The following is a 57,671-nucleotide window of genomic DNA, read 5'->3' on the forward strand; positions in this document are numbered from 1 at the left end:
GAGAAAAGAAGTCAGAACGCCGCCATCCGCCGCCGGAAAAGCCACCGCCAATTGAAAGGAAGTCACTACATACGTACTCAGATCAGCCACCGCAGCCGCACAGAACAAGGCCAGCTTCTCGCGGTCCGGCAGCTTCATCATCAGCTTATACACTGCATATCCGGCAAAAGGACCCGCCACCGCCATCGAGAACGCATTGGCCCCAAGCGTAGTGATCCCGCCGTGCGCCAGCAGCAGCGCCTGAAAGAGCAGGACAATCGAGCCGATTACGCTCATCGGGAGCGGCCCCAGCATTACCGCACCAAGACCGGTACCGGTCGGGTGGGAGCTGCTTCCGGTAACGGAAGGCATTTTGAGCGCAGACAGGACGAAGGTAAACGCCCCAGCCAGACCCAGCAGCAGCTTCAGCTCAGGGTTCTCCCGGGTCATGGCTCTCAGCTTGAAGATTCCCAGGACAAAGAACGGAACAAACGCCGCCCACCAGAATACCGCCCAGCCTACCGGCAGGAATCCTTCCATAATGTGCATCGCGCGGGCCGTACCCGGTTCGTTCAGCATAAAGTACACCGTAAATCCGGCAACCAGTGCCGCAAAGCTCCACCATCTGTGCTTTTTCATTTGTCACCCTCCATGTTTGTTCATTTCCCGTTAAAGATCTTAAAGCCAAAAAAACCCACCCTAAAGGGTGGGAGTGTATGTACGCAGGCAAGTTCGATAGAGCGCGCAACCCGTGGCTAAGCGGAACAAGGTGCTTCTCATCGTCCCATCACTAGGGGCCGTATCCTTGTATCCAGCAGCTATAAACCGGGGGTCCTCTCTACACTCAAGATTCCTCCGGTCCATCAGGGCAGAACGCCTCTTCTCATTAACCTATCCGTACACCGCTCCTATCCGCGTAGAGTCGTGGTGTGCGTCGACAAGGTAGGTCTCCTGGCTTGGAATACAGGCGCCGCAGGCTTCGTCTTCCCCGGGGCTTCCCGAGTGACATTATGAAGTGCAGCTCTTCCATACAGTGGCGGGACCGCTCGGGAGTTGCACCCGATTCCCTGTTATCCCTTGCCGCTTCCGGCAAGAGCACCTTGTTTCACCGCTAATTCATCTCACATCATAGCGGACTCGGCCTAGCATGTCTGTGATATAAATTGGAAAAGCTGGCCTGCGGACAATCTTGGCTTGTAGAAATTTTATTTGAGTAATATAATTATTAACTATATAACCTGAACGTGGAGGCATCCGATGAAACTTGATCTAACCGAACAATCTCTGCCTGTGTACGAGGCCCTGTCCAGTACCGTGCGTCTGCATATGCTGCGGCTGCTGTCCGATAAGCCCATGAACGTGAAGGAGCTGGCCGCAGCCCTCAAGCTAAGCAGTGCGATTATGACCATGCATGTGCGCAAGCTCGAAGCCGCCGGGCTGATCCGCAGCCATATGGCTCCCGGTAAAAGCGGACTGCAGAAGATTTGCACACTGGCCGCCGACGGGGCGGAGATTGTTTTTCCGGGACAGGCCCGGACTCCGCGCAGAGGGTACCGCAAGGACATCCCGGTGGGGCATTATTCCGACTTCCAGATCGAGCCTACCTGCGGGCTATCTACGACAGAGAGGGTCATCGGGCACTTTGACGATCCCCGTTACTTCTGGGATCAGGAGCGGGTGAACGCCGGGATTCTCTGGTTCGGCAAGGGGTTCGTCGAATATAAAATCCCGAATTTCCTGCTGTCGAGCCAGCAGCCGGAGGAGCTTGCCATCACGATGGAGATCGCCTCCGAAGCCCCGTCGGTCAACAACAACTGGCCGTCGGATATTACCTTCACGCTGAACGGACAATCGCTCGGCTTCTGGACCAGCCCTGGTGATTACGGAGATAATCCGGGAAAATACACACCAGCCTGGTGGCCTGCACTCACCAATCAATACGGCCTGCTCAAGCAGCTGCGGATTACGCAGTCGGGCACTTTCATGGATGGGCAGAAGCTGTCCGAGGTCACCCTGGATCAGGTGGGCATCCGTAACAAACAATGGACCTTCCGGCTCTCCGTCGAGGAGGATGCCGAGCACATCGGCGGTCTCACCCTGTTCGGCAAGGGCTTCGGCAATTACAACGAGGATCTTGTGTTTGAGCTGTTTTATACGGATACTGTCGCAGATTTGCCGGGTTCTTTATAAAGGCTCGTCTGGTAGCTATCTAGCAGGTGGTCTGTTAGATAGGTTGGAGAGGAAGATGGGTAGATAGGTTTGATAGACTAATTAGTTTTGAGTGGTTTGATTGGTTAGATAGTTAGACTAATTAGGTTAGTTTTCGATTCAGCTACTTTTGCAGCCAAGACTCCTCATTTCCACTCAAAGCCCACTTTTGGCAAATTCAGGTGCACTAGTGCTCTTTATTTCCACTCAAAGCTCACTTTCTGCCTCACCAGAGGGATTTATACATCTCTTTTCCTCATCCAGCCCACTTCCCGCCGCATTAGAGGGATTTATCCCTCTCTTTTCCTCATCCAGCCCACTTCCCGCCGCATTAGAGGGATTTATCCCTCTCTTTTCCTCATCCAGCCCACTTTCCGCCGCATTAGAGGGATTTATCCCTCTCTTTTCCTCATCCAGCCCACTTTCCGCCGCATTAGAGGGATTTATCCCTCTCATTTCCTCCTCCAGTCCACTTCCCGCCCCACCAATCGGGTTTATCCCCTTTACTTTCTCACCATTATCTTCTTTCTATATCTGCATATCACCCTCCCACCTTCGCCTCCTCTCACACTTTCCTCTCCCTTCCCCTCTCCTCCACAACGCAAAAAAAGCCCCTCCAACCGCCGCATTATGCAGGTTGGAGGGGCTATCGGTGATCGGTCCGTCTCTTATGGCAAGAGCGGCTTCTAGCCTATCTATTTCGCCTGGCCCCTTGCCGTGAGGCGTGGGCCGTCATTCCGCCACCGGCTGCCACTGTCCGCCGCCCGGCAGCGGACAGCTGCGGGCCTTCAGCCGGGCAACAACGGGAATGATACAGCCGCAGGCGGTACAGGTTACGCCATCCTGCAGCTTGGGGCAAGCCCCGCAAAGCGCAATCCGCTCGGCATAAACCTCGTCTGAAGCGGTATTGCCGGGATTGAACATGGAGGACGCCAGAATGCGGGCAATCTGCGCTTCCGTGACCTTGTACTCCTCCCGGCATCCTTTGCAGGCTGAAGTGGTTGTCATGCGGTTCTCTCCTTAGGCTTGTGGAGTGATGGCCAGTACCGTTACCGACATTGGCGGCAGCTCTACAGTCAGCGTATCCCCTTCAAGCTTGAAGGCGCTGAATGCCTGCGGAGTTACAGCTTCCGGCTGCTCAAAGCTATTGTGGGCATCGATGGAAGCTCCGGCCAGCGTCGTTCCGCTTACAGATGCTTGACCAGCCAGTCCGCGCAGGGCAAGCGGTAACACTGCCGATGACGCGTGATTCAGGTTACACAGGCTGACATGAATGATGCCCTCAGCATTGACTGAAGCCGAAGCCGATACTTCAGGAATCTCTACGCCTTCATAGCTGTATACCGGGCTGTCCACAGTCAACTCCAGCAGTTCTGCATCCTGATGCACCTTGTACATGTTGAATACATGGTAAGTAGGAGTCAGGAGCATTTTCTCGCCTTCGGTCAGAATAACAGCCTGCAGCACGTTCACGGTCTGGGCAATGTTCGCCATACGTACACGGTCACTGTGCTTGTGGAAAATATTCAGCGTCAAGCCGGCCACCAGCGCATCGCGGATCGTGTTCTGCTGGTAGAGGAAGCCCGGGTTCGTACCCGGCTCAACATCATACCAGGTGCCCCATTCGTCAACGATAAGGCCGACTCTTTTCTCAGGATCGTATTTGTCCATGATAGCGATATGACGGGTAACCAGCTCATCCATGAACAGTGCTTTCTTCAACGTTGTGAAGTATTCGTCTGTTCCGAAGCCTGTAGCCGCGCCCTTATGATTCCAGTCCGAAGTAGGCAGGGTGTAATAGTGCAGAGTAAGGGAATCCATGAAGCGGGTAGCTTCGCGCATCAGTACTTCCGTCCAGTTATAATCATCCGCATTCGCCCCGCAGGCGATCCGGTGGATCTTATTGTCACCATAGTTACGCACATACGTCTGATATTGGCGGTACAGATCGGCATAGAATTCAGGACGCATGTTACCGCCGCAGCCCCAGTTCTCGTTGCCTACGCCGAAATACTTGACGCTCCAGGCATCTTCCTGGCCGTTCTTCTGACGCAGCTCAGCCATTGGAGAGACTCCGTTGAAGGTCAGATATTCCACCCACTCGGACATCTCTTGAACAGTTCCACTACCTACGTTACCGTTGATGTACGGCTCACATTCCAGCATCGCGCAGAGGAGCATGAATTCATGCGTACCGAAATGGTTGTTCTCTACCGCACCGCCCCAGTGTGTGTTAATCATACGCTTGCGATCTTCGCTCGGGCCGATGCCGTCCTTCCAGTGGTATTCATCGGCGAAGCAGCCGCCCGGCCAGCGCAATACCGGAATCTTCATTTCCTTAAGCGCTTCCACTACGTCGTTGCGGATACCCTTAGTGTTCGGAATTGGGGAATCTTCGCCCACCCAGATGCCTTCATAGATACAGCGTCCAAGATGCTCAGCGAAATGTCCGTAGATGTTGCGGTCAATCTTACCTTTGCGGATGTCGGTGTTCAGTACAATGCGTTCTGCCATGGGAAGTTAACGCTCCTCTTTAGGTTAATATATTTGTTAATCATTTAACACTTATATTAACATTATAATCAAGCTTCCTCCGGTTCGTCAATCTTTATCTTAAGCAGAACTTCCCGCACTCCCGCATTTCACTTCCCCGCCAAAAATGATATTATGGACACACAAATAATGCACAATTGGAGAGTATGATGATTAGACCTATCAGTAAAGATATATCGCTTCTTAGCCAGAAATCTGCTCCGGCCACGGAAAAGGATCTGCCCGTGTTAATGGATCTTGTGGAGACCCTGAACGCCAACTCCGACCGGTGCGTCGGCATGGCTGCGGACATGATTGGCGTCAACAAACGCATCATTGCCATCCGCGTGGAGCAGCAATTAACCCTTTCAATGATCAATCCGGTGATCGTCAAGCGCGCCCGTCCTTATGACACCGAGGAAGGCTGCCTGTCGCTTGAAGGCGTACGCCCAGCGAAACGATACGATTATATTGAGGTGGAATACCTCGATTATAATTTCAAGAAGCACCGGGATAGCTTTACCGGATTTACGGCGCAGGTTATCCAGCATGAGGTGGATCACTGCGAGGGTATTGTCATTTGAGCCGGGACCTGAGAGCGATAACCTTCAGCAAGACGGCCGCCGAGCAAATTCTGAGGAATGAGACCGATACCCGCACGCTTTTGTCAGAGTATCCTGAATACAAAGACGAGGTTCTGCTTGAGATCAATGCCTTATCGAGCCAAAAACGCGCCAACCTGATCCATAATTTGCTCGCCAGCTATACAAGTAGCGCCAAAATAGCGAAGAGCAAAATTGTCAAAAGCGGCTTTAATCAAACCACCATTAACGCTTTTCTTCCTAATATTATTAAAGCCCGCTTTGCCATTTATCTGATCGAACAGCTGCAATTAGCGGTGTCCGCCGAATCAGCCTCCGGGCCTGTCCGGTTCAATCTCTGGGACGGTTATATTCTGCAGAAGCTCCTGTTCAAGGAAAAGCTTGTACGCAAGCCCGTATCACTCCCTCTGTTCCGGGTATGCTGGAAGCTGATTATCCGCCCCCGGATGCTGATGCCGCTTGTCAATAAACAAGGGATCTACTGCTTCTATTCCCGTACGTTAATCAAGCGCCTGTCCGCTCTGATCGGGGATAAGGAGTGCCTGGAGATCGGTGCGGGTGACGGTACCTTGACGAGATTCCTTAACGATAACGGCACAGCCTGCCGGGCAACCGATGATTATAGCTGGGCGCATTATATCACCTACCCGGATTTTGTGGAGAAAGCCGATGCCAAAGCCGCCCTGAGCAAATACGCTCCTAAGGTTGTACTTTGTTCCTGGCCGGTGCCCGGCAACCCTTATGAGAAGCATGTTTTTAATACGGAATCTGTAGAGTTGTATATTGTAATCGGCACAAGAGACCCGGCGATTACCGGTGACTTAGACGCGTATGATAAGGCTAAGCATTTCAGCATGGAGCTGAATGAGGAATTATCCCGCCTGCTTGTGCCGCCCTCTGAGGATAATGCGATCTATCTCTTCACACGCAAACAAGACAGTACACGCTCACGATAGGTGAGTATCTACTGTCTTGTTTGGTTTGCTGTCTATTCCGGCTTCAGCCCAGATCCCCCAGCTCAATCTGCACGATCCCCCGGTCATCCTGCACCTCAGCGATTCCGCCGATCAGATGCATCAGGCTGCCGAACTCTAGCTCGTTGAACTTGCGTGCCGCGTTATCCCGCTGCAGCTCCCAGAGACATTCGGCCAGCTCGCAGACCACCGGCACATCACAACGGATCTCCGCCAGCTCCCGGGAGAGATGCAGCATGTCGAGATCCGCTTCAATCTTGGCGCGTACGCCCTTGGGCAGCAGATGCAGGTTCTCAATGACCCCTTCCACCGTGCCGTATTCCGTCAGCAGCTTGGTGGCGGTCTTCTCGCCTATGCCCTTCACGCCGGGATAATTATCGCTGGTGTCGCCCATGAAGCCCTTCAGGTCGATCACCTGCGCAGGGGTGAGGCCCCGTTCTGCCAAAAGCTCAGCCGGATCATACACTTTATAGTTGGAGCGGCCTTTTTTCATAATCACGACCTTGACGCTGTCATTCACCAGCTGAAGCATGTCGTGGTCCCCCGTTAGAATATAGACCTCCGACTCCCCGCTGTAGCACGAAGCCAGTGTACCGATGCAGTCATCTGCCTCGTACCCCACCAGGCCGATATTCGGCACACCCAGCTCCGCCACAACCTCCTTCACGAGGTCGAACTGCGGGATCAGCTCCAGCGGCGCGTCAATGCGGTTCGCCTTGTACCCGTCATACTTCTCCGAGCGGAACGTGCCCTTGCCCATATCCCAGCAGCAGACCACATGGGAAGGCTCAAACGTACTCACCGCGTCGAAAAAATACTGCAAAAATCCATACACCGCATTCGTCGGCAGCCCGTCGCGGGTCTTGCGGATATATCCACCATAAGAGGTAGCATAAAAAGCGCGGAACAGCAGAGCCATTCCATCGACGATCATGACCCGGCCCTTCATTTCTGTTGCTGTGCTCATGTGTAACCTCTCCTTGTATTCCTTAATTTAGGCGTTGCTCCAAGCTTCAGCGTACTGGTCTTCCTTGTAGCCTACGGTGACCTTCTTGCCGTCAGTGACGACAGGCCGTTTGATCAGCATCCCGTGGGCGGACAGCAGCGCAAGCTGCTCGTCTTCGCTTAAGTCTGCAAGCTTGTCCTTCAGGCCAAGCTCCCGGTAAACCTCACCACTCGTATTAAAAAACTTCTTCAGCGGCAGCCCGCTGTGCTTCACCAGTTCGCGCAGCTCCTCCACGGTAGGCGGCTGCTCTGCGATATGCTGCAGCTCCAGCTCATGCCCTGCTTCCTTCAGCCATTTCACTGCGCTGCGGCAGGTGCTGCATTTCGGATATTGATACACCTTCAAGTTACTCATCGGCTTCTCCTTCGTTCCCCGTCAGAACCCCCGCATCTATGCCGCCAGATCAGCATCATACGAGTGCGGAGGCTAGTGGTAGTAGTTGATCGTGCTTCGAAATTATATTTAAGTGGAAATTGTACACCTGCTGCTCCTCAAACTGCACGACTGAAGGAATTAAATGGATTTATGACACTTAAATCAGCTGTTATCGTTACTTTGCAGTCCATTGGGTAATTTTAGCTGTACTTTTTCCACTTGCTTACCTCTAATCCGTCATATGACTGAGAATAAGTGCAGTCTCGCACTTAATTACTCTCAAGCCCGGCACTCCAGCAGCAGCAGCAGCAGCCGTATCCGGGATGTACGCATTCCGCCATTATTCCGTCAGCATACAGGTTCCCAGGCTCCAGATACCTTCGGATATCAGTAAATATCCGGTTCAACGGATTGCCGACTGCCGGAGCTGCTCCTGCAGGAGCACCATATCCGGCGGCAGCGGAGCCTCGAACACCAGCTCGGCATGTGTCACCGGATGCCGGAAGGACAGCCGCACCGCATGCAGCGCCTGGCGCGGAATGGCCGCGTCCAGCTCCGCGATCTGCGCGAGCCGGGCGGCGTCGTCCGGCGACAGCGCCGCGCCGTCTGCGGTCACCGCCAGCTCTTTCACCTGCTGCTTCTCGCCGCCTACGGTCACCGCCGACTCTCCCGCACGCCGCTCCTCGCCCGGCGCTGCCGCCTCCGCCCGGCTGCCAGCCGCCTGCCCATACAGCGGGTGACGGTACATCCCGTCACCGATCAGCGGGCAGCCGACCGACCCCATATGCACCCGGATCTGGTGGGTGCGCCCGCTCTCCAGCTTCAGCTCGACGCGTGAAGCGGCGCTGCCATAGACCTCCTTGACCTCATACCGGGTCAAGGAGGGATAGCCGTCCGGCGTCACAATCCGCCGGTGCGGCTCCAGCGGGTCGCGGTCGATCGGGCCGTCGATATCGCCGCTGGGCAGAGCCGGAACACCGTGCACGAACGCGGTATACCGCTTGTCCACCGTTCCGGCAATCATCTGCTCGGAGATGTGCTGGTGGCTGTACGGATTCTTAGCAATCACCAGCACCCCGGAGGTCTCCTGATCCAGCCGGTGTACGGGGCGGAAGCGGACCCGCTCGCCCTTCTCTGCCCAGTAATGGACCACACCGTTCGCCAGAGTCTCGGTATAATGGCCGTGGGTCGGATGGACAATCATTCCTGCGGCCTTGCTCACCACAAGCAGATGCCCGTCCTCATACAGAATCTCGAAGGGAATCGGCTGCGGCAAAATATCCTCTGACGTCTCCTCCTCCATCCGGATCTGGACCTGATCCCCGCTGCTGACCTTGACGCTGATATAAACACGCTCTCCGTTCAGGGTAATGCCGAGGTCTGTCATTTTGAGCCGGGAGAGCAGCTTGCGGGAGACATCCATCCGCTTTTGCAGGATGGTTTTGAGCAGCCAGCCGTCCTCGGACGGCGGCACGATATAGGAGATGGGCGGATAATAGCTGGTCATTTGTTCCGAAACACCTTTTTGCTGCGCAGATATTCTACTTCAGCAATCTCCAGCCGGGTGTTGGCGGCGCGGGCCAGGGCGAAGAAATAGTCGGACAGCCGGTTCAGATAGATTACCGCCTCAGGGTTAATCTCCGCACTGCGGCCCAGCGTCACTGCCCGGCGCTCGGCCCGGCGGCAGACCGTCCGGCAGACATGCAGCACCGAGGACAACTGGCTTCCGCCGGGCAGGATGAAGCGCTCCAGCACCGGATTCTCGGCCTGAAGCACATCGATCCAGCCTTCCAGGCGGGTGGCCATCTCGCTTTTTACCTTATAGCGGTTCTCACTCAGCTTCACGAACGCCAGATCCGATCCGCAGTCAAACAGCTCGTGCTGAATCTCCAGCAGCTGCTCGCGGACATCTAGAAACCGCTCGTCCTCCATCAGGCTCCGTGCCTGGCCAACGAAGCAGTTCAGCTCGTCAATGGTGCCGTAAGCCTCGACGCGGACATCGTCCTTGCCTACCCGGCCACCAATCACCGAGGTCTCGCCCTTATCCCCCGTACGCGTATAGATCGCCATGATACTTCCCTCCTAAGTTGCAAATCACATAGTAATAGTGTAATCGTTCTTAGGTAGGGTGGCAAACAAAGATCACCGTTTTCGATATGTAAATAACTCCCTTAAGAGGGAGACTTAATTGTCCTTTATTCAACCTGCCTCATGGCTTACGAAAAATAATGCAATACATCAGGCCCTTGCACACTTCCTTGTACGCTAACTCCAGCATCTCCGGCGGAATCAGCCCAAGCATCTCCGGCAGGTCCTCTCCCTCTGCAAAATACCCCTTAACCACCGGCACCTTCCCGTACGTTCCCTTCACCAGCTTCTGCGTCTCATCGGCAATCATCAGCCTGGTGCCCGGCTTCGCCACCCGGATCATCTCCAGTACCGCAGCATGCGGATCACTGAAATAATTGATTCCTCCGACATGGTACACGCAGTCAAAGCTGTTGTCCTGAAAAGGCAGCCTCTCAGCAGTCCCCTGAAACAAATGTGCCTCCAGCTTCCACCGCCGCAGATTGCGTACCGCCTGCTTCAGCATTCCGCTGGAAATATCCAACCCGTACAGCTCGGCCTTCACGTTTATGTACGGGAAATTATCGCCGCTGCCCACCGAGGTCTCCAGCACACGCTCACCGCCGCCCAGCTCAAGCGAAGACAGAAACTGCTCTCTATACCTGCGTTCTCCGCCGAACTTCAGCGCGAAATACAGCTTGTTGGACAGCCGGTAGAAACGGGCAATCCGGTTGTACAGCTCCAGGTACTTCCGGTTACTGCCTGCGGCATCCGCTTCCTCCATAAAAGCCAAATACCCGTGCTTCCACGGATACTGCCTCCCATTCTTTGGATTGACCGCGCCCGTCCCCTCCAACGTAAGCTCGTCATATGTATACGGGTCCCTCAACAGCTGATCATGCAGCATCAATATTCTCCTCTTTCCTATTACAGTACAGTTCCAGCCCGTACTCTGTAATGTTCTTGAATATTCATTATATGCCTACGGCTGGATGCGGACATCAGGCCCGGGTCTGCCGCCGTCTCCGCCTCTGGTCGTAACCTGCAAGCTCAGGATTTACGACATTATTTTATTTTTTTCGACAAAAAGTAACAACAAAATCAATTCTCCAGCCGATGATATTCAATAAAGGTATCAATAGCTTCACTATCTAATGGGGGGATTAACATGGCTAATGTTGTTCACAAGGGGATATCCAGGCTCCGGTTCAAAAGCATACGTATGAGAACATTTGCATTCATCCTGCCCATCTTTCTGATCACGCTGGTGCTGGTCGCTCTGTTGTCGTACATGTATTCCAAAAGCATTATCCAGCGCGAGGTTAAGCAAAAAATGAATGTGCAGATATCGGATATTTCTAACGAAATTAATGCGAACTTAAGTGTGCACAGCAAGGTTCCCGAGGTTCTGGCCAGGACGCTGGAGAGTCACGCTGCGGAATTCACACTGGATCAATACCGGACGATGCTGTCTAGTGCGCTGAATGCTAATCCGGATACATATGGTGTGGGCATTTATTTTGAACCCGGACGGTATGACAGCAAGCTGAAGTACTTCTCCACCTATGCCCACCGCGACGGCGACAAAATTGTGACTACCGAGCAGTACAATGACCCCGATTATAATTATCACGGGCAGAGCTGGTACACCATTGGCAGGGAGCATGCAGCGTTTACAGATCCATTCTATGACACAATTACAGGGACAACGATGGCTACGTTTGCTGTTCCTTTCCGGGATACCACGGATACCTTGCTGGGGGTGATGGCCGGAGATATTGATCTCAAGACGCTGCAGAGCAGGATCGAACAGACCAAGGTCGGGAATACAGGCTGGGCCTTCCTGCTGGACAAGCAGGGGAATTACATTGCCGGACCAGATGCCGAGAAGAATATGCAGCTGAAAATAACCGCCGAAAAAAGCGCAAGTCTGTCCGCAGCGGGAGCGGAAATGCTCCAGCAGAATCAGGGAATGGTAACCTATGCCGATTCCGGCGGGACCATTCAGATGTATTATGAAAAACTGCCGGATACCGGCTGGACCGTGGGTCTCGCCATGCCGGAACAGGAGCTGTATGCGCCGCTTAAGGGGCTGCTAAGGTCTATTCTGCTGGTTAGCTGTGCGGGTCTTATCCTGACGGTAGCTGCCGTGTATCTGTACGTACAGCCGCTATATTACCCATAAGCTGACTCGTGTCAATGCGATGTCCCGGCAGATGGCTGCCGGAGACTTCACGGGGAAGCTGGAGGTGGACAGTGTGGATGAATTCGGCAATATGGCCGGGCATCTGAACCAGATGATTACCAATCTGAGCAGACTCCTGGGGACCATTGCCGATCACTCCCTGCAAGTCGCCTCGACCTCGGAGGAATTAATGTCGAGTGCCAATCAGACCAATCACACCACAGAGGCTATTGTGGAGAATATTCAGGATCTGTCCGCCGGAGCGGATCAGCAGCTTCAGTCCACCCGGGAGTCTGCAAGAGCGATGGAGGAGATGGCCGCCGGTGTGCAGCGGATCGCGGAGGCCTCGATGGACACCGCCGCAGCTGCTGGGCGGGCGGCAGGCCAGGCGCAGAACGGGCATTCCATCATAACGGAGGCGGTGGACCAGATGGAAGAGATGGAGCGGACCGCCGCAGATGCTTCCAGCATGATTACCTCTCTTAGCGCACAATCCCAGCAGATCGGCAACATCATTGGTCTGATCAAAGGCATCAGCGATCAGACCGGCATGTTAGCCTTAAACGCGGCGATTGAGGCCGCCAGAGCGGGCGAATACGGACGGGGCTTCTCCGTGGTAGCCGGTGAGGTGAAGAAGCTGTCCGAACAGACAGCCGAAGCTGCCGGTCATATCAGCACCCTGATTCTCGAGATCCAGCAGGGTAACCGGGCAGCCTCAGAGGCGGTGCTGGCCAATGCCGGGGCCGTTCAGGAAGGCTCGCGGATGGTAGGCGAGGCCGGGCGTCTGTTCACGGATATTCTCGGCGGCATCGGCGAGATAAACACCCAGGTTCATGAGATGTCTGCTTCCTCCGAGCAGCTGCTGGCCGGAACCGAGGAGCTGACCTCCTCCGTGGCCGAGATGGCTGATGTGGCAAAACAGGCCGCAGAGCGTTCCCAGAGCGCTGCCGCGGCCTCCGAGGAGCAGCTCGCCTCCATGGAGGAGGTAGCCGCAGCCTCCACCGAGCTGGCAAAGATGGCCGATGGGCTGCAGCAGGCGGTGGCCACGTTCAAGGTAAACTAACAGAGCAACAGTGCTAACCCCCTGATAGGTCTTCGGACCAGCACAGGGGGTTATTTATATAGATTCGCTCCCCTCACTCCCCTTCAAAAAAGCCACGAGCTCCCGGTTGACCCGCTCCGGCTGCTCGTGATTCACGCCGTGACCGGCGTCCGGGATGACTGTGTAGCGGAATCCGCCAGTGTCCAGTGTTCTGGTGAGCTCCTGCTTCTGCTCCTGCTTCTGCTCCAGCTTATAATCGCCCAGAAGGAAATACAGCTGATCCCGGAACGTAACCGCTTTCTCTTGTTCGTAGGGCTGAAGCTTATGGGCGAACATTGCCTGCTGGTTATGGCTCTTCATTAACAGCACCAGATGCTCCCCGACTTCAGGGTGCTTGTCGAAGAGCCCTGAAGCCGGCGAGCTGAGCTTGCGGGCTGCCCTGAGCAGATTGCTGCTTGTAGGGATAAGAATCTCCGGGAACATCATCATCAACGTATGTATCATGCTTTTAATTGGAGCCGTGACCATTCCTCCCTCCATGCAGACAGCCCTCAGCACTCTCCCCGGTCCGTTCACCGTGTAATTGAAGGCCATATACGCTCCATTCGACACACCTGCCACGCAGAATTGTTCAAGCTTCAACCCGTCTGCGACCTTGTTGATCCAATCCACCTGATCAAAAGTCCGTTTATGGAACTTCTCACCTGGAACACTCTTCCCCGGCCCGCCCAGCGTATCTACTGCAATGCAATAGAAATGCCGGGACAGCTCCTTCATGTTCAGCAGCCACATCACGGCCGAATTATCGCCTACCCCGTGTAATAGGAGCAAGGGCGGTAACTCCGGCTCTCCCGCTGTTATACAATGAGTTGTCCCATAAGGGGTCTCCACATCAAGCTCCTGAAATTCCGTCCCCCACGCGTCAAGAAGCTCGTTATAGGACCTTAGAACCTGTTCTTTGCCGGCCTCGCTTTTAAATACCTTGATCATTTCAGACTCCACCTTCCGGTACTTCAATATTCAAAAAAAACGGACATCTCCCCAAAGGAAGACATCCGCTTCGTATAATCGTGCTGTATTAATTGCTCTTGCGGTGGCGGCCTCTCATATACTCATTAATTTTGAGATCCAGCAAGCTGCTGATTGCTATTACATTATCCGAGGTAAAGGAATTCTCCTGCATAAAGAGTTGTTCCATTCTGCTGCGGAGCATCTGAATTTCATCTTCCAGCGAGAGCCTGCGTGCATTCGCATCTCCTCTGGCGCGAGGTAGCCCGCTTCCGGAACCACATTTCCCGCCATAGGAGGATAAGTAATAATCTGCGCTCAGCACAATCACCCTTCCTAATAAAAGTATCGCGCGTCATACCGATTAGAACCGTGCAGTTCTATGCGACCAAATATGAAGCGCCTTTATTCCCGGAATAAGAGGGCCATGTAAGTGTATTACAGGTGTTTCTTGTCCTTAGAGTAAAATAATACCATATTAGAAGGTGATCGGCTATAGTTCGATTTACTTCTTTGTCGAGCCTTGTCAGGCTCCTTCCCGGGCCAGCTGTGAGACCAATGCCCCAATTCGCTCAACCGCTTCATTCAACTGGGACACCGAAGTGGCATAGGAGCAGCGCAGATAGCCTTCCCCGCCCAGGCCGAAGACACTTCCCGGAACAGCAGCGACCTTATATTCGAGCAGCAGACGCTGGGCGAACTGGTCGGAGGTCAGCCCAGTGGCCTGGATACTCGGGAATGCATAGAAAGCACCCTGCGGCTCATGACACTCCAGTCCCGCGTCCCGCAGCCCCTTGACAATCAGCCGGCGGCGCTGGTTATAAGAGTCTGTCATACGGTCCTTCTCTTCCATCCCGTTAGTAAGTGCCTCAAGCGCAGCCACCTGGCCCATCGAAGGCGCGCACATGACGGTATACTGGTGAATCTTCAGCATGGCAGAGATCAGGTCCGGGTGGCCGCAGGCATAGCCCATCCGCCAGCCGGTCATGGCGAAGGCCTTGGAGAACCCGCTGACCAGAATCGTCCGGTCAAGCATCCCCGGCAGCGAAGCGAAGCTGACATGGTTGCTTCCATACGTAAGCTCGGCATAAATCTCATCCGAGATGACGATAAGATCATGCTTCTCGACCACCTTGGCAATCGGCTCCCAATCCTCACGGCTCATGATCGCGCCTGTCGGATTGCTTGGATAGCAGAGAATCAGAATCTTGGAGCGCGGGGTAATTTTGGCCTCCAGATCTTCGGCAGTCAGCTTGAAGTTATTCTTCCCGAAGGTTTCAATGCCGACCGGAATCCCGCCGCCGATGGCCGTAATCGGAGAATAAGAGATGTAACAAGGCTCGGGAATCAGAATCTCGTCTCCCGGGGCGATCAGGGCACGCAGGGCCAAATCAATAGCCTCACTGCCGCCGACCGTGGCGATAATCTGGTTCGCCGGATCATACTTCACGGCGAAGCGGGTCTCCAGATACTCGGCAATACCCTCGCGCAGCTCGGGCATTCCGGCATTGGAGGTGTAGCCGGTGAAGCCGCGTTCGAGCGAATAGACGCAGGCCTCTCTGACATGCCAGGGCGTCTTAAAGTCCGGCTCGCCGACACCCAGCGAGATAATATCCTTGCTGCCTGCCGCCAGATCAAAAAACTTGCGGATGCCCGAAGGCTGAATCTGCCGGACTAGCGGGGCCAAATAAGCGTTCATCGACTTGCCTTTATCTCCTGTGTGCTGAGCGTTATTAATGATCATGACATTACATCCTTCACGGAGATATCATCAGACGGTTGTCTTCCTCATGCTCTTCAAAGATGATACCGTCCTGTTTGTATTTTTTGAGCGTAAAATTAGTCTTGGTAGAGAGCACGGCATCAATCGGTGACAGCTTCTCAGACACAAAATTAGCGACCTCGCGCAGATTACGGCCTTCCACTTCCACCAGCAGATCGTAAGCACCGGACATCAGATAGACGGATTTCACCTGCGGATACAGATAGATCCGTTCGGCAATCCCCTCGAAGCCGCGGCCCCGTTCAGGCGTAATCTGTACCTCGATCAGCGCCGTCACCCGTTCATCATCGACTTTGTCCCAATTGACAACCGTCGCGTATTTCACAATGACATGGTCCTGCTCCATTTCGGCAATCACGGTCTTGACATCTTCTTCCTCCGCACCAAGCAGGGTCGCCATTAATGCCGTTGAGCTTCGCGCGTCCTCCTTGAGCAGTTCCAGCACTTTCCTCTTCAATTCATTCATTCTTAGGGCCTCCTGCAAAAAAGAGTTTAGTATTAATATGACATGAAAAGTACCGTTCTGCAAACAAAATAACCCCGCCGAGGCGGGGCTATAGGGCTTCATTCCCTTTGTATTTTCTCCTGCATGGCCGGGTAAGCGCTCTAATGCTTCACCGGGCCAGCGCCGGGGTTACATATAATAGGAACCATTGTGCTGCTGCTGGACGTTCGGCTGATGCTGCGAAACATTCGAATTCTGATTATAGGCTCCTGCCCCGCCTGTTTTCTCACGCACGAACTGCTGCAGCTTCTGCTGGGTCTGTTGGGCACTCTGAATCTGCTTGTCCACATCCTGACGCAGCGCTTTGCCCGGAGGGGCGTACATGTTCATTTGCGACATCTGCATGTACAATTCACCCTGAATTCTGAGGGTATCCATAGTCAAATCATTGAATACCCGTCTGACGGCGGGACAATTCGATTCTGTAGCTGCTGTGGTGTACTCGCGGACTGTCCGCTTCAAATCGGCCAAAATCGTATAGAGTAAATCTTCATCCGCCATAAACGGCGTTCCATTCTGTGCGTGCACGGTAAAACCTCCTTCAAAGTTTGTGGGTTCTGCCTGTTATTGCGGCTGCGATGGTGCGTATTGCTGATGCTGATGGAGCAGCTGGACCAGCATATCCATGTGGTGGGTATGACTCTGAATCTGCTGGATGCAGATCCCCTGCACGGCAGAGTTCTGAGTGGTTCCGGCTGTAGCCGCGAGCTGCTTAATCAGCAAATCCTCATTGGAAATGGAATCGGTGATGTATTCCAACTCTTTTCCGCTAAGTGCCTGCATTTGGTTAGATTGCATGTTCGGTAGTCCCTCCTTCTGGTTGTTCAAGCGTTCCTTAGTATGCTTCCGGGGAAGGCTGTTTATGTGCCGGAAGGTACATTAAGCAAGCTCACACTTGATGAATAATCTTTAGGGACTTGACGCATGAGACTCTTCAATAGTGCAAATAATACTACTCTGAATGACATAGAGGAGCGAACAGATTTATGAAACTCGTCAGCGGGCAACTGCCCTGGGAACACACACTGCCCGAGCCTCCGGTATATCCGGTACTTGCGGAAGACATTACCTGTGACTGCCTGATTGTAGGCGGCGGGATGGGCGGAGCGATGATGTCTTACCGCATGTCCCTCACCGGAGCAGATACGGTTCTTATCGATAAAAGAACGATCGGCGCCGGAAGCTCCCACGCCAATACGGGACTGCTGCAAATCGCCAATGACAAATCACTGACTGCCTGTATGAATACCTTCGGGGAAGAGAACGGTGTGCTGTTCTACAGACTCTGCCAGCAGGCCATGCGTGCGATTCTGGAGCTGCCCGGAAAGCTGGACATCGATCCGCAGATTATTGAGCGCAGCAGTCTGCTGTATGCCAGTACGCCGGAAGATGTTGGTATGCTGAAGCTGGAGAATGAGAATCTGGTGAAGCACGGCTTCCATTCGGAATTCTGGGAGGAGGAGACGGTCCGCGCCCATTATGCCTTCTCCAAACCAGGTGCGCTATATTCCAAAGGAGATGCGGAGACCAATCCGCTGCGGACGGTACACAGTCTGATTCATAAGGCGCACTCCGGCGGGGTACGGATCTATGAGCATACCGAAGCCCTTCATTATGAGTACAACGCAGACGGTGTAATCTGTCATACCGGACAGGGGCGGATTGTTGCGAAGAAGGTTGTCTTTGCTATGGGGTACGAGACCCAGGAGATGAAGAAGGACAGGGGAGCAGAGCTGATCAACACCTATGCTATTATGACTGAACCTCTGCCCGCTCTTCCGAAATGGCACGAGCAGAGCCTGCTCTGGGAAACGGCCCGGCCTTATCTGTACTTCCGGACCACCCCGGACGGACGGATTATCGCCGGCGGCAAGGATGAGCAGCTTACCAGCGTGGATCGGCGTGAGGTAAGGGTCCTCTCCCAGTGTGAGCGTCTGGTCGAGGAGGTTACGGCCCTGTTCCCGGAACTTCAAGGAATCAAGGCCGAATATTCCTGGGGAGCGGTCTTCGGCTCCACCCGTGACGGGCTGCCTTATATGGGGCCGCACCCGGAGTTCCCGCACTGCTACTTCATTGAAGGCTATGGTGGAAACGGTACGGTCTACAGCATGATTGCCGCCGAGCTGCTTGCAGATACGCTGGCCGGCAAGAGCCGCCCGGAGCTGGAGCTGTTCTCGCTGACCCGTTCGGCGAAGCCTGCGCCCTCCCTGGCGATACAGCCATAACGCTGCAACACAGAAAGGGATGCCCGCATAGCCTGATGGCTGCGGAGCATCCCTTTTCCGTTGAATACTTATGCAAATAACGATATAGAAGAATAATAGCTTATTGCGCTTTTACAAATTCAGCCGACTTGATTCCTGCCTGACGTCCGAAGATAATAATCTCGGCTACCGAGTTACCCCCGATGCGGTTCTCGCCGTGTAGCCCGCCGACCACTTCTCCTGCCGCGAACAGTCCGGTAATCGCCTTGCCGTCTTTGTTCAAGACTTCTGTGTTGGTGTTGATCACCACTCCGCCCATCGTGTAGTGAATACCAGGGCCGATCTGAATGGCATAATACGGAGCACCGGACAGATCATTATCCATACCGGTAGTTCTGCCGAACTCGGCATCCGACTTACTCTTCACAGCACCGTTCCAAGTATCCACGGTAGTCTTAAGTGCAGCGGCCGGAACCTTCATCTGATCCGCCAGTGCCTCGATGGTATCTGCGGTCTTGACCACACCCATCTTGATGTATTGATCTACCGCCTTGACACGGGATTTGACTCCGGCGTTGAATACAAGATAAGCGGATTTCTCAGAAAGCTTATTAATTGAAGCCGTTACCTTGTCACGGGTATCCATCTCGTTGCCGAAGCGCTTGCCTTCAGCAGATACAAGAATAGCTCCTTCGCCCCGGACCGCTTCACCGATCAGGTAGGATTTCTCCTGCTGCACGGTCGGGTGAACCTGAATCTGATCCAGGTCTACGGTAGTTCCGCCGACTTTCTCGATCATGGCGATGCCGTCGCCGGTACTGCCAATCTGGTTAGTGGTGACCAGACCTTCCAGGTCCGGTCTGACTTTGGAGATCAGCTCCTTGTTGGCACCGAAGCCGCCGGTGGTTACGATAACTGCTGCTGCGCTGATCGTTTTGTCGTCGGCCTGGTTGAACAGCACCTTCACGCCGTTCACCTTACCGTCCTGTACCGTAAGCTCCTTCACATCCGCATTGACGAACAGCGGAATTCCCTGCTCCTGAACATTGCGGACGAGTCCTGCTACAAGATATTGTCCCACTGCCGAGCCGTCCTCCGGACGATGGGTACGCTTTTCCTTCATTCCGCCGGTAATGGTGATGTTGTTCAAGCGAATGCCAATCGAATCCAGCCAGTCAATGGCACTTGAGGAGTTATCCACGAAGAAATGAAGTAATTCCTTGTTGTTCGTGTCATGGCCGCCTTTTAGCGTCTCATTATAGAACAGCTCGTTGCTGTCTTCGATGCCCTGCTCCTTCTGGAACTTGGTCTGTGATGCATTCATCCCCGAGGAGGATTTCGTTGTATTCCCGCCAGCCATCGGCATCTTCTCCAGAATCACCGGGTTCATGCCGCTTGCCTTCGCTTCGAGCGCCGCAGACATACCTGCTCCGCCTGCACCGACAATGACGATATCGTATTTATCTTTTAATTGATCGTACGGAGTATAGCTCGCTTCGGATGCTCCCGACACGGCTTCTGCTGTCTCTTTAGGTGCAGCCGTTGCTGCAGGCTCAGTGGTCGCGCTGTTTGTTCCCTTGCTCTCATTCTTGCTGCTGCCCGCATTGTTGTTTCCGCAGCCTGCAATAACAAGCATAACGGAGAGAACGAGGATAAGCGCCGCTGTTGATCTCTTATTCATGTAAGTCTTGCCCCCTTGTGCATATTTTCACAATTATCATAGCGTCAAAGAAGCGGTTTGTGGAACCTTCCGTAAGTTATTAAAGAGTTTTGTAACTAAAGTAATCAGCGTGTGCCTTTAAATGTTCACACGCCCTCCTCTTCCTTCACCTCATATGGCACATCCACGATAAAATGCGCTCCCGGCCCGCAGCCGGCGGCAAGCTCAAGATGGCCCTTGAGTTTGTCTACACTTTTCTTCACCAGATATAGGCCGATGCCCCGCTGTTCACCCTTGGAGGAGTAGCCCTGAACGAAGATCTTCTCCCCCAGGCCCGCCGGAATTCCCGGACCGTTGTCGCTTACCTCGCATAGCAGCCGCCCCTCTTCATATTGAAAAGCAAGCTCCACCCGCTTCACAGGTTGCTCACGGAGCTCCCCCAGCGACTCCAGGGCATTATCCAGCAGATTTCCAGCGATCGTAATCAGCTCATGAATCACCTGCGGATCAGCCGGCTCCGGCAGATAGCTGTCTCCGGTCAGCAGCAGCTCCATCCCCGCTTCGCGTGCCCGGCTCAGCTTCCCCAGCAGAAATCCCGCCATCACCGGGTCCTTGATCTGTCTCGTAATCGACCCGATCTCCTTCTGGTAATTGCTTACCGTTCCCAGAATATATTGCTGCAGCTCATCATACAGGCCCATATGGGTCATGCCCATAATGACATGCAGCTTGTTCATGAACTCGTGGGCACCGGAGCGCAGCGCTTCTGCATAGACCGAGACTCCCGACAGCTTCTCCGCCAGCACAGCCAGCTCGGTCTCATCCCGGAAGGTGGCAATCGCGCCAACAATAGTACCGTTAACACGGACAGGAAGACTGTTCACCAATAGAGAGCTGTCCCCCAGCTCCAGCTCCTGGTCCTGTATTCCCTCTCCCTCAGCCAATACCCGCTCCAGACCCAGCTCCGGCCAAAACTCGGCAATCTGCCGGTTCATCGCGCTCCCGCCAATCCCCGCTGCCCGCAGAAGCCGCTGCGCCTCCATATTAAGGATGGTAATCCGCGCCTGCTGATCTACGGCAATAATACCCTCACGCGTGGATTCCAGCATCGCACTGCGTTCCTGGAGCAGCTTGGAGATGTCCTCCGGCTCCATCCCGAACACCATCCGCTTGATCTGGGCCGCCAAAATGAATGCTCCCCCCGCTCCCAGTAAGGCTCCCGAGACCAGAATCGCAATAATCGTCCACTCATTCAGCAGAACCAGCCGCTCGACCCGCTCCAGGGACAGACCAGCAATGACCACACCCACCTGATGCCCCCGGTTGTTATAGACCGGCACGAAGCCGCGCAATGATCTGCCGAGCGGCCCTGCCCCTTCGGAGATGCTCTCCCCTCCGCGCAGCGATATCTCCTGGCCGCCTCCCGCAAAGGGCAGTCCGACCAGCGAGGCATCCGGATGGGAGTAGCGGATACCCTTCATATCTGTCACTACCACGAACATAATATCATTGCGGCGGGCGATCCTTGAGGTGTAGTCCTGAATCTCCTTGCTGTTGCCCTCACTAAGCCCCTCCGAGACCAGCGGAATCAGGGCGATAGTACGGGCAATCGTAATCGCCTTATCCTCCAGCGCCTGCCGGGTCTGTGGAATAATCTGATTCCGGAAAATAAAATATAAAATCAGCAATACCAGCAGGACAACGGCAGACACCATAACGGCGATCATTGTGCGCAGACTGTAGTTTTTTTTCCTGGCCACTGGTGCGAAGACCTCCCTTCATGTCCCATATTCCTATACCATTCGAACTATATTAGTTGAACTTGAATTTGTAAAGCTACTCCCGGGGATCGCTTCGGGGGGATGGAACAATGAAGAAGCAAGCCCAACCGTTCTGCCGGAGACAGGAGGGCTGGGCTTGCTCGGGTGATATGACCACAACTCTTTTATAAGCAATTGAATGATGGCTTACTGCTTCTTGGCCTGTTCCAGCGCCTGGGTCACCGCTTCAATAATCCCGCCGCTGGAGCCGGAAGCACCGGAGAGGGCGTCTACGCCTTCTGTGGTTTGCTTTTCAATAATTTCAGGAATGGTATTCTCCACGGCCGCATCGATCATCGCCTGCGTCTCCTTATGCTCCTCTACGGTAATGGCGTCGATCTTCTCATCCTTGATTTCTACCGCCACTTTAATATCACTCTTGACCCCTTTGCCTGTTCCATCATACGTCCCGTCCACATACTTGCCGGAAGATGAAGAGCATCCCGCCGTAAGTACTGTTGCAGCCGCGAGGGCAGAGAACAGCAAGGTTTTTGTCCACTTGTGCATGAGTAATTTCCTCCTTCTGTAAATTCCTATTTCTTAAGTGCCTTCACAGCTTCATCCGCTGCAATCCGGCCGAAGGTAGTGATGTCTGCCAGTGCATTCCCGCCCAGACGGTTCGCGCCGTGTACCCCGCCGGTTACTTCGCCCGCAGCATACAGCCCGGCAATGACCTGATCCTTGGTATCCAGCACCTGAGCCTGAGTGTTAATCGCTACTCCGCCCATGGTATGGTGGATTCCGGGTGTTACCTGAATTGCATAATATTTACCCTTTTCAAAAGACAGCTCAAGATCCGGCCGTTCAAACTCTGTATCCTTACCGGAAGCAACGAAGCCATTATACGTATTCAGTGTATCCGCCAGTGCTTTGCCATCTACACCAATCTGTGCCGCCAATTCTTCAGGTGTGGCCGCTTCTTTGACCAGATCCATTCCAAAATAAACCTCGGTGGCCTTCAGGTTCGCACGCAGCTCATCATTGAAGATCAGGTAAGCTACTTTGCCGGACTGGGCCAGGATATTCCGGGACACGACATCGCGGGTCAGCAGTTCATTCGTGAACCGTTTGCCTTCGCTATTGACCAGAATCGCACCGTCTCCGCGTACCCCTTCCGTGATCAGCACGCCTTGATTCGGAATGGTGGTCGGATGAATCTGGATCTCCTTCATGTCTACTAGCTTGGCACCGATCTTCTCTGCCATCGTTGTACCATCGCCGGTTGCGCCTGGATGGTTAGTGGTAGAGAACCCTTCCAGCTTCGGCTGGTACCCCTTGATCATGTCCATATTGGCTCCAAAACCGCCAGCCGCCAGGATAACGGAATTCGCACTAATCGTGTACTGCTTGCCATCCTTATCCGTCACCTTCACGCCGGTAACCACGCCGTCCTTATTCTTGACGATCTCATCGGCCGTCGTCCGCAGGCGCACATCAATCTTGTACTCCTCCAGCTTCTTCTTCAGCGCGACTACGATGAAATTCCCTGCCGCTTCCCCGCCTGCCGGACGGTGAATCCGGTTCACGCTTGCCCCGCCTGCGCGTCCCACTTCAGACAGCTCGGCTCCATTCTCCTTCAGCCACTCCACTGAAGCCGCCGCACCGTTCGTAAGCGTTCTGACCAGCTCCGGGTTATTGAGGTTTTTGCCGCCCTTCATGGTATCCTCGAAATGCAGCTCGGGACTGTCTTTGATGCCAGCCGCTGCCTGATAAGGTGTTCCTGCCGCATTCAGCCCGCCTTCCGCACGGACGGTGTTGCCTCCAAGCATAGGCATTTTTTCGATCAATATCACCTTGGCTCCCTGATTATGCGCTTCAATGGCAGCAGTCATTCCCGCGCCGCCGCCGCCGATAATTACGATGTCCGTAGACTCCCCTTTGGTGCTGTTACATGCAGGCAATACCACCAGACTTGCCAGCAGCAACCCTTTGCCCAGCAGACTTCCCCATCTCTTTCTGTTCATTCTGTTCTCCTCCAATTATTATTGTGCATATTTTCACAATCATCATAACCTGAAGGAGCCCTGACAAGAATATTTAGTAATTAAAGAAATGATAAAGTAAATAAAGGTAGTGAATTTGCTTGAATGTGTTTATAGATTTATAATTGGAGCTTATACAACCGTATCACTAGGAGGAGCAGAAACTATGGAAAAAAGCGAAAAATATTGGCTGGCCGGTGCTGTTCTGGCTGTAGCCGGTGTCTCCCTGATGAGCTACACCGCAAGCCGCTATACTTCATTTAAAAGAGTAGTTGCCCGAACCATCCGTCTGGAAGATATCGCTGCACTGGAAATTACCCGCCTGTCTTCTGTTCCCGGTGAACAGAAGGATGTTGTGCTCACCGAGCCGGAAGCGATTAAGCGGATCTACGATGATTTCTCCGGCGTCCGCCTGATGAAATCCGCCCGCAATGTCAACACAGACAACAAGTACAGCTATTACATGACCATCGTCCAGGCCGACCGGAAGCAGCGGTTCGACATTATTTTGAAGGGCGAGCATCACATGATTATCTATGACAATGACATGAACAACCCGCACCTGGTAGCCTACAAAATCATTAACGAGTTCAGTCCGCTGGCTCTGCAGCAGGCCTTCGATTGATTCTGCGCACGCTTATGTATGGCATAGCTTAATAACCTTCACAGCTAATGTGACGGCTATATGGAGTCATGGAACGCCTGGGGCAGCCTTGGGACAACCGTGACTCCGTTTTATTTGTGCGGCCGGCTCCCTTGCTCATTCGTATATTTTTCCGGCATACAGTATGCCTGCGATGAAGCTCCAGTCGATATTCTGCGGCGCGGGCCGCTTCAGATTCTCATAATATCCATCCATATCCTCCACCCAGGATTGGACTCCTTCCAGATACAGCTCCACACTGCCATTCTCCCATTCACCCGGATTCGCGCTGTAATCCTTAGCCAACAGACCAAGGAATGCTGTGAAGTCTTCCCTGCTTCTAACCTTCTTCAGTGCTTCATGCAGTTCCATGCTCCAGCTCCTTCCACCCTTAGCTACTTATAGATATTTACGGATAAGTTCATGCCCTTCAGGTCTCACCTTATACATATACACCGGCCTGCCTACCGCCCCGTAGCTAAGCTCCATCTCCAGAATGCCTGCCTCCGTCAGAAAAGCCAGATATTTGCGGACCGAGATCCGCGAGATTGGCGCATGGCTGCTGATATCCTCCGTGGAGAACACCGGGCTCTCCAGCTGTTTAATCGTGCTCCAGATGCTCTCCAGTGTGCCTTCGGCAAGTCCCTTGGGCAGCGGCAGCGCAGCGAACCTCTCCTCTTCTGTCCCCAGCGAATGCCGCAGCAGCTTATCCAGCTGCTCCTGGCTGAGATGCTCCTTGTGCATCAGCTTATAATCTTCACGATACGCCGACAAGGCCGCCTGAAAGCGGGCAAACTCAAACGGCTTGATCAAATAATCCACGGCCCCGTTCTGCAGCGCCTTGCGGATGCTGGCATTGTCACTGGCGGCGGAGATCACAATGATATCCACCTTGCTCCCCTGCTCCCGCAGAGTAGAGAGCAGTTGCAGCCCGCTGACACGCGGCATATAAATATCCAGCAGAATCAGATCCACCTGCTGTTCCTCCAGCAGAATCAACGCCTCATCCCCAGTCACAGCCCAGCCTACATATTCAAAGCCCGGAACCTGCTCCAGATAATGGCGGTTGAACTTCGCCACCATCGGGTCATCCTCTACGATCAATACTTTAATGTTCATGGGTTCTCCTTGTCTTTTGTGCAACTATAACTAATATAACGACCATATTATTTATCCATTTCTAAAAGAATGACCGAATCGTCACTTAAAAAAGTATCCGCCGTTAGTTCATTTTGCAATAAAACCATCAATACCTTAGTTACTTTGGAAAAAATTGCTTCGCTAGAACCAACTACGCTGTGGGCACCACAAGCAAATGTAATTCTTCCTGAATAAAGCCACTTTGATTCAATAGCAATTTCTTTTGCAGAATTTAGAATTATTTCAGCATATTCAGCAGGAATACCTGAATAGATGTTTTCTTTACCCTGCTCTAATTCAGAATGGAACATAGAGTTGGAACTATCCCCTATTACGGTTTTTATTATTAACTTTGATGTTTGATTAGCTATGAATTCTATTCCCAATAACGCATAGTATGAACTATTCCGTGGAAGTTTCAATTCCAAAGCCAGTTTTTTATCCTCAGAAACTATTGGTCTAGACAGTTCCAATGTAATTTCAAGTTCTTGGCCCAATTTAATAGGGATTGAAGGTAACTCATTTTTCCATATAACCGCTTTTCTAAACTTGCCCAAATCATTAGTAACTTTCAATTTTCCCCATCTCCAGGTCATTTGGTCCAAATCGGTAAACAACCTTAAATTCGTCTTCAAATTCTTTAAGTAATAATACAAATGATGCCAATAAAATCACCCCGTGGTCCCCATCTTAAGTATTCCTAAGGTTCGTTTAATAGAATTCTCCACAGGATACGGGGTCTCCTTAGACAACAGATCCATGCTGAACGTCCCGGATTGTATCGCTTCCCTGGTATCGGCTACGTACTCTGTGATGTCGTGAATCTCTACAATCCATCTATGAATGTAATTATGCACCATCTCGCCTCTTAAGCCTAACTGGATGGCTCTTCCCGGTAATTTGTTCCCATGGATATCTCTGTCAGGGTCCCATTGACATCTCACTTGGGAATCCTGTAACTTCATATGCCATTCCTCTTGGGAAACGTATAGGTCAGGATCATATGAGGACAGGACTACCTGTGACAAAATATGATTGAAGCCCTCTCTGGTGATATCAATCGCCAATATCCGTTCCTGATCCGTTTTGGTCGCCCACCCTGCCCGGTACATCATCCACAAGAAGGACGGCTTAATCCAAGTCATTCTATCTATTCTAAAAGAAGGTCCGAATTGTCCAAGCCTTAATACCTCATCTGCAATTTTGTGATTATACGCTTGGTATACTCTGACCGTTTGATCATTGTAATGGGCCATGATTATTCTGTCTTCTGCATCTATCGTCCGTTCCAGTTGTTTTCGCGCAGTTGTCATTTGAATAGTTGCCTCCGAATATTTTTCAATGCTGCTCCCATCAGTATATTCTGTCTCTGCTATTCAGTCTAACTTCAAAACAACACTTTCTCCCAAATATAAAAATGCGGCTTGGGATAGATGAGATTCTTCTACCCTTAAGCCGCTATTAATCCTTATTCAAAACCCCAAAGACTCGCCAACGAGGATAACCTTTATTCTCCCCGCTGTTTTACACATTCTTGTTTCGACGATGTAAGAACAGATACAATCATCTGATTTACAATCTCCGCAAGCACCATTGATTAGGCAGGGCGTTTTTTGCGGCGAATGTAAAAATGGGCTGGATGAAACCGAACAACGGTTTGCATTAATGGGGGCGGCATAGGTTCTGGCTCTTATCACTGCGTCTTCAGCCGTCTTGCAGACCTTATTCATCCCAACGACAGCAACCACACTTCTCGGTCCAAAAGTAATCGCTGCCACCCGATTGCCCACACTGTCGATATTGACCAATATCCCATCTTCGCTGATAGCGTTAAAGCTGGTTAAATAGGTGTCGCACAAAAGAGATTGGCGCATGAGATCATAACGTTCCTCCATGGTCTGCGCTGTATCACGGTCAGTGACTGTATAGCTGCCTTGACATACCCGATTAAGAAGCCCGATTTCCTCAAGTGTGACTGACCCGCCCCATGATACTGAGGACTGCTCAGGAATCAAGGATAGTGCCTTTTCTACAGCTTCAATGGCATTATCACAATAATAAGCCTCAAACTTTCTGTTTTGCAGGTTTTTAATGACCTTGGAGGCTAACAGCCGGTTTCTCGCTTTGATTGAATCTTCTTTCGCTTGCATTGTTCTTCCTCCGTTCTGACGTTAGACAAGGTGGCTAAACTTCGTGTGTATGTATGATTAATATAGTATAGTAAAAATAAAAAGGATGTTGCACGTGCAACGAGAAGCCTCTTATGAATAACTTAGATTCCCTATGTCAATCACGTTTATTTTCAGGGATTTCCTTAAGTGATATATCCCAAATGCTTAAACGTCTGTCAGCCACACGGAAAGAATATGCAAAAGATGAGATGGTAGTCCGGGAGGGCGATTTCGTTGATGATGTCGGCATCATATTGCAGGGTACCGCTCAAAGTACGAAATTGAACGTCAAAGGAAAACAAATTATTGTATCCCTCCATTACCCTGGTGGATATACCGCTGTCCTAACAGCGGCTAGCCGTGGAAGAAGATGCCCTATGTCAGTGCAGGCCATAGAACCGCTTGAAGTTCTGTTTATTCCTATCCAAAACATATTGAGCCCGTGCACAAAGTTATGTATGGCACACGAACAATTACTTGGTAATCTTTTCGATAGTATTGCCGAGCGGGCGTTAGAACTGCATGACCGGAATGATTGTCTGATTATGCCAACTATTCGGGATAAGGTTTTAACTTATTTAACAAGAGTTAGACGTGAAGCTGGAATGGAGACTTTTACGATTCCCTTTGATCGGGAAGCAATGGCCGAGTATCTGGATGTAGACCGCAGCGCCTTGTCCAGAGAGCTCGCATGGATGAAGCGGGACGGCTTGATTGAGTTCTGTAGAAACGAATTTAGGCTATTGCAACAAGCAGCAGAAAAGGATTTTCACTAAAGGAAAGCAGGGCTGGTGTCTTCGCTTATGTAGGGTTGTCGTTATGGGGGATTTCTCCGTGTATTTAATTCTGATTGGATGATATTGGGGATGGTTTCACGAAGGCTTTATTCCTTAGGATTATTTATCTCCAACCATAATTGCTCCGTATTCCAAAGGGTCAAACCCCAATGGCCAAACGGTGTTATCATCGAACATGGCACCTTCTAAAAGGCAATCTTGTATCCTTTCGCACACCATATTAGCTCCCATTAATTTTGAACCTTTAAAATCAGTCTTCCATACATCAGCTCCGACTAAAATAGCATTATTTAAGTTAACATTACTTAAGATAGCTCCTGTTAGCTTGGCATTTGTAAGGTTTGAAGACTCTAAATTAGAATTTTCAAGCATCGCCACCATTAATAAAGCGCTTGTTAAATTCGTTCTACTTAAATTTGCCTCTCTTAGCTCAGCACCACGTAAATTGGTTCCGATTAAACTTGCTCCGCATAAATTCTCTTTATTTAGTATAGCTCTATGCAGGTTTAGATTATCCAAGTTTGATTGTTCAAGAGAATCTACATTTAGTTGTATGGGTTCATTTGCTATGCTATAAATAATAATTACATTCACACTCCTTATGTATTATTGTTGCCCACTGATAAAAAAATTTTAGTATTTCCTCAAGATTCCCCGGACCGCCCACACCAGTAAAACATCCATCTTGTTTTTTACAATAAATCCAGTCATCATCAGTTCGCTCTATTCGAACTACATCCATCTGTTTATTCTCCATCTCCAACCCGTCTAAAGTTATTGCAACATGCCAACCGGGATTGTCAATAGAAGTAATTCTAATGCCACCAACATGTTCCCATTCTCCATCGCACTGTGAGGCGTACCATTCTTGTAACCATCTTAAAATTTCCATTCATTGCCCTCCTATATGGTTGCCTTCTTAAGGATCTACTCTCTTATTGGATCAGTAAAATCATTTTCATCCCTAGTCTGGAGAACCTACTACTTCCTGTTCGTACAGTCTCAGCGCATTACTAGCTAATCAAGGTTTAATGAAGACTGTATCTTACTTTAATCTTTCACTGGGACATACTCACAAGGATTTTTAACAAAACCTTACCAAAATCCCCATAGCCTTCCGCAATCTGAACATTAAAAAAACATGTTCATTTCTTGATATAAATCTTCTGAATAAATACTTCTGTGATAATTATTGTAATTCACATCCGAAATAAAGTTATATTGTATTTTGTTTGGGATTTCTTGTAGATTCAGAATCTTCCCACAACTACACATCATTTTGGGCATATCGATATCTCCTTTAACTCAACTAGTTAAATATTTTTCACCTTACATTTACTTTTAAAATATTCAACAGCGTTCTCTTCATTGAATAGAGTAGAGGTGCAATGTTTAAAATAGCCTTCCTATCCGAGCGGCATATTGTACAGTTGCGAGTAAATTCGGAAAAACCGTAAGGAAACGAAGATAAAAAAACAGGTTAATTATGGTAGTATCTGACCATAATTAACCTGTTAAATGCAATGGAATAGCGTTATTTAAGCAATAAAACTAAAGCATTTGATGTGCGTACAACCGATATGGAGAAATCTTTATACGGGTATTACATAGGTTAAATGTGTTGTTGATTTAATGATAAATTCATTCGGCATTGGATAGCCCCTCCGACTTGTTCAGTGTAGTGAAAATGGCTGTATTTGTTGAAGCAACAATCCCTTCTTCTAAGTCCTTCCTTTTATCAACCGGAATATCATAGAATATATATCCCACAATCTCATCGCTCGTATTTAGTAATAACTCAATGTTTGGTAAAACTAGTCTTCGTGTAATTTGTTCGATGCGTTCTAGCAGAAAGAATAGTTTATTATCACCATACATGACTGTAAAATTATCTTTTGAGTCTATAATCTTTTTACCGTTCCATACATCAATATCAATTATTGGATTCCCTATACATTTAGGTATATCACTAAAATTTGTTAGTTCTTTCGAAGAATATTCAATGTCGTTGATAGATACTATTGTAATACTAAATATTTTCTTTGACTCACTGTTTACTTTGACTTCAATGAAAGATGATTTGTTATTAAATATCCTGTAATAAAATAACTCCTTTGATGGAATATCATTTAAAGGAAACTCAACGGTTATAGGTACGTAAAAGTCTGTCTCCAAATAAGATTTTATCTCATCTTGTGATATCCCTTGTAATTTTAGCATCTTCTTCCTCCCTGTTTAAGGAATATAAAGGGCATGTTTAATGACTGGTAATTGCCCAGCTTCCCTAGATGGACTAAATATTAATTCCCAATTGCTAACTACTTTTGGTTCATTAAACTTATATCCCTTTTCCGTAGCTTCTTTTACAGCTGATTGAAAACTGCTTAATAATTGTTGTTCATTTAACTTTTGACCATGTGATAGAGTTCTGGTTGAATACTCTACCATATGTTTAGTAGCATTTGGATTCACCCAATACTTTTCCTCATTCACTGTTACTTCAAATGATTTAGGAATGCTTGTACCTGGGTTATTAGGTTGTGTTCTTTTGATATTATCCCAGACAGTCCCAGTTTCCCTCGTCCCCTCAGCCTGCATCCGAAGATTAACCGAATTAGCCGCCTTGACCTCATCATCCGTCAGAGTGGTTGGAATACCTTGTTTTCTCAGTTTACTATACAGCCCGTTAGGGCCGCTCGACAACATCTCCTGAACAGTCTGATTCCCTACTGCTGTACTAGTTTGCTGCACTGCTTTCTGGATCGCCTTAGTTCCAGCTATTTCAGCTGCATCCTTTATCGCAGCTGAAGTGAAAAATTTTGCTGTTATTTTTTCCGTTATTTTATCTGCTAATCGGATAGTACTTTTAACGCCAGATTTTATTACTGCGGCTTCACCAAAAGTAGCGACATTGAAGAGCAAGTTAGCAGAACCTGCGCTTCTTTGCAAGAACGACTTATCCTTCCCGAAGGCCAGTTTGGCATCGTCACCAATCATTAAATTGTAGGTATTTACAACTAAGTTCTTCGTTCCATTTTTTATTGAATTAAATACAGATCCGCTGGCAGAATTCTTTGCAGAAGACTTAACAGGTACAGGATCTTTCTTGACAGATGTTTTAGCTGCCTGAAGAACTTGTTCCTCTTTCTTCACTTTTTTCAGATCTGCTGCCAAAACTGTATTTTGCTGCTGCAGCTTTGATATTGCAGCGGCGGCTGCACTTCCTGCTGCTGATGGACGTGAGCTATTAGTTGAGCCACTGTTTGATGTTGCCGGCGGCTTTGTTACCGTGGCTGGTGGAGTTGCCTTATTATTATTTGCTGGCTTCGACGAAGCCGACTTCGTCGAATTCTGTCCAGGTTTCGCTGGTGCTGCCGGCTCTTGTTTTGGAGGCGGTGTAGACGCCTTCTGCTTCGCCAGGTACAGATGCTCGAGGCGGTCCGCAGCAGCGTCGTTTCGGTTGATCTGGCTTTGAATAGAGCTTGCCGTTGCTTTGTGACCAGTCGGATCGATATACTGAATCGGATCATTATTGGCATAAGTGTAGAGATTGAGACTGAGCGGGTTATTGTCTTCCCCCCAGTAGCTGTCTTCTGACAGGAAACGCCCGTTGTACGGATCGTAATAACGTGCCCGAAGGTAGTACAGCCCTGTCTCCCCATCATAATACTCTCCTGCATAACGGATGGATTCCGAATAGGACTCGATGCTTAAAGTAGGATTACCAAAGACATCATAATCATATTGGTTCTGCACTTCTCCTGCAGATGTTACAGTCTGCACAACATCTCCGTGTCCATTGAACAAATAGTAGGAATATGCCTTAGCTTGATTCATTCTGGCAATGTAGTTAATACCACGGATGTAACGTACATTGAGTTTGCTGCTTCCGTCCATCTCCAGGATCACGTGCTGACGGTCATATACATAATTCGTTTCCTTTGTTATATTCCCTGCTTTAGCACTGCTTACCGTTTTCTTTACCCGTAAGCCGTCACCATTATAAACATAATTTACAGTTGTCCGGTCTCCTGCCTTCACCTTGACAGCTTTCGTTAAACGGTTGAACCCGTCATAGGCTTGAGTTACTTTTTCGATAAGACTATTAATTTCTTTAGCCTGTGCCTCGTAAGTATCTCCCCCGGTAGACTGGTGCATTGCTGTTGTATGAGGCTGGGTATAGGCTGTCCGTTGACTAAGCTCATTCCCGTTCTTATCAAAAAGATAATCTACAGTTTTGAGCAGCAACTCCTTCCCTGTTGTATCGCTCATCCGCTCTTCAAGCTTCATCAACTGATTACTTGAAGAATACAGATACTCACTCTTCTTCAATTTATACTGAAGTGCTTGCTTGGTATCCGGGAAGATATAACTGCTAGGCTGCAGCGAGGTGTAGGTCTCTAGCATAGACTGCCGGTTTCCTGCCCCGTCATAGGCATAGACTGTCGTTTTTCCTGGTGCTTCTACCTGCTTAATACGACCCGCATCATCGTAGCTGTATGCAGTTGATCCAAAACTATCTGTCTTGGTAATCTGCCGGCCAGCATCATCATAGGTATATCGGTAACTGGATATCTCTGAACCGTTGTTACGTTTGTTTGTTAAGGTTAGCAGACGATTGTTCAGATCGTACGTATAAACCTCTTTGAGGCCATCTTCATACTGTACCATCGTCCGGTTGCCATTCTTGTCATAGGAATAGCTAGTTTCTTTACCATCATAGTCAACACGGGCCATCCGGCTGGACTTGTCATAATGGTATGTTGTGGTGAAGCCCAACGTATCTGTCACCGATTCTACATTTCCAATGACATCGTAAGTGTATTTGATCTGAACCTTACTGTCATTACTAATTTGGAGCAGCTGATTCTGGGAATTATAAGTGTAGCCATACGCTCCGCTCTCGTCATTCATGCCAGTCCGATTTCCAGCTTCGTCATAGCTATAGTTAATTTTATCCCCAGTCTCTACTACCCTCATCTCAGTTAACAGATTCTGATTACTATATAAATATAGTGTATTATTTCCCTGATGGTCGATCATACGCTGTTTATTCAGTGCCAGATCATAGGTGTAACTGATAGTTGCATTGCCAGCATCCGTGACAGATAGCAGTACCCCATATGATCCATAGCGGTATTGGGTAACTTTACCCCGTCCATCTTTCATGGACTGTTTGTTTCCCATACGGTCATAGCTGTAACTGACCTCCACACCCAGCGCATCAGTAACCTTAGTCAAACGTCCAGCATTATCATATTCATAACGAATAGAGCTGCCTAGAGCATCCGTTTTTTGAATAAGGTTGCCATGGATGTTGTACTGATAAGCGGTAGTGAATTTACTTGTACTATTCTTACTAGCTAATACCGGATCAACAGCAGCAGTCACACGATTGCCTAGATCATAATGATAAATCGTTCCATAGCGGGACTCATCGGTCTCACCTGCCGCATAACCTTTAGCATCAATGCTCTTCACTATATTGCCGTTTGCATCATAAATTTTCTTACTGACCACTGTACCATATGGGTCAATAGTTAGGGACAGCCTGTTTAAATTGTCATAGGTATATGACATAGTGAAGCCCTTGGCATTGGTATCAGAAATTTTATTTCCTGCCAGATCATAAGCTGTTGTAAACTTGTTACCTTCTGGATCAGTGACTACAGTAATCCGGTTAACTGGATCATACGCATACTTGGTTACGTATCCCCTCTCATCCTTATCCGAAATTTTATTTCCGGCCGTATCATAGCTGTATTGTCTTACACTCTCTGTTGAACCTAGAGCACGAATTACCTTCGCCACGCGGTTCATAGCATCGTACGTATAATTTACGGTGTATGCCTTTCGGTTAGCCGAATCAGAGGACAAGAATCCGTTTGCTCTAGGATCTGTTTCCTGAATTTTGTTGCCAAGCACATCGTAACTGTAAGTTGTAATCTGCATGATTTTATTCGGATAGGAAGAAATAAGTAGATCTGCTAGATTAGGCAGAGTAGCATAACCTTCAAGGGTTGACTTATCAAGCCACCCTATCCGCTTCACCATCCGGTTTTGGGAATCATACTCATACTGCTCCACATCTGTTAGGTCGGCATCTCTTAACTTTTCTGATTTGATGAGATTACCATTCTTGTCATACTCAATGGAAGAGCTTGCCCCGCTGTTGTCAGAGATGGCTTTGAGCAGATTGTTATCATAATAGATATAAGTAGTTTCCCGGCTTCCAGAATCCTCTTTTGATCCCGCTAAAATTTTCTTAGTCATATTTCCAGCCGGATCATACTGGAAGCTCTCCACAGCATAAATCACGTTCTTACTCTCATCGAGTGCAAGCGGAGATTTCTTTTCAATTAGCCTGTTTGCGGCATCATAATTGAAGATGGTTATGCTGCCCGCTTGATCTTTTACCGACACCAGATTCCCGTTAAGATCATATTTGTTCTCAACTGTAGACCCATATGGGTCTTTCACAGCCTTTTCTTTGCCAAATGAAGTGTAGCTGATAGTAGTTACTGCTCCAAGCGGATTCGTCTCGGTAGTCTTTCTGCCCAACTTGTCAAAGGAATACTTAAAAACTCCACCATCTGCATAAATAATTTTACCAGGTGTACCGTCAGGATTGACTTCATATGAAGTCGTGTTCCCCCGTTCATCCGTTCGTGCCAGCAAATGATTAAGCACATCATATTCATAGAGCTTACTGTCTCCTAGAACATTTGTTTCTTTAGTTAGCCGGCCAAGCCCATCATATGCATAGGTTGTACCTTTGGAAGAACTGATATTGCCTGAGTACTTGAGACCATCCACTTTTTTGGACATCTGTCCCTTAGCATCATACTGGAGGTATTCCACAATCGTCCCTTCAGGAGATACTGTAGATAGTCTGCGGTTCATCTTGTCATAAGTATAAGACATCCCCTTCATACTCATAACCTGATTGGTACTATCCATCTCTTTCTTGTATTGATTAGGTGAGATTTCCCGAATCAGATTACCACTTAAGTCATAGATGTATCGAGTCACAGCCAATCCGCCGTCTGCAGCGGGCAGACTTTTACGCAGCACACGATCAAGTGAATCGTACTCATAGCGGGTTTGCATTCCAATTGAATTGGTCTCGGTTAGTACATTACCCGCAGCATCATATTGATATAGCGTTGAACCTTTAATAGCGTCCGTCTTCTTCATTAATTGTTTATTATAATTATATTCAAATAAGGTTGTATTTCCCTTAGCATCGCTCTGGCTTAACACCTGATCATTCTTCGAATAGGTATAGGTTGTCGCTGCCTCCAGACGGTCCACATAATCATTGTCGAAAACAGCACCTGGCAAAAAGCCTGCGCTAATGTCCGCGGTCTTAACCAGTACAGCGCTTTTGGTAAGCCGTGATCTGGAGTCATAGCTGTTCCGTGTAATATCATAATTATTATCGCTAATTTTTTGATAAGTTGCTACGATATTCCCGGCCCGGTCATAATCCTGCTTACTCTCTCTGCCAAACGGTCCTGTAACCTGAATAACTCTTCCGCCTTTATCATAAATCTGCTGAGTAAGGTCTCCCATGCTGGACTGAGTTACAGCTCCATTTTTCTTTGAGACAGTGAGTTGAAAGGTTTCTGTCGAGAGCAATTTAGCGGCTTCATCATACTTTATAATAGTGGAACGGTAAAACGTGTTGGCCTCATCCGCACGAATATATTCTTTTTTGGATATTTGATTACCTGCTAAATCGTAACCGTAGTAAACAGACTTCCCATTCTGGTCTATGCTTTCCAGCAATTCGCCTTGCGCTGAATAACGGAAGGACTCATAGGTGCCGTCTGGATATTCTATTAGATAAGGAGAGCCAAAAATAGTATTGTAGCTTTTGGTTTGTTGGCCTGACTTATCCGTACTAATAGTGACCCATTTACCTGTAAGATCATAATCGACCGTCGTACGTGAGCCGTCAGCATATATTGTTTGCTTCAAACGGCCTCCAAGATCATAGAAATATGAAGTAGTACGACCAAGCCCATCGGTCTCGCTCAATACATTACCAGAACCATCATAGATAAGCTGTTTGTTGATTTTTCGGATGCCCTGCTGTTTGTTATCATAAGCAGCCTGGGCTGAGATAATCTCAACAGGCTTATCAATAACATTGTATTGATATAACAGACCTATAGACTGCTCTGGATGAGTAGCATTATACCCTTCTCCATCCACATCCTTAATAAGGTTGTCCCTACCATCATATTCCTTGTAAGCAATGACCTCACGATTGGTTCCGTCAAAAGCAATAGTCTTAATTAACCGGTTCTCTGCATCATATTCATTCTCAATGCCAGGAGCCTGTTCCATAGCAAGAGCAGAGTATCTTGAATCCACAGTTTTTAGCAAATTGCCCATCGTATCATACTGATAACGGCTTAAATTCCCCAAAGGATCAGTTGTCCCTATTGCAAAACCTAATCCATCGTAGGTATAAGAGGTTGTCCGCTCAGTTCCATCAATTACTGACGTCTCGGTAATCAGATTTCCGGACTTGTCGTATTGATAACGGCTGATTCTAGGGCCCTTGTCATTAAAAGGCTTGGAGGAAGATACCTTAAGATTTCTATAATTGTACGTATTCTCCTCAGTATCATAACCCGTACCATTGAATTGCCTCGTCTTCAGCAGGTTTCCTTCGAGGTCAAACTCGTTTAAGGTCTGATATGCCCCTCTTTCTACAAGTGATCCGTCATCCCCTTTTTCTTTGGATGATCCTGTCTCTGACGTTATGTTTCCGGCAAAATCATATTGATAATTCTGTACAATCTCTTTAGCGCCAGTTGAATCTGCATATTCTACAATCTTAATTTTATTCCCGTTTGCATCATATTCGTTAGATGTGTGTGAATGGGTAGCAGCGTCCAGGCTGACATTTTGATCTGTCACTTGGTTGAGAGAATCATATGAAAAGGAGGTTATTGAAGAATCCTTGTTAACTCCTGCTGAATACAGCCCCTGCGTAAGTTTAACCCTGTTATTCACCGCATCATATTGGCTATTGGTATAGAAATAATCCGAAGCTCCCGCTTGATAAATTTTTTGAATGGTATTTCTACCCAATCCATCGTAGATCCACTCTGTGATCTTACCGCCGGGGGCTTTCTCGGAGACAGGTTGTTCCATCGCATTATAGCCATATTCTGTCGTGTTACCCAGAGCATCAGTGGCGCTAATCTTTCTTCCCAAGGCATCATAAGTATAACGGGTAGTATGCTTGCCTTCGTCAGTGTCTGTTATGATGTTGCCGACATAGTCATAAGTGAAGGTTGAGGCGTAATACGTCTGACGATCCGGTGTAACTTCTTGCTTGACCAGTTGACTCTCAAGGTCATAGTAGTACCTCTTACCATAGCCTTCTTCATTCGTAATCGTCATACGCATAGGATACTGGGGAGAAGAGTTAATCTGATAATCAATTTTCACAGCTGCCTTGAGTGTCTTATCATTGTCATAGAAGGATTTCTCCACAATCTGCTGATTGCTATCGTAGGCATAGCGAGTACTGTGTCCATTGCTATTCATTTCTTTAGTCAGATTGCCAAAAGCATCATATTGTAGGGAGGATAACCTCTTCCATTCACCTTGGCTATTGATGCTATAGTTCAACAAATTCCCCTGAATATCATATTCATTCAGATACTTGTAATTCCCCGCATCCGTATACTGGATCTTGAAGTTGGCATACGGGCTCTCCAGGTATTCGTACTGCATTGCCTTATTATCCGGCCGGATGTTCTTCAGTACACGGCCTACTGCATCGTATTGATACGATGTCTTGTTTCCATTCGCATCGATCTCGCTGACGATATTGCCAGTCTGCATATCATAGGCGTAGGTTTTGGCATAAGTCTTGCCATCGGCCTGCTGATATTGCTTGGTCAGGTAAGCCCCTTTGGTATTTGCACCATTGGCATCGATACTATATTCATAATGCGTGGTGAAATCCTGCGAACGGTCATGTGCCGTTTTACGGATCAGATTGCCATAGGAATCATAGGCGTACTCTGTGATTAGCCAGGGATTCGCCGGATCATTCGTGGCTTTGCTCTCTTTGATTACATTGCCTTTACTATCCAGCTCATAATTGGTCTGAGCCGCCTTATTCTGGTCGAGCTTCCAAGTCTTCTGGGTCAGAATATGATATTTATTAATATCATAGGTAAATATTTCGGTATGTTCATTGTTCACCGGATAACCCTTGCTGTCACGTTCAGCGATAGGTCCGGTATGACTGGTCATATTGCCGTACTCGTCATAACGGTAGTTCTCAATGGAATGAACCGGCTCACCTGTAGCCTGCCCGCCAGCCACTTGATAGATAAGCGTCTCCTGTTTCTTGACCAGCTTCAGCTCATCATGCTCACTGGTAACGGTCTCCTTGTGATTCTTGCCCTGCTTCTCGGTAAGAATCATTTCCTGATTACCGTTGTATGTATATTTGACAGTGCTGCCGTTAACATCTGTGATGGTTGTGTAATAACGGTATGTATCTTTAAGATAAGTCTTATCATCCTGCTTATAGTCTGCGGTGCCGTACCCGTCAGCTTCATTAGTATAGGTGTAGGTCTTCTTGTTATAGGTTTCGGTTATGAATTTATCCAGAAAGTTTGGTTTGGCAGGATCGAACCCTTTCTTGATCAGATCACTACTCTCAAAAATCTTTCTGTATTGCATACTGCCTTCATTAAGCCGTTTGGTATAGGTGTTATATACATAGCTCTTCGCCTTATTGCTCTTTACTTCATCTACCAGTACAAGATTCTCGTAACGGGAATAAGCGGAATATTTATCTTTGTTAAAGTAGGTGAAGCCCAGATCAGGCTGCTCATACCAGAACATGAATTTCGGTTTCGTATCCGTGTCATATACCCTTTGCAGCCGGGTTCTTATGACATGCTTGGAATCATTAACGAGCGCTGCTGACTTGTCATACACAATGCTTTTATCGCCCGGAAGATGGACAATCACTTGGAACTTACCCTTTAGATCTCCGGAATCCGTATTATTGGGACTTTGCGATGCGTTATAATAGTTGTTCGCACCTACAGGAGAATCAATGCTAATCGGGCCTACTGTATAATTGAGATCCTCTTTGTATTCAATCGTTGTATCGCGGCCCACTGAATCCGTAATTTTGGAGATCAGCTTCTTGTTAATGGAATGACCATCCATATAATAATTCAATGACTCATACTGAAAATTAATAGTGTTGCCATACCGGTCCACGATTCCCAAGATCCGGCCGTCTTCGGCGAAATAGGTATTCTTTCCATCCTTGCCTGTCATCTTGTACTTGGAGGTTCCGTCTGCTTGTCCATTTTGATAAGTGACAGCTTCACGGACTACCACATCTTTCACAGTCTGGCCCTCCGGTAGAAATACATAGGCTCCGTCCAGATTCGCAGGCTTGAGACGGTATACATCCCCGCTGTCTGTATGCAAAAACTTATGGCTGGAGCCGTCCGAATTCACCTTCACTTCAATATTCGGAAAGGAGAAGCGCATACCCATGCCGAGGTTATATCTATCCTCATAGAAGGAGGAGGTTTTGGCATAAGAGAAGGCTCTGTCTACCCAGGCTCCGTCTACATAATTCACTTCCATCTCTTGCACATTCGCTGTTTCATTCTTATAAATTCGTTTGAATTCAAGATCCAATCCATTCTTACCAGGCAGGACATAATCTGTCTGAGTGATGGTTAGTGAACCACTCTGAGGGCTAATTTCGTCAACCGTTTCATTGGTTCTTAAATATGCCGGTGAAAGCATAGTATTGTACTTTTGTTTGGGACCTACCAGATTGTTAAGTTGATCCTGTAAGGTCTCGGCACTTGCTGCCGGTAAGAAAAACATCATCAAGATAAAAGAAGCCAATGATATTCGGATACATGCTTTCTTCACAAAGTTACCCCCGTCTGCCTGCTAAATTATTGCCCGTACTTTTCTGTATAGGTTTGGGCCATGATCATTTCATCTGAAATTCCTTGCGCGATTTGGGTAACTACAACTTTGGCAGACTCCCCGAGCTTCTGTGCCAATACAAAAGCATGTGTAACCTGCTGATCGGAAAGCTTGCTGTCCCCAGTATATTTACGAACTTCTTCCTCTGTTATCTGAACTCTTGGAAATGGATTTCCGCTATACAATACCTTTTCCTGTTCAAAAACACTGCTCCATTTACCACTTTTCAGCTTCGCAGTCAGTAAATCTCCAAACAGCTTACCGGTTACGAAAGATAGTCGGTCTGCGATCATAATATCGTCAGAGGTTGCTCCTTGCACCTGCATTAGAAGCTCAAGCTCTTCTGATTCGAAGGATCTGGGGATAAATTCTTTATGAGTCTCACGGTATTGTGTGAAAAGTGCCTCCCAGGTCTTGCCTGTATTTCTGGCCTCCAGCATAGCAGCCCACTCATTCACATTACCGAAATTGTGGTATAAGAAGTCATAAGCGGTCAATACCGCAGCACGGCTATAACCGCCAGCAACCAGCTCTTCAATCTGCTTACGGTAGGTCTCTTGAACACTGAATTCTTTCAGGAACTGATCATATGAACTCTGAACCACTTCAGACTGTAAAGGTCCAGCGTTCATTCCATGACTATCTTCAGTCTCCACCTTAGGAGTAACGGCCACCTTGGCATAGGCCATTACCCCTGCCTGGAACACCAATATCAGAATGATTATAAAAGCGGAAATCCGAAGTACCTTACGTTTGTTCATTCCTCTTAGCTCCTCTATTTATAATTAGGATTCATTGCCTGAATTTCTTGTCTGACCGCTTCACCCGGATTTTCCGGCCTCACATCCTGCACCGTAGGCGGGTTTATATCCGGAATCAGTGACTCCTTGTCTTCGGTTACAATATTATTAGGGTCAGGGTTCCTCTCTGCAACTTCAAGATCGGGTGCTTCCTTCCCCTGCTGTAATTGCTCCAGCATCCTCTTTTCAAGAGAGTCCAGTGTTACAATCTCACTCTCTTTGAGAGTAATAGTTTGTTGTTCTTTATTTTCCTGATACTGTTTGGGATCAGTAATGTAGTCCTTGAGATTCAGCCCAATCTGAAGCGACAGTAAGTATTCATTCATTACAGCTTCCATGGAACCGAACTCCTGTTGCAAGGTAAGAAGGAGAGTAACTGCCTCCCCCTCATTAAATTGCTCATTAATCGTTACGTACGCAGACTGCAAATCCTCCTCAGCCGAACCGGATAGTTCTGAGGTTGCTTCCGGCTTCTCCACAATAGATGCTACACTGCTGACTACTTCTTTTAACTGCTGCATAGTTCTCTCCGTCAGCATTTTAGCTTCCATGATCTCGTCATCCTGGAAGCCCTTCTGACGAAGTTCCTTAAGTAATTCCTCACCCAGACCAGCCTCATGAAGGAGATTTGAACGCCCCTGCTTGTCTTCCGTATTATTCGCCGGAAGCTGCTGCTTTAGAGTCTCCGTAATTTCATTCCATGAAGAACCTGACTTTTTCATGGCTAGAATTTGTTTTGCTGCAACTCCGCTAAGGTTAGAGAGCTCTGCAGCCGTCTGCTCATCTTGCTGCTGGGAAGACTCTTCTACTGCTGAATCCCGGTTAAGTCTTGGAAAGGTCACAATAGCAGCTTCAGCCAGCAACGCCACTATGATTGCTATGGATATATATCTGTATTTTCGCTTGCGGATCATTACCATTCTCCTTCAGTATCATTCAATCTACTGTAACTTTTACGTTGCTCTCGCCGGTTATTTTCGACTTGAAGGTGAGCGTGGTAATCTCACCAGACCAAGAGGTTCCCGGGACAACATTCTGATCGATGGAATATGTGATTTTCCCAGGGGTATAGGTTGCAGTTAAATTAGAACCGGCAATCCTTCCATTAGAGAGATCTCTGGCTGGTGTGAAATCATATGAATCGATTAATTCAAGCTCATCCGGATTATAGGTCACTACAAATTCCAGTTCACTGAAATCCTGCACATTCTGAGCCAGCAGAGTCAGACTTGCTTCCTTATCCTTCTTGACTTTAAGAACGTAATCTGGACTGGTAGTACTCTTCTGTAGAGAAGGGCTCCACGCAGTCACTCCTGATGTATTTTTTGCTCTTACCCGGTACGTATGAGCGGTTCCTGAAGTAAGCTCGTTATGCTGATAGGTTATATTATTACCGACATCGATCGTCTTTCCGTCTACTTCAAGCTGATAGCCATTCGCCCCGTCCATCTTCTCCCAACGCAATTCAATCGAGTTGTTTTGGGCAAATCCATCTATTTTGGAAGGGGAGTCAGGCAGGTTGGGAAGTGTAGAGAGTGCTAATACTGCCACCCAGTCTCCCCGTTCATTTCCTTGCTTCACTCTAATTTTATAGAGATGATATTCTTCTGCTTGCAGTCCCGTATGATTGTAAATCGTGTCTGCAGCATTATCCAATAATTTGCCGTCCACTTCTATTTCATATCGTGCATTCGCTGCAACAGTATCCCACGACAGGGTAATGGACTTATTCGTCACTACCGCTACTACATTTGTTAAGGATTCTGTGTTTATTCCTGCAGGCATGGTAGCCATGGTTATCGGTTTGGACCATTCACTTGTTCCGCTAATATTAGCGGCTCTGATTCTATACGTATGCTTGGAATCTGCAGCGAGCTGGTCATGCACGAACAGGTTATCCTTTACAGTGATTATAGTTCCGCCATCCACTTCAATATCGTAACTATCCGTATGAGGAACGGTGCGCCACGATGCAGTAATCTGACTCTCATCCGCGGTCGTCATTATGTTCGTGGGTACATCCGGTATTTCCGGATGAGTGGTTACATCCAGAGGAGAGCTCCATTTACTTTTCCCGCCTATATTAACTGCGCGAATTCTATAGGTATGACCGCTAAGTGCATCTAATCCTTCATGGGCATAGCTGGTCAATTGTTTATTGTCGATAATTAGCCCGTCCACTTCAATCTCGTAGCCGCTGGCCCGTTCCATCTCGTCCCACTTCACAGTTACCGTATGAATATCCTGCACTGCTGATATCTTCGTGGGAGTCTCTGGCGGATTAGGCCATGTCTGCTGTACGGCAGGTGCGCTCCATTTACTCACTCCTCCTAAGTTACCTGCTCTTACACGATAGGTATGATCCGTTGAAGCTTCCAGATCTTTGTGCGTGAAGGAGTTGAGGGTGCCGTTGTCTGTCACAACTCCATCGGCTTCCACTTCATACCGCGTAGCATGAGGAACCAAATCCCAGGTTAATGAAATGAATTTCTGCGATGGGACTGTCAATAAATTGATAGGAGCAGCCGGGGGTTCGGGTAGTGTCATTTGAGTAAAAGCCTGGCTCCAGCTACTCGTACCTCCCGGGTTGATAATTCTTACTCTATAGGTGTGCTGAGTATTGGGTAATAATCCATTATGCGTATAGGAAGTAGAAGTTCCATTATTGATAATCGCTCCACCTGCCTCTACCTCATAAGCTAAGGCACCCGCTGATGGAGGCCATGCAAGCTTAATCCATTGCTGTGAAGCTTCTGCAGTAATTCCGCCAGGTGCAGCGGCTAGTGTCGTTCCGCTTGCCGGCCCTCCGAACCCTGTCTCTACCCCTTCGTTATTTCTTGCTTTTACCTGGAAGGAGTAAGAGGTATTTGCTGTTAAACCGGTAATCACTACTGTCTTATTAGACGGAGTAAACCATACAGGTGAAGAGCTGAGAGCACCGGAAGAAGTAACATAAGCCGTACCCATTTGAATCAAATATTGGGTTGAAGCAGCATTCTGATCATGAAGCTGCATCTTTAACGAAGTTTCACCATTTTGCTGAAGAGATAGTGTTGGAACTTGCGCTCTCGTGTAGACATTCTGCTCATGGACTGCAATATTACCCACTTTATCTCTCGCTTCAATCTTGGTATAAAATGCAGTGTTTGGCGTTAATCCTGTTGCAGTAAAGCTTGGCTGTGTAGTCCATCCGCTCGACTGACTTCCGACTGTGTAATGATATGGAACGTTATCCAATCCTGATATGGAATCTGCGGCGGTTCCCGATATCTGAACCTGTGAGTCAGAAGAAATAATATTGATATTTCCAATTACCGGAGGGGATTTATCTACAAAGATGGTTACAGAATTCTGAGTGGTGACTTTTCCGTCATTGGCTGTAAAGCGGAGGGTATGGCTGCCTTCCGGTAAAGCTGCTATGTTCAATGGATTAAAGGATACATTTTGAGTTGTAGCTGTATTGGTTATCGTCTTACTTTCCCTTGCAGCTGCCTCTGAATCTATATAATATTTCAGCTCTAGCGCATCACCATTCGAATCTGATACCCCTATTACAGGAATGAACAGGGAGCTTGAGCCAAGCTGATGACCGTTCGGTGTTGGTATGGTTATTGTAGGGGCTGCATTGGAGGTTAGATTTTGCTCTGGGAGAGGTACACCCATTGAGTTTCTCCATCCATTATAAAATTGATTTGGGATATGTTGGGCATCTCCAGCACTTACAAAGACACTAATCTTTGTTGGAAGCTCACCGTATAGTCCCAAACCTTCATATGGAATTAAATCATTAATATTTGTTATAAAAGTATTATTTGATTCCCCCGTGCTCAAGCCTTCGGTAACTCTATGTGAGGAGGTACCCGCACTTGCACCACTACCTGAATTACTCATATAAACATTTATATCCAAATATCTGGAACGTTGATTGTTTGAGAACCAATAGGTCCTGGAGCCTGAGGTCATAATGGCTGCTTTATCCAAGGCAATATCGTAACTCATTTTTCTTGAAGATAAATCAAAACGTATGTTTTTCACAGTAATTCCTGGCATATCTAACGTTATATAGTCAATTTCGCCCATATCTGGAACCCATCCAGCAGTTTTTATGAAACCATCAAAGTGGAGATCAGCAAAGCTGATAATATTAGACTCTCCTGCTGCTTTAACCTGTGATCCCGCTGGGAATAGAATTAACGTAACGATTACAAAAACACATAAAATAGATATCCATCTTTTCAGCATATCTTTCATAGTTCCTCTCCTACCGCTATAAAATCTACTCTATGGTATAGGTTACTTTAGTAAATTGATTAGTCAGGGCAGTGAAGATAATAGTGTTCATCGCCGCCTTATTGCTCATTTGCACGCTGAAGACTATTTTTCCCGGTTCAAACTGGATTATATTGATTGGTGATCCTGCAATACTTCCAGTCCCAAGTTCCATTTCCGGAGTCTCTGCACGCAGATCCATAACCTCAAGATCCTTGGCATTATAGGTGACTGTAACCCTGCGTTCGGATTTGTCACTTTTATAAGGGATAATCATTACAAAATTAAGCTGGGAATCTTTTTCAGGCTTAATCGTTAAGGCTGGAGTCGTTGTTTTCTTCAATAGCTCTGACCAGTCGCTGCTGACTCCTGCATTCTTAGCCCGAACACGATAGTTATGCATTGTATTGGGCTCAAGACCGCTGTGTGTGTATTCCAACTGGTTGGAATTCGAAATGAGCTGTCCATCTACTTCCAAATCATAGCCGGATGCACCATTCACTGAATCCCAGGCAAGCTGGACCGAATTCACAGTAACTTCGCCTCTAAGGTTCTTAGGTACCTCTGGAGCTGTAATCCCAGTGACAATCGTAGTCCATTCACTCCAATCACTGACGACCTGAGTGTTCTTGGCCCGTATCCGATAACTGTGCTTAGTATTTGGCAGCAACCCGGTATGTGCGAAAATAACCTTGCTGCCATTGTCAATAATTGTGCCGTCAGCTTCAATTTCATAGCCGGTGGCTCCCTTAACTGAATCCCAGGATAAGCGGATTTGATTGCTCTTGGTCTCTGTCTTTACGTTTCCCGGAATCCCGAGCACTGTTGAAATCGTCAGAGGTTCGCTCCATTCTCCAAGGAAGCTACCCTGCTTCGCTCTGACCCGATAATTATGCCAGGAATAGGGTTCCAATCCAGTATGCTTATAGGATAACGATTCTTCATTATTCAGAACCTCGCCATCTACCAGGAGATCATAGCCAGTCGCACTCTCTACCTTGTCCCACGTAAGTTCAATACTTGTATTCTTGGCTAATGCCTTCAGATTAGATGGTTTGCCGAAGGTCGTGGTTGCAGTTACGAATCCGCTCCACTCGGCAGCTCCCGCCGCATTTACAGCTCTTACCCTATATTTGTGCGCTGAGAAGGGTACCAGCTTCTTGTGGATGTAAAGGTTATCCGAAACATTGCGTATCGTTGTCCCATCTAGTTCAATATCGTAACTTAGCGCACCTACAACAACGTCCCAAGTTATTGTGATTTCGTTGCTATTCACTGAAGTCTGAATATTAGCAGGAACCCCCGCATGAGTAGAATAAATAATCGTTTTGGTCCAGCTTCCGACTCTATCCTCATTCTTCGCCCGCACTCTGTAGGTATGCTCTGAATTCAACGGGAGCTGTGAATGTGTGAATTCAAGCTTCAATTCATTATCCAGCACATCACCATCTACCTCGATGTCATACCCTGTGGCCCCGGCAACTGGGTCCCAAGCTACATGCACAGAGCTTCCTTCCACTTGTGCTGTAAAATTCTGCGGAACTGCAGGCAGAGTATGCACTGTGATGGTATCGCTCCATTCACTGATTCCATCATCGTTCTTAGCCCGTACACGATAACTATGCTTACTGTTAGATTGGAGACTGCCATGTATAAACGAATTACCGGTAATGTTATTACTCACAACTCCATCTATCTCCAAATCATAGGCAATGGCTCCTGATACAGCATCCCAGTGCAGATGAATTGCCTGATCATCAGCAATCCCCTGTAACTTGGAAGGCACTCCAACCAGAGTGGTCTTCGAAACAACTTCGCTCCATGCCCCTGATCCGCTGCTGTTCACCGCTCGGATGCGGAATACTTTTGGCATGTTCGGATTCAGATCAGTCTCCTGGTAAGTTAGCACATGCCCGATATTCTTCGTACTGTTATTAACCTCTATTTCATAACTGGAGGCTCCGATAACCGGCTCCCATTCGAGAGTTATGGTATGGCTTGTTGCATTCATTTGAATATTCAGTGGTGCAGCCGGCAAGGTCCAATAAGAAGAAGTTATTGACCACTCTCCTTTGATGTCGCCACTGATTGCCCGAATACGATAGAAATGCTCTGTTCCCGGACTAAGATCCCCCTCTGTAAAATAAGGTTCACTGCCGAGAACGGTAACCTCTTTATCGAACTCCACCTCATATCCATCAGCATTAAATAAAGAAGGCCAACTGAGGGTAATCGATGTGTCCGTTGCACTCGCATTTACTGCAGGTATAGAAAAAGGTCTTAAAGATAAAGAGGGCACCACTTCACGAATTTGCTGCTCGCTCTCCCAGAATAAGCTGGCCTGAGGATTCCCCATATCATTAGCGTATTCCATCTTCAGGTCATATTTTTTACCGGCTTCAAGCTGGATGGTGCCTTGCTCCACATGCTGCTTCGTTGTCCAGTCATCCACCAGGAGCTGATCATTCACCCAGAGTCTGACTCCACCTGAGGTTCTAGCGGAGAAGATATATTGATCTGTATAGTTAGGTTGAATTTGCCCTGTCCATCTTACTGAGAAATGCTGGTCCGCTATTCCTGTTACACCCAAGACAGGTTGGCCTGCCAAAGAAATGGATTCATCCACCTTCACGGCCTTCTTGCCCGTAAAATTATTATTGCTGTAATACTCAGCCTTAAGGCCTGACAATACATACTTCAATAATGTACGTCCTGCTTGCTCATTCCCCGTGTGAATTACAGGTCTTTGATTCGAGATGACATTACCGCCAACTGCAAATAATCCGCCTGTATTGATATTCAAATGATTATTTACACTGACGTTGTCCCGGACAAAGAGGTCCCCTTGGGCTACATTTAGTTCTGCCCTTGAGTTATTGGATACCACTTCTCCAACAGACATTTCTTCGTCTACATTCATAGTTACCATAGTATTGATATTCATATTGCCTTGTACTACTATCCGTTTCGCGGATAGATCGAGCGAGCCATTGTTATAAACCAAAGAACCTGCAAACAATTCATTATCTACATGAATATTGGAATTATTATTCAAATGCACAGTCCCCTGTACCCATAGGTTACCAAGATTCTCATCTGGTGCAGGGTTGATAACATTAACATCTAACTCAGTATTTGCATTTAATCCTCCACGGAGGATTAACGATCCGTACACCGTTACATTCAGATTCCGGTTCGTATTCATACCATCTACGATTAAAATGACAGGCTGTTCTGCACTTCCAAACGTAACGCTTGATTCTAAATTCAGTTGTCCTGTTACAATAATTGCAGGCTTGTTGCCGCTGGAGCGGATAGAGCTTTGAATAGCTTCAATATCAGAATTTCTTATTGCCACTGCATTTTGGCTAAGCTGCTGTATTTGTTGTTCATTAGATTCTATTTGTTCGCGGATATGCCGGGAGATCTCTCCTTGCAGGCCATTCACCCGAATAAACGGCGGTGCGTTATGTACATTGGTCATACTTCCAGATAGGAGAACTTTGTCTCCGGCAACCTTATTGGGTTCAAAGGGCAGGCGGATTTGAGGCGGTATCAAGGCGGGAGTGTATGTATTAACTAATGAAATATCTATGCTATTGAGAGCAGTCTCAATTCCAGCAGCATTGATTTGACTTAACGTTAGCCTTCCATCTTCGACAGCAACCTTCTTCTTGACCGTTCTATGCTGCCCTGCTTCAAGAGTGAGTCCCTCCATCACTTTGATATTCTCGACAGTTAGGGAATTGTTGCTGCTATATACAGAGTCACCTACGGTTACTGAAACTTCATAAGTACCATTGTCTAGTGCAATTTCCCACTTTCCATCTGGATGGATTCGTGTCAGGCTGCTTATGCCGGAGTTATCGTATGTATCTCTTGAGACGGTTGCATCGGTATGATCCATGTTCCAGCCGTAGGCGTATTGGTTTTTAACGCTAAAAACGGCTCCAGAATCTGCAAGCTCCCCGTCCTGTAGGGGCGTTTCTTCGGGCTGAAACCGGATTTTGAGAACACTGTCCTGTGCGGAAATCTTCATCTCTGAGAATCCCACAAAAGGGGTCAGGAACTGAGCCAGAATGATAAAACACAATATTTTACTTATAAGACTCTTCTTGTTTGTCATAAAAGACCTCCGCTCAATTACAATTCATTAAAAAAAGGCGCAAAAAAACCACCGGAAAGAGCGGCCCGGCTACCATTCACAGATGGGTGTCTCCCGCCCTGTGGTAAGGCCCGTGGCTTTGCGTCCCTGACTTTCGTACAGGTTTGCCTTTTTAGTTCTAATGGTTATTTCAAGAGAAATCATTTGTAAATCACTTCAATTACAATCTGTACTTACCTTGGCAATAATACCCTATAATTGAATCATTTAATATTGTTCATTTTGTGAACATTTTGAACTAAGCAACCCCCGCACCACCACCCAACTTCCCAGCGGTGCTGCGCCCAGCACCAGCATGAGCAGCGTGATGGTGCGCAGAGACTGACTCTGTGACAACACCGCGATGAAGATCAGCAGGCCGAGGAGGCGGCCGCTCATCAGGCTAAGCTCCCTGAGTACTACCAGCTCCACGCGTTTGGCGGCACTCTCCTCGGACACTCCCATCAGGTCGAAGCTGGTGGACAGCATCGGCAGCATGTAGAGCGGCAGGCAGAGCGAGGTCCCTATCCCCATGATTAGGAGGGTCGTAAAGTTCACCTTCCACAGCAGCGGAAGAAGGAAGGCGATGAGCAGCAGACTGCCTGCCAGCATACCGCCGAGCCGGGCACGGGGCTTGAACCATCTGCCAGCCGCGTAATAACTGATCAGGGATACAGCAGAGGTCAGCAGAGCAAACTGTCCCAGCTTGCTCTCCTCCTGTGCTGCAATGTAGACGAGCAGACCGATCAGGAAGGAGAATACGCCTTCCCGGATGCCCTGGAACACTAGCGCCGCCGCAACTGGCCGCCAAGGACTGCGCCTGCGGGTAAGCTCACGCCAGGGCTCCAGCCAGAGATAGGCTTCGCCGCGCGGCCGTTTGCGCAGGCCGAAGCTGAGCACAGCAGCCACCCCATAGATACAGAGCGACAGTATGAATACCATGCGGTAGCCTTGTCCGCCTTGCCAGCGGGAGATCATCCAGCCGGACACCCAGGGTCCGGCTATTCCCGTCAGAGAACCCAGCAGACCCATCCACCCGTTATAGAAATCGCGGTTGCTCACGTCCGTAATCTCGAAGAATACAATATTGAACGCCAGCCAATACAGCCCGATGGATAGTCCGAGGACCCCGCCCAGCGGCCAAATAAAATGCACCGTTTCTCCTTGCAGCCACAGCACCAGCAAATAAAAAAAGCCCGATACGGCAATTCCCAGCCGTAGGGCATTCATTTTGTTATGCTCTTTCACCCACTTGCCGCCGAGCCAAAAACTGAGACCCACGGCAATCTGCTGGGCCACGGTGAACCAGCCGATCATGGCGAAGTTCTGCCGGCTTTTCCACAGATATACGTTGAGGAACGTCCCTGCAAGCACTGTAGCCAGCAGGTATAGCCCGCCTACAGCCAGCAGCAGCGCCGCCTGTCCCCGTTCTGAACCTCTCATGCTTAGCCCTCCCTGCTCGTCCTAAGACACTTCATCTATCACTAACATGTCCAGAAGGCAGGGAAAGCATGAATCCGATCTTTATTCGGCGGAGGTGCTTAGATTGCGGACAAGCTGGATGCGGTCTTCCTGCGCCAGACTGTGCTGCACATGGAAACAGGAAGGGCAGACGTACAGATTCAGCGCGAAGGGAGGCTTCAGCACCGCTGCGCCAGCCATCGCTTCCGGCGTTGAAGGAGTGAACCCGTCTACCTGCTGCGTACCGGAGTGAAGCATCAGCTCATGGCATTGCGGACATTCCGGCGCTTCCAGCTGAGCAGCCAGCAAGCCTGAGACCTTGTCCTCATAACGCTTAAGATCATAGTCATCGCCGAACTGGCTCAGCGTACCCCATACAGGCACCACGCTATCCTTGTCGTCGTCATCCCACAAATTCTCGTCGCTGATCTCTTCCTCCCCGGAAGCTTCGTGCATATCCGGCTCTTCATCCTCTATATCCTCTGCACCTATCGTTACTGTGCGGTAGCCGCTAAGCTCGTTATTGCAATGAGGACAGGTATCCTCGGGGCCAAACTCTTCATCCCATACAATCTCGGTATGGCACCATGGGCAAACTGTTGTCTCCATCTGTATAATCTCCTTCGCTTACTCACATTCGGTTCAATTCACCGTTAAATATATAATGCCGGCCGCTATAAAAGCCAGGGCTGAAAAAAACAGAATCCGAACCAGCAGCTTCATCTCCCTGCCCCCTCATTCAGAATATGGCCGCGCCGATCACATAGGACAAGGATATGGAGAGCACCATGGCTGTCAGTCCTACGGCCCGGTTATCCGCAGCAATCTCTTCATCAATTGAAAAGACCGGAGTAAAAAACTCGAACAGGAAGTACGCCAGCAGCAGCAGCAAAAAGCCTACAACCGACCACTTCATCGTCTCATAGATCGATGCCCCCGCTTCAATGCTGAAGCGTAAGATGTTGCAGATTCCGAAGATTTTGCCTCCGGTTGCCATAGCTACGGACACATTCCCCTTGCGGATCTCTTCCCAGCAGTTGTATTTCGTCACCATTTCGAAGAAGGACAGGAATACGACCAGCCCCAATATGGCGACAGTGAAGTAGCCTAACAGTGCCCCCAGCGGATGTTCCAGCAAAAGATCAATATTATCCTGCACACGTCTCCCTCTTCCCTGCCGGACTATGGGCGCTACTCCAGTTCAGCTACCGTCACACCCGCGCCGCCTTCATTGTAGTTCCCGAGCCGATAGCTTTTGACATGCTTGTGCTTGCGGAGGTATTCCTGAATTCCTGTACGCAGGACTCCGGTCCCCTTGCCGTGGATAATGGAGATCTGCCCCAGATTGCCGAGAAAAGCTTCGTCGATGAAGCGGTCGGTCTCCATAATGGCTTCCTCCAGGTTCGCACCGCGCAAATCAAGCTCGCTACGGACATTCTCATCGCGCGTGCGCTTGACCGTTGTGGCCCGGCGCAGAGCAGGCGGAGGTGAATCCGGTGCGGAAGCCAGGAACTCCAGATCGCTCAGATTTACCTTCATCTTCATGATGCCGAACTGGACTACGGCTTCCTTGGTTCCGCTCAGCTCGACCACAAGGCCCTTCTGGTTCACATTCGCCACCTTGACTTCGTCTCCGGGCTGAATCTTACGCGGCGCCTTGACCGTGCTGCGCGGCACAGCCTTCTTGCGCGGTGCAGGCTCTGCTTCATCCAGCCGGCGGCGCGCTTCGATCAGCTTATGCTCCTTGACGGAAGCCCCTTCCTCCATCGCCAGGCGGCGGAGGTCGCTGATAATCTCCTCGGCTTCCTTACGCGCCTTGGCCAGAAGTTCGGTGGCATCCTTCTCCGCCTTCTCCAGACGTTTGTCGCGCTGGCCCTCCAGCTTCTCCAGCTCCAGCTGCTGCCGCTTGCGGAATTCTTCCGCTTCACGGCGAATCTCTTCTGCCCGTATGCGTTCGTTCTCTGCAGTGAGGCGGTTCTCCTCAAGGGAAGCAATCATATGCTCAACGCGCATATCTTCTTCCTTCACTTCGCCGCGCGCATGCTCAAGGATCGCACTTGGCATCCCGAGGCGTTCAGCAATGGCAAACGCATTGCTTCGTCCGGGTACACCGACAAGCAGCCGGTAAGTAGGGCTCAGGCTCTGCACATCGAATTCCATGCTGGCGTTAATAACGCCTGCCCGTTCATAAGCGTATGCCTTCAGTTCACTGTAATGTGTAGTGGCAACCATCCGGGATTCCGTCCGGTGAATATTCTCCAGAATTGCTATCGCCAGCGCGGAGCCTTCGGCCGGATCTGTTCCTGCACCGACCTCATCGAGCAGAATCAGACTCTTCGGTGTCATCCGCTTCAGAATGGATATAATATTCGTCATATGGCTGGAGAAGGTACTCAGGCTCTGCTCAATGCTCTGCTCATCGCCGATGTCGGCGTAGATCGCATCGAAGACACACAGCTGACTGCCTTCCTCGGCCGGAATGAAGAGGCCCGACATGGCCATCAGGCTGAGCAGTCCAATCGTCTTCAAGGTCACCGTCTTCCCGCCCGTATTCGGTCCGGTCACGATGATAGAGCTGTAATCATTCCCCAGCTCCACATCCAGCGGCACAACCTGCTCGGCCGCAATTAGCGGATGTCGGCCCTTGCGCAGGCGCAGGTATCCGCGGTCATTCATCCGCGGCTGGGTAGCCTTCAGGTCGCGTGCAAGACGCGCCTTGGCGAAGATGAAGTCCAGCTCGCCGAGAATATCGATATCATAAGCCATCTCCTCGGCAATATCGCCGACCAGCGCAGTCAGCCGGTGCAGAATGATCTCGATCTCACGTTCTTCGCGCAGCCGTGTCTCCCGCAGCTTGTTGTTCATCGCCACAATGGATTCCGGCTCGATGAACAGCGTTGCCCCTGAGCCCGACTGGTCGTGCACAATACCGCCGAAGTGGGCGCGGTACTCTGCCTTGACCGGAATGACGAACCGGTCACCACGGATCGTCACCAGCTGATCCTGCAGCATCTTCGAGACCGAAGACGAGCGGATCATCGAATCCAGCTTCTCACGAATGCGCGTCTCTCCCCCGCGCAGCTCGCGGCGGAGGGTGGCAAGCTCCGTGCTCGCCGAATCCATTACATCGGCGTTCTCGTCAATACACATGCGGATGGCATCCTCGACATGCTTTTGCTCCGACAGCAGATCGCTCTGTGCGAAGAGAGTAGGAATGCTCTCATCGTCATGCATGGCATGGATGAACCGCTTCACCCGGCGGGCCCCGCCAATCGTGTTACCTACCGCAAGCAGCTCTGCCGTGCCCAGCATCCCGCCAATTGATGCACGCTTCAGCGCGGGCCGGATATCGGTCACGCCTCCGAATGAAGGAATTCCCTTCAACCGGTCCACATTTACCGCCTCATCCGTAGCCTGAAGGAGCTTCTTCACCCCTTCGAAATCACCGGAAGGCTTCAGGAGCTCGGCGGTCAGCCGTCCCATCGGCGTCTGCGTATACTGCATCAATTTATTTAAAATCTTGCGATATTCAAGCGTATGCAAAATTTTGTCGTCCAATTACTGTCACAGCTCCCTTCATAGATGGAACCATTATACCTAATTTAGCCCATTTTCGCTATTTGGGTATGATTTCAGGGCATAGAAAACCGGCTTCGGGCCACAATAACAACGCACATATCCTTAAGCGAACGCCAAAGGAGGTTAGTTCATTGAGATTCTTAGCTCATGTAGTACGGTTCGTGGTCGCTGCAATCGTGCTGATGGTGGTCGGCTGGATTGTTCCGCAGTTCACGGTCGGGGGATTCTGGAGCGCATTCATGCTTGCTCTGGTGATCGCTCTGCTCGGCTGGGTCGTTGAAGGCATTTTCGGCAAAAAAACAACGCCCTTCGGACGCGGTATCGTCGGCTTCCTAGTCAGCGCCCTGGTCATCTGGATTGCGCAGTTTGTCGTCAGCGGTGTCAGTGTCTCGGTGCTTGGTGCCCTGCTTGCCGCACTAGTCATCGGGATCATCGATCTCTTCCTGCCGGTATCCACTCCGTTTGAAGCAGGCAAATAACGGCGCTAGACAACATGCAGACAATGAAACCCCCAGCTCCGGGTCTATATCGGAATTTGGGGGTTTTCTGTAAGTTTATGTCCTTCACCGGAAGTGACCACAGAGGTCACCACAGCATTTTTCCCGCCACGCTTGGCCGTATACAGCGAATCATCCGTCTTGCGGAACAGCAGCTCCTTGCCGTCTCCAAGCTTATAGTGACACAATCCGATACTGACAGTAATGGGCTTGTTTCCGGCATACGGATGGCACATGGCGGCAATGCTGAGACGCATTTGCTCGACAGCAGCGTAGGCTTCCTGAAAGCTTTTATCCGTAAAAATCACTGCGAATTCTTCCCCGCCATATCTTGCCGCGAAGTCATTCAACCCGATCAGGCTGCCCATCTTAGCCGCCACCTCTTTGAGCACAAGATCGCCCACCCAGTGTCCGTATTTGTCATTGACCTGCTTGAAATTGTCGATGTCAAGCAGCGCAAGCTGCAGCCTCAGTCCATTGCTCTCACACTGCTCCAGCAGCGAATCCAGATATTCATGGAACGTCTTGTGATTATACAGGCCTGTTAACGCATCTATTTTCAGCAGCTTGTCCGAAATCGCCCGCTCCACCATCAGCTCCTGCTCCGACTTGGTGAGCTGCTCCAGATATTCGCGGGTCTCGCGGCCACGGAGGATCACCGCCTGCGCCGTCAGGGCGAAGACGACATACACACACTCCACTAGCACAAACTCCAGCAGCGGCTTGCCAAGCAGCGGCCGTTCAAGCCCAAAGTAGACCCCTGCGTAGAATGCAATACTGAATGCCCCAAGCGAGTACAGCAGCCTCTGGTCGAAATAGATGAGGGCCAGCATAAGGGGCATCATCAGCGTCATCTGGGCACCGTCTACATAAGGCTCCAGCACAAAATACATCAGATAGGAAACCATGAAGCTGCAGACCACAACTGCCTGCTTATGATAACGGGGCGAGCGGCGCAGCCAGACCTCGGCAGCAGCCATAGCCAGGATAATAATCAGGTTGCAGACTATGAACACATGGCCTTTGCCGGGACTAAAAATCGTCTGCATCTCATCAGAACGGGAGTACAGCATATACAGGAACTGGGCGAGCAGCAGACAGAGTACGATGATCCAGTAGCCGTACAGTATTCTCCGGTGCCATCTCTCTGCACTTTGCAACGCGTATTCTATAATAATCTGACTCCCCTGCTTCTAGCCGAATAATATGAAACTTTAATTATATTAGGCTTAATTATAATTAATTTTAAACTCTTTTGCATCATATTTTTGCAAAATTCGACAAAGTTTGCAGTCGAGATAACGACGGCGGTTAAACTCATTTTCATAGATTGATCAAGACAACTTGACCAATATAGGCTATGCTAAGGTCAACTGTCCAAGTAGATGAGGAGGATGCATATGATCAGGAAGTCGGCCATTCTTTGTTCTATTATATTTGCGCTTCTGCTAACGGCCTGTGGAAGTAACAACAGTAATTCTGATAGCGCTAACAATGCAGCAGCCGGGAGCAATCTGACAGCGGAGGAAGAACTCGTGATTACGGCCACCAATTATAGCTTTGACCAGCCGGAATACCATTTGAAGAAGGGCGTCCCTGTCAAAATCATCTTCGAAAATGAGAGCGGCAATCACGGGATACTGATTCCGGAGATGAAGCTGCGGCTGGATGCCAAGAACGCCTCGCAGGTTGTGCTGCCCGAGGAAGCCGGAACCTTCGAGATGACCTGTGCCATCATGTGTGGCTCCGGCCACAGCGGAATGACTGCTAAGATTATTGTCGAGTAGGCGGCGTGGATCAGCCCTCTTACCCATCTGCCTGCTTCGGGGGCGGCGAATTGAGGCGACTTCAGGTGCATTAAGTGCACCTTATTCGCTCCTTTGAAGCTGGTTCCGCAAATTCAAGCGCACTAGTGCACCTCATTCGCTCCTTTGGGCTGATTCCCGCGAATTCAGGTGCATTAGTGCACCTCATTCGTTCCTTTGTGGTTGCTTCCGCGAATTCAGGTGTATTAATGCTCTTCATTTAATAACCTGTAAACTGTATCCGGTCCACTTACCCTCGCCCGGCACATTGTAATCGGTTTTTCGATTACATTTGGTCCGTGACACCCCGGCGTGCCCATCTATACAACAAATAAGCCGGCCAGGACGATGTCCCGGCCGGCTATTCATGTTAATTACTCTTACTTCACACCCTTGCTCCGGCCTGAAATGTCCAGCCAGACGG

At 49.1% G+C, this 57,671-nt stretch carries 48 protein-coding genes and 2 riboswitches (2 of these 50 cut by a window edge); of the genes, 10 read left to right on the forward strand and 38 right to left on the reverse strand.

Annotation, left to right across the window (positions count from 1 at the left end):
• Positions 1-618, reverse strand: the 5' portion of a protein-coding gene (locus ACFSX3_RS05720; RefSeq protein WP_209991446.1) for an energy-coupling factor ABC transporter permease. It extends 147 nt beyond the left edge of the window; 618 of the gene's 765 nt are visible here — the first part of the coding sequence; its start codon is at positions 616-618; its stop codon lies beyond the left edge, outside the window.
• A gap of 285 nt (positions 619-903) precedes the next feature.
• Positions 904-1,097, reverse strand: a riboswitch (cobalamin riboswitch).
• Between the two features lie 139 nt (positions 1,098-1,236).
• Between ACFSX3_RS05720 and ACFSX3_RS05725 the strand changes: the two genes are divergently transcribed.
• Entirely contained in the window at positions 1,237-2,169 is a 933-nt protein-coding gene (locus ACFSX3_RS05725; RefSeq protein WP_209991447.1) for an ArsR/SmtB family transcription factor, read from the forward strand.
• Positions 2,170-2,394: 225 nt separating this feature from the next.
• Here ACFSX3_RS05725 and ACFSX3_RS05730 read toward each other — a convergent pair whose 3' ends face one another.
• The 3 genes from ACFSX3_RS05730 to ACFSX3_RS05740 form a co-directional block, all read right to left on the reverse strand.
• Positions 2,395-2,643, reverse strand: coding sequence for a hypothetical protein (locus ACFSX3_RS05730; protein WP_209991448.1), 249 nt, complete (start codon positions 2,641-2,643; stop codon positions 2,395-2,397).
• A 276-nt stretch (positions 2,644-2,919) separates the two neighbouring features.
• Complete coding sequence (locus ACFSX3_RS05735; RefSeq protein ID WP_209991449.1) at positions 2,920-3,195, reverse strand: DUF6171 family protein; 276 nt, start codon at positions 3,193-3,195, stop codon at positions 2,920-2,922.
• A 12-nt stretch (positions 3,196-3,207) separates the two neighbouring features.
• Complete coding sequence (locus tag ACFSX3_RS05740) at positions 3,208-4,701, reverse strand: alpha-N-arabinofuranosidase (protein ID WP_209991450.1); 1,494 nt, start codon at positions 4,699-4,701, stop codon at positions 3,208-3,210.
• A gap of 185 nt (positions 4,702-4,886) precedes the next feature.
• On the opposite strand from ACFSX3_RS05740, the gene ACFSX3_RS05745 reads away from it, so the two are divergent.
• Both ACFSX3_RS05745 and ACFSX3_RS05750 read left to right on the forward strand, forming a co-directional pair.
• The gene (locus ACFSX3_RS05745) at positions 4,887-5,303 is read left to right on the forward strand and encodes a peptide deformylase (protein WP_200869220.1); all 417 of its coding nucleotides are present in this window, start codon (positions 4,887-4,889) and stop codon (positions 5,301-5,303) included.
• Positions 5,300-6,277, forward strand: a complete 978-nt coding sequence (locus tag ACFSX3_RS05750; RefSeq protein WP_209991451.1) for a hypothetical protein — start codon at positions 5,300-5,302, stop codon at positions 6,275-6,277. Before ACFSX3_RS05745 ends, ACFSX3_RS05750 begins: the two co-directional genes overlap by 4 nt.
• 43 nt (positions 6,278-6,320) lie before the next feature.
• On the opposite strand, the gene ACFSX3_RS05755 is transcribed toward ACFSX3_RS05750, so the two are convergent.
• The 5 genes from ACFSX3_RS05755 to ACFSX3_RS05775 form a co-directional block, all read right to left on the reverse strand.
• Positions 6,321-7,262, reverse strand: coding sequence for a 5'-3' exonuclease (locus ACFSX3_RS05755; RefSeq protein WP_209991452.1), 942 nt, complete (start codon positions 7,260-7,262; stop codon positions 6,321-6,323).
• 27 nt (positions 7,263-7,289) lie between these two features.
• Positions 7,290-7,655: an arsenate reductase family protein gene (locus ACFSX3_RS05760; protein WP_209991453.1), complete on the reverse strand. Its 366-nt coding sequence runs from the start codon at positions 7,653-7,655 to the stop codon at positions 7,290-7,292.
• 424 nt (positions 7,656-8,079) lie between these two features.
• A complete protein-coding gene (locus tag ACFSX3_RS05765) occupies positions 8,080-9,183 on the reverse strand; it encodes an RluA family pseudouridine synthase (protein WP_209991454.1) in 1,104 nt (367 codons plus the stop codon).
• Positions 9,180-9,746: a cob(I)yrinic acid a,c-diamide adenosyltransferase gene (locus tag ACFSX3_RS05770; protein WP_209991455.1), complete on the reverse strand. Its 567-nt coding sequence runs from the start codon at positions 9,744-9,746 to the stop codon at positions 9,180-9,182. The genes ACFSX3_RS05765 and ACFSX3_RS05770 overlap by 4 nt, the downstream gene beginning before the upstream one ends.
• 139 nt (positions 9,747-9,885) lie before the next feature.
• On the reverse strand, positions 9,886-10,650 hold the full coding sequence (locus ACFSX3_RS05775; protein ID WP_209991456.1) for a class I SAM-dependent methyltransferase: 765 nt from the start codon (positions 10,648-10,650) through the stop codon (positions 9,886-9,888).
• A gap of 261 nt (positions 10,651-10,911) precedes the next feature.
• On the opposite strand from ACFSX3_RS05775, the gene ACFSX3_RS05780 reads away from it, so the two are divergent.
• Both ACFSX3_RS05780 and ACFSX3_RS05785 read left to right on the forward strand, forming a co-directional pair.
• A complete protein-coding gene (locus ACFSX3_RS05780) occupies positions 10,912-11,928 on the forward strand; it encodes a PDC sensor domain-containing protein (RefSeq protein WP_379312706.1) in 1,017 nt (338 codons plus the stop codon).
• A 19-nt stretch (positions 11,929-11,947) separates the two neighbouring features.
• Positions 11,948-12,991, forward strand: a complete 1,044-nt coding sequence (locus ACFSX3_RS05785) for a methyl-accepting chemotaxis protein (protein WP_209991458.1) — start codon at positions 11,948-11,950, stop codon at positions 12,989-12,991.
• 54 nt (positions 12,992-13,045) lie between these two features.
• Here the strand turns inward: ACFSX3_RS05785 and ACFSX3_RS05790 are convergent, their stop codons facing one another.
• The 6 genes from ACFSX3_RS05790 to ACFSX3_RS05815 all read right to left on the reverse strand — a co-directional run bounded on the left by ACFSX3_RS05790 (position 13,046) and on the right by ACFSX3_RS05815 (position 17,064).
• Positions 13,046-13,960 (reverse strand): alpha/beta fold hydrolase, encoded by a 915-nt coding sequence (locus tag ACFSX3_RS05790; RefSeq protein WP_209991459.1) that lies wholly within the window; start codon positions 13,958-13,960, stop codon positions 13,046-13,048.
• Between the two features lie 88 nt (positions 13,961-14,048).
• On the reverse strand, positions 14,049-14,303 hold the full coding sequence (locus ACFSX3_RS05795) for an aspartyl-phosphate phosphatase Spo0E family protein (protein WP_339223379.1): 255 nt from the start codon (positions 14,301-14,303) through the stop codon (positions 14,049-14,051).
• A gap of 201 nt (positions 14,304-14,504) precedes the next feature.
• Complete coding sequence (locus tag ACFSX3_RS05800; RefSeq protein ID WP_209991460.1) at positions 14,505-15,722, reverse strand: aminotransferase class I/II-fold pyridoxal phosphate-dependent enzyme; 1,218 nt, start codon at positions 15,720-15,722, stop codon at positions 14,505-14,507.
• Positions 15,723-15,735: 13 nt separating this feature from the next.
• The gene (locus ACFSX3_RS05805) at positions 15,736-16,227 is read right to left on the reverse strand and encodes an Lrp/AsnC family transcriptional regulator (protein WP_036696743.1); all 492 of its coding nucleotides are present in this window, start codon (positions 16,225-16,227) and stop codon (positions 15,736-15,738) included.
• A gap of 168 nt (positions 16,228-16,395) precedes the next feature.
• Positions 16,396-16,794, reverse strand: a complete 399-nt coding sequence (locus ACFSX3_RS05810; RefSeq protein ID WP_209991461.1) for a spore coat protein — start codon at positions 16,792-16,794, stop codon at positions 16,396-16,398.
• Between the two features lie 36 nt (positions 16,795-16,830).
• The gene (locus ACFSX3_RS05815; RefSeq protein WP_209991462.1) at positions 16,831-17,064 is read right to left on the reverse strand and encodes a hypothetical protein; all 234 of its coding nucleotides are present in this window, start codon (positions 17,062-17,064) and stop codon (positions 16,831-16,833) included.
• Between the two features lie 188 nt (positions 17,065-17,252).
• Between ACFSX3_RS05815 and ACFSX3_RS05820 the strand changes: the two genes are divergently transcribed.
• On the forward strand, positions 17,253-18,491 hold the full coding sequence (locus ACFSX3_RS05820) for an NAD(P)/FAD-dependent oxidoreductase (protein WP_209991463.1): 1,239 nt from the start codon (positions 17,253-17,255) through the stop codon (positions 18,489-18,491).
• Positions 18,492-18,591: 100 nt separating this feature from the next.
• Here ACFSX3_RS05820 and ACFSX3_RS05825 read toward each other — a convergent pair whose 3' ends face one another.
• The 4 genes from ACFSX3_RS05825 to ACFSX3_RS05840 form a co-directional block, all read right to left on the reverse strand.
• The gene (locus ACFSX3_RS05825) at positions 18,592-20,151 is read right to left on the reverse strand and encodes a flavocytochrome c (protein ID WP_209991464.1); all 1,560 of its coding nucleotides are present in this window, start codon (positions 20,149-20,151) and stop codon (positions 18,592-18,594) included.
• A gap of 125 nt (positions 20,152-20,276) precedes the next feature.
• A complete protein-coding gene (gene dcuS, locus ACFSX3_RS05830) occupies positions 20,277-21,890 on the reverse strand; it encodes a DcuS/MalK family sensor histidine kinase (RefSeq protein ID WP_209991465.1) in 1,614 nt (537 codons plus the stop codon).
• 207 nt (positions 21,891-22,097) lie between these two features.
• The gene (locus ACFSX3_RS05835) at positions 22,098-22,457 is read right to left on the reverse strand and encodes an FMN-binding protein (RefSeq protein WP_036696731.1); all 360 of its coding nucleotides are present in this window, start codon (positions 22,455-22,457) and stop codon (positions 22,098-22,100) included.
• A 26-nt stretch (positions 22,458-22,483) separates the two neighbouring features.
• On the reverse strand, positions 22,484-23,914 hold the full coding sequence (locus ACFSX3_RS05840; RefSeq protein WP_209991466.1) for a flavocytochrome c: 1,431 nt from the start codon (positions 23,912-23,914) through the stop codon (positions 22,484-22,486).
• 184 nt (positions 23,915-24,098) lie between these two features.
• Here ACFSX3_RS05840 and ACFSX3_RS05845 point away from each other — a divergent pair, with 184 nt between their 5' ends.
• Positions 24,099-24,557: a hypothetical protein gene (locus ACFSX3_RS05845; RefSeq protein WP_209991467.1), complete on the forward strand. Its 459-nt coding sequence runs from the start codon at positions 24,099-24,101 to the stop codon at positions 24,555-24,557.
• 135 nt (positions 24,558-24,692) lie between these two features.
• Here ACFSX3_RS05845 and ACFSX3_RS05850 read toward each other — a convergent pair whose 3' ends face one another.
• The 5 genes from ACFSX3_RS05850 to ACFSX3_RS05870 all read right to left on the reverse strand — a co-directional run bounded on the left by ACFSX3_RS05850 (position 24,693) and on the right by ACFSX3_RS05870 (position 27,865).
• Positions 24,693-24,947: a DUF7660 family protein gene (locus tag ACFSX3_RS05850; RefSeq protein WP_209991468.1), complete on the reverse strand. Its 255-nt coding sequence runs from the start codon at positions 24,945-24,947 to the stop codon at positions 24,693-24,695.
• A gap of 27 nt (positions 24,948-24,974) precedes the next feature.
• Positions 24,975-25,694, reverse strand: coding sequence for a response regulator (locus ACFSX3_RS05855; protein ID WP_209991469.1), 720 nt, complete (start codon positions 25,692-25,694; stop codon positions 24,975-24,977).
• 47 nt (positions 25,695-25,741) lie between these two features.
• Complete coding sequence (locus ACFSX3_RS05860; RefSeq protein WP_379257152.1) at positions 25,742-26,290, reverse strand: hypothetical protein; 549 nt, start codon at positions 26,288-26,290, stop codon at positions 25,742-25,744.
• Positions 26,291-26,386: 96 nt separating this feature from the next.
• Positions 26,387-27,028: a DUF4291 domain-containing protein gene (locus ACFSX3_RS05865; protein ID WP_209991471.1), complete on the reverse strand. Its 642-nt coding sequence runs from the start codon at positions 27,026-27,028 to the stop codon at positions 26,387-26,389.
• A gap of 159 nt (positions 27,029-27,187) precedes the next feature.
• On the reverse strand, positions 27,188-27,865 hold the full coding sequence (locus ACFSX3_RS05870) for a lactate utilization protein (protein WP_209991472.1): 678 nt from the start codon (positions 27,863-27,865) through the stop codon (positions 27,188-27,190).
• A gap of 113 nt (positions 27,866-27,978) precedes the next feature.
• Here ACFSX3_RS05870 and ACFSX3_RS05875 point away from each other — a divergent pair, with 113 nt between their 5' ends.
• A complete protein-coding gene (locus tag ACFSX3_RS05875; protein ID WP_209991473.1) occupies positions 27,979-28,662 on the forward strand; it encodes a Crp/Fnr family transcriptional regulator in 684 nt (227 codons plus the stop codon).
• A 120-nt stretch (positions 28,663-28,782) separates the two neighbouring features.
• Here the strand turns inward: ACFSX3_RS05875 and ACFSX3_RS05880 are convergent, their stop codons facing one another.
• The 12 genes from ACFSX3_RS05880 to ACFSX3_RS05935 form a co-directional block, all read right to left on the reverse strand.
• Complete coding sequence (locus ACFSX3_RS05880) at positions 28,783-29,277, reverse strand: pentapeptide repeat-containing protein (protein WP_209991474.1); 495 nt, start codon at positions 29,275-29,277, stop codon at positions 28,783-28,785.
• On the reverse strand, positions 29,255-29,575 hold the full coding sequence (locus ACFSX3_RS05885; protein WP_209991475.1) for an immunity 53 family protein: 321 nt from the start codon (positions 29,573-29,575) through the stop codon (positions 29,255-29,257). The genes ACFSX3_RS05880 and ACFSX3_RS05885 overlap by 23 nt, the downstream gene beginning before the upstream one ends.
• Before the next feature lie 749 nt (positions 29,576-30,324).
• The gene (locus ACFSX3_RS05890) at positions 30,325-30,903 is read right to left on the reverse strand and encodes a hypothetical protein (protein ID WP_209991476.1); all 579 of its coding nucleotides are present in this window, start codon (positions 30,901-30,903) and stop codon (positions 30,325-30,327) included.
• A 15-nt stretch (positions 30,904-30,918) separates the two neighbouring features.
• Positions 30,919-40,632 (reverse strand): RHS repeat protein, encoded by a 9,714-nt coding sequence (locus tag ACFSX3_RS05895; RefSeq protein ID WP_209991477.1) that lies wholly within the window; start codon positions 40,630-40,632, stop codon positions 30,919-30,921.
• 26 nt (positions 40,633-40,658) lie between these two features.
• A complete protein-coding gene (locus ACFSX3_RS05900; protein ID WP_209991478.1) occupies positions 40,659-41,453 on the reverse strand; it encodes a hypothetical protein in 795 nt (264 codons plus the stop codon).
• A gap of 14 nt (positions 41,454-41,467) precedes the next feature.
• Positions 41,468-42,406 (reverse strand): hypothetical protein, encoded by a 939-nt coding sequence (locus ACFSX3_RS05905; RefSeq protein ID WP_209991479.1) that lies wholly within the window; start codon positions 42,404-42,406, stop codon positions 41,468-41,470.
• A gap of 22 nt (positions 42,407-42,428) precedes the next feature.
• The gene (locus ACFSX3_RS05910; protein ID WP_209991480.1) at positions 42,429-45,743 is read right to left on the reverse strand and encodes a fibronectin type III domain-containing protein; all 3,315 of its coding nucleotides are present in this window, start codon (positions 45,741-45,743) and stop codon (positions 42,429-42,431) included.
• Positions 45,744-45,768: 25 nt separating this feature from the next.
• Entirely contained in the window at positions 45,769-49,887 is a 4,119-nt protein-coding gene (locus ACFSX3_RS05915) for a fibronectin type III domain-containing protein (protein WP_209991481.1), read from the reverse strand.
• Positions 49,888-49,943: 56 nt separating this feature from the next.
• Positions 49,944-50,045: riboswitch (cyclic di-GMP riboswitch) on the reverse strand.
• A gap of 88 nt (positions 50,046-50,133) precedes the next feature.
• Positions 50,134-51,348 carry an MFS transporter gene (locus tag ACFSX3_RS05920; RefSeq protein WP_209991482.1) on the reverse strand — a complete coding sequence of 405 codons (1,215 nt, stop codon included), beginning with the start codon at positions 51,346-51,348 and terminating at the stop codon, positions 50,134-50,136.
• An 81-nt stretch (positions 51,349-51,429) separates the two neighbouring features.
• A complete protein-coding gene (locus tag ACFSX3_RS05925; RefSeq protein WP_209991483.1) occupies positions 51,430-51,975 on the reverse strand; it encodes a hypothetical protein in 546 nt (181 codons plus the stop codon).
• 130 nt (positions 51,976-52,105) lie between these two features.
• On the reverse strand, positions 52,106-52,525 hold the full coding sequence (locus ACFSX3_RS05930; protein ID WP_209991484.1) for a DUF350 domain-containing protein: 420 nt from the start codon (positions 52,523-52,525) through the stop codon (positions 52,106-52,108).
• 32 nt (positions 52,526-52,557) lie between these two features.
• On the reverse strand, positions 52,558-54,924 hold the full coding sequence (locus ACFSX3_RS05935; protein WP_209991485.1) for an endonuclease MutS2: 2,367 nt from the start codon (positions 54,922-54,924) through the stop codon (positions 52,558-52,560).
• Positions 54,925-55,076: 152 nt separating this feature from the next.
• On the opposite strand from ACFSX3_RS05935, the gene ACFSX3_RS05940 reads away from it, so the two are divergent.
• Positions 55,077-55,424, forward strand: coding sequence for a phage holin family protein (locus ACFSX3_RS05940; RefSeq protein ID WP_036696706.1), 348 nt, complete (start codon positions 55,077-55,079; stop codon positions 55,422-55,424).
• A gap of 44 nt (positions 55,425-55,468) precedes the next feature.
• Here ACFSX3_RS05940 and ACFSX3_RS05945 read toward each other — a convergent pair whose 3' ends face one another.
• A complete protein-coding gene (locus ACFSX3_RS05945; RefSeq protein ID WP_209991486.1) occupies positions 55,469-56,602 on the reverse strand; it encodes a GGDEF domain-containing protein in 1,134 nt (377 codons plus the stop codon).
• Between the two features lie 240 nt (positions 56,603-56,842).
• Here ACFSX3_RS05945 and ACFSX3_RS05950 point away from each other — a divergent pair, with 240 nt between their 5' ends.
• The gene (locus tag ACFSX3_RS05950) at positions 56,843-57,229 is read left to right on the forward strand and encodes a cupredoxin domain-containing protein (RefSeq protein ID WP_209991487.1); all 387 of its coding nucleotides are present in this window, start codon (positions 56,843-56,845) and stop codon (positions 57,227-57,229) included.
• A gap of 398 nt (positions 57,230-57,627) precedes the next feature.
• Here the strand turns inward: ACFSX3_RS05950 and ACFSX3_RS05955 are convergent, their stop codons facing one another.
• Positions 57,628-57,671: the 3' end of a sugar ABC transporter permease gene (locus ACFSX3_RS05955; protein WP_209991488.1), read on the reverse strand. The gene runs 1,150 nt beyond the window's last position; 44 of the gene's 1,194 nt are visible here — the last part of the coding sequence; its start codon lies off the right edge, out of view; its stop codon occupies positions 57,628-57,630.

Source organism: Paenibacillus rhizoplanae (assembly GCF_042684125.1).
GTDB classification, from domain to species: domain Bacteria; phylum Bacillota; class Bacilli; order Paenibacillales; family Paenibacillaceae; genus Paenibacillus_AQ; species Paenibacillus_AQ rhizoplanae.

Coding starts and splice junctions, on each gene's coding strand:
- ACFSX3_RS05775 (WP_209991456.1), bottom strand. CDS start 10,650: ATGCTGCATGATCAGCTGTTGAGGGACCCGTATACATATGACGAGCTT.
- ACFSX3_RS05760 (WP_209991453.1), bottom strand. CDS start 7,655: ATGAGTAACTTGAAGGTGTATCAATATCCGAAATGCAGCACCTGCCGC.
- ACFSX3_RS05740 (WP_209991450.1), bottom strand. CDS start 4,701: ATGGCAGAACGCATTGTACTGAACACCGACATCCGCAAAGGTAAGATT.
- ACFSX3_RS05805 (WP_036696743.1), bottom strand. CDS start 16,227: ATGAATGAATTGAAGAGGAAAGTGCTGGAACTGCTCAAGGAGGACGCG.
- ACFSX3_RS05925 (WP_209991483.1), bottom strand. CDS start 51,975: ATGGAGACAACAGTTTGCCCATGGTGCCATACCGAGATTGTATGGGAT.
- ACFSX3_RS05765 (WP_209991454.1), bottom strand. CDS start 9,183: ATGACCAGCTATTATCCGCCCATCTCCTATATCGTGCCGCCGTCCGAG.
- ACFSX3_RS05870 (WP_209991472.1), bottom strand. CDS start 27,865: ATGCAAGCGAAAGAAGATTCAATCAAAGCGAGAAACCGGCTGTTAGCC.
- ACFSX3_RS05735 (WP_209991449.1), bottom strand. CDS start 3,195: ATGACAACCACTTCAGCCTGCAAAGGATGCCGGGAGGAGTACAAGGTC.
- ACFSX3_RS05890 (WP_209991476.1), bottom strand. CDS start 30,903: ATGCTAAAATTACAAGGGATATCACAAGATGAGATAAAATCTTATTTG.
- ACFSX3_RS05845 (WP_209991467.1), top strand. CDS start 24,099: ATGGAAAAAAGCGAAAAATATTGGCTGGCCGGTGCTGTTCTGGCTGTA.
- ACFSX3_RS05770 (WP_209991455.1), bottom strand. CDS start 9,746: ATGGCGATCTATACGCGTACGGGGGATAAGGGCGAGACCTCGGTGATT.
- ACFSX3_RS05855 (WP_209991469.1), bottom strand. CDS start 25,694: ATGAACATTAAAGTATTGATCGTAGAGGATGACCCGATGGTGGCGAAG.
- ACFSX3_RS05905 (WP_209991479.1), bottom strand. CDS start 42,406: ATGATCCGCAAGCGAAAATACAGATATATATCCATAGCAATCATAGTG.
- ACFSX3_RS05820 (WP_209991463.1), top strand. CDS start 17,253: ATGAAACTCGTCAGCGGGCAACTGCCCTGGGAACACACACTGCCCGAG.
- ACFSX3_RS05745 (WP_200869220.1), top strand. CDS start 4,887: ATGATGATTAGACCTATCAGTAAAGATATATCGCTTCTTAGCCAGAAA.
- ACFSX3_RS05730 (WP_209991448.1), bottom strand. CDS start 2,643: ATGAGAGGGATAAATCCCTCTAATGCGGCGGAAAGTGGGCTGGATGAG.
- ACFSX3_RS05835 (WP_036696731.1), bottom strand. CDS start 22,457: ATGCACAAGTGGACAAAAACCTTGCTGTTCTCTGCCCTCGCGGCTGCA.
- ACFSX3_RS05780 (WP_379312706.1), top strand. CDS start 10,912: ATGGCTAATGTTGTTCACAAGGGGATATCCAGGCTCCGGTTCAAAAGC.
- ACFSX3_RS05815 (WP_209991462.1), bottom strand. CDS start 17,064: ATGCAATCTAACCAAATGCAGGCACTTAGCGGAAAAGAGTTGGAATAC.
- ACFSX3_RS05865 (WP_209991471.1), bottom strand. CDS start 27,028: ATGACAACTGCGCGAAAACAACTGGAACGGACGATAGATGCAGAAGAC.
- ACFSX3_RS05800 (WP_209991460.1), bottom strand. CDS start 15,722: ATGATCATTAATAACGCTCAGCACACAGGAGATAAAGGCAAGTCGATG.
- ACFSX3_RS05850 (WP_209991468.1), bottom strand. CDS start 24,947: ATGGAACTGCATGAAGCACTGAAGAAGGTTAGAAGCAGGGAAGACTTC.
- ACFSX3_RS05885 (WP_209991475.1), bottom strand. CDS start 29,575: ATGGAAATTTTAAGATGGTTACAAGAATGGTACGCCTCACAGTGCGAT.
- ACFSX3_RS05825 (WP_209991464.1), bottom strand. CDS start 20,151: ATGAATAAGAGATCAACAGCGGCGCTTATCCTCGTTCTCTCCGTTATG.
- ACFSX3_RS05950 (WP_209991487.1), top strand. CDS start 56,843: ATGATCAGGAAGTCGGCCATTCTTTGTTCTATTATATTTGCGCTTCTG.
- ACFSX3_RS05920 (WP_209991482.1), bottom strand. CDS start 51,348: ATGAGAGGTTCAGAACGGGGACAGGCGGCGCTGCTGCTGGCTGTAGGC.
- ACFSX3_RS05875 (WP_209991473.1), top strand. CDS start 27,979: ATGAATAACTTAGATTCCCTATGTCAATCACGTTTATTTTCAGGGATT.
- ACFSX3_RS05725 (WP_209991447.1), top strand. CDS start 1,237: ATGAAACTTGATCTAACCGAACAATCTCTGCCTGTGTACGAGGCCCTG.
- ACFSX3_RS05785 (WP_209991458.1), top strand. CDS start 11,948: ATGTCCCGGCAGATGGCTGCCGGAGACTTCACGGGGAAGCTGGAGGTG.
- ACFSX3_RS05790 (WP_209991459.1), bottom strand. CDS start 13,960: ATGATCAAGGTATTTAAAAGCGAGGCCGGCAAAGAACAGGTTCTAAGG.
- ACFSX3_RS05840 (WP_209991466.1), bottom strand. CDS start 23,914: ATGAACAGAAAGAGATGGGGAAGTCTGCTGGGCAAAGGGTTGCTGCTG.
- ACFSX3_RS05915 (WP_209991481.1), bottom strand. CDS start 49,887: ATGACAAACAAGAAGAGTCTTATAAGTAAAATATTGTGTTTTATCATT.
- ACFSX3_RS05910 (WP_209991480.1), bottom strand. CDS start 45,743: ATGAAAGATATGCTGAAAAGATGGATATCTATTTTATGTGTTTTTGTA.
- ACFSX3_RS05755 (WP_209991452.1), bottom strand. CDS start 7,262: ATGAGCACAGCAACAGAAATGAAGGGCCGGGTCATGATCGTCGATGGA.
- ACFSX3_RS05900 (WP_209991478.1), bottom strand. CDS start 41,453: ATGAACAAACGTAAGGTACTTCGGATTTCCGCTTTTATAATCATTCTG.